The following is a 54,236-nucleotide window of genomic DNA, read 5'->3' on the forward strand; positions in this document are numbered from 1 at the left end:
GTTCGAGGACAGGGTCATCTTCCTGGGCGCGCCGATCGACGACACCGTCGCCAACGACGTGATGGCGCAGCTGCTGACGCTGGAGTCGCTGGACCCCGACCAGGACATCAACATCTACATCAACTCCCCGGGCGGGTCGTTCACGGCGATGACCGCCATCTACGACACGATGCAGTTCGTCCGTCCGGACATCCACACGGTCTGCATCGGCGAGGCCGCGTCGGCGGCGGCCGTCCTGCTGGCGGCCGGCACGCCCGGCAAGCGGGCCGCGCTGCCGCACGCCCGCGTCCTGCTGCACCAGCCGCACACCGAGGGCGGGCGCGGGCAGTCCAGCGACCTGGAGATCCACGCCAGGGAGATCCTGCGGATGCGCGACCAGCAGGAGGAGATCCTGTCGCGGCACACCGGCCGGTCTCCTCTGGAGATCAGGAAGGACATCGAGAGGGACCGGATCTTCACGGCCGAGCAGGCGCGGACGTACCGGCTGGTGGACGACATCTACGCCTCCCGGAAGCGCACCCTGCTCCCGTCCCGCTGACCGGAGATCGCGACAGGCGGACCGGGCGTCGGGTCCCGTCGCCGTCGACGCGGGGCGGCGCGCCGTCCGAAAAGCGCGCCGCCCCCGCCTGCCTTCTCGCGCCGGGGCACGGCTGCTTCGGTGCGCCGTGTCAGTGCCTCATCGCTGGGAGCTCGGCGCCGAGGAGGTGAGGCCGCTCGTGAGGTAGGGACTGCTCGGTGAGGTAGCCCACGAGTGCGGTGCTGGTGTTGTCATCGGTCCGTTCTCGTGGCCTCGGCCCAGCCGTGACAGCACGCTGCAGGGCAGGCCAGGAGCGCTCTGCGGGGCGCCGGCCCATGCACGCGGTCGCGTCGAACACGGCTCGAACACGGGTCGAACATGGTCAGAGGGGCCCGGGGTCACGACGTGAGGCGGGTTCGATCCCGCCGTAACAGCTAGCGGAGGCCCGGAACGGGGTATGACGAGGGGCGACGCATCGTTTGGCGGCGTGGCTGCGTACTCTTCCCCAAGGTCGCAGCGGCATCTGGCGCGACATCGCCGTCCGCCGCCGCCCTGCCGACGTCCCCGACCACCCACCGCGCCGTCCGCCGAGGCCGAGCCCGCCAGGACGCGCACGCCGCTGCCCCGCGGCGTGCCGGCCCGCCTGGCCCGCCGCGTCCGGATGCGCGCCGAGCAGCGAGGACCACCTCGCCGAGCACCCGAGGAGGCCGCCCCATGACCGTGGAGAACGAGGTAGAGGCCGGGGAAATGCGCGCCTGGATCGGCGGGCACCGCGCCGACATGCTCGCCGATCTGGCCGCGTACGTCTCCCTCGAGACGCCCAGCAACGACAAGGCCCTGCTCGACGCGGGCCTGGACTGGCTGGACGGGTACCTGGCGGCCCGGCTCGGGCCGCCCGCGGCCACCCGGCGCATCGAGGGCGGCGGGCGCGGCGACATCCGGCGCGGCGACGGCGGCGTGTACGGCGACGTCCGCATCAACGACTACCCGGGCGTGGGCGGCGCCCCGATCCTCCTGCTCGCCCACTACGACACGGTCTGGCCCGCCGGGACGCTCGCCTCCTGGCCGTTCACCCTCGACGGGGACCGGGCGACCGGGCCGGGCGTCTTCGACATGAAAGCGGGCCTGGTGCAGCTCGTGTGGGCGCTGCGCGCCCTGGAGGCCGCCGGCCTGCCTAGGCCGCCGCTGCGGCTGCTGCTCAACGGTGACGAGGAGATCGGCAGCCCCGCCTCGCGGCCGCTGATCGAGGAGGCGGCCAGGGACGCGGCGGCCGTGCTGGTGTTCGAGGCCAGCGCGGACGGGGCGCTGAAGACCGCGCGCAAGGGCGTCGGCATCTTCCACCTGACCTTCACCGGGGTGGAGGCGCACGCCGGGCTCGAGCCCGCCAAGGGCGCCAGCGCGATCGACGAGCTGGCCAGGGCCGTGCGGCGGCTGCACGATCTGGCCGATCCGGGCGCGGGTACGACGGTCAACGTGGGCGTCGTCTCGGGCGGCACCGGCTCCAATGTGGTCGCCGGGGCGGCCCGGGCCGAGGTGGACGTCCGGGTGGCCAGCCAGGCGGAGGCCGGGCGCGTGGACGCCGCCCTCGCCGGGTTGCGGCCCCATGATCCGCGGGCCTCGATCGAGGTGCGCGGCGGATGGAACCGTCCGGTGATGGAACGCGGGCCGGGCACCGCGCGACTGTTTGCCCTGGCCCGTGAGGTGGCCCTGGAGATGGGCGTGGACCTGCGCGAGTGCTCGGTCGGCGGGGCCAGCGACGGCAACTTCGCCGCGGCGCTCGGCCTGCCCGTTCTGGACGGCCTGGGCGCGGTGGGGGCCGGGGCGCATGCCCGGCACGAGCACATCAGCGTCGACGGCATGATCGAACGCGCCGCCCTGACCGCCGGCCTCCTCCGCACCCTGGCTTCCCAGCCCTGACCACCCGCGCCGCCGGCCAGCCGGTCATGGCCAGGCGGTCACGACCCGACGACGACTCGATGGCCTGCCGGTCCCGGCCACCCGGCGGCTCGCCAGTCCCTCGGCTCACCGGCGCATCGGCTCACCGGCGCATCGGCTCGCCAGTCCCTCGGCTCGCCGACTCACTGGCTCCCCGGCGCAACGGCCGCCGAGCTCGCCGGTACGCCGGTCGCCCTGGTCGCCGCACACTGGTGCCTCCGCCGGCGCCCGATCGCCGATCCTGCCTGGCGCGCCGGTTGGCGATCCCACCGGTATCTCCCGACACCGCTCTCCCCGCCTGCGGCCAGGGGACGGCCCGCTGGACCTCCGCCGTGGCGCGGTGCTGCGGTCCGTTGATGGGCGGGCGACCTGGCGGACCCGTGGCCGGTCGGTCCTCGCCCGGCCACGCCTGAGCCCTCTGCGGCCGCATGCCGCTGACACATCTGCAGGCGGACGTGCCCCATGGGGCCGGGGGGTGAAAAGCGTAGAAAGTTGCGCTTGTACACTCTTCCGGGCTTCTTGGGGGAATCGGGGGAGTGGCGTGCCGCTGGAGCAGGTCCTGATCGTGCTGGTCGCGGCGGTGGGCGCCGGGTGGGTCGATGCGGTCGTGGGCGGCGGCGGCCTCCTTCAGTTGCCCGCCATCATGATCACCGGAATGCCCACCCTCGAGGCGATGGCCACCAACAAGCTGTCGTCCGTCTTCGGCACCACCTCCGCCGCCATCGCCTACGCCCGCTCCACCAAACTCGACCGCCAGGTCGCCATCCCGGGAGCGGGCCTGGCCGTGCTGAGCGCGGGCCTCGGGGCGTGGGCGGCGGCGTCGATCTCGGCCGAGGTGCTGCGGCCCGCCGTGATGGTGGTGCTGCTGGCGGTGGCCGCGTTCGTGACGTTGCGGCCGTCCCTCGGCGCGCTCCCGCAGCCGCACCTGCGTACCAACGCCAGGGTCGTGGCCGCCGTGGCTGCGGCCGGCGTGGGGATCGCGTTCTACGACGGCATCATCGGCCCGGGCACGGGAACGTTCCTGATCATCGCCTTCACCGCCATCCTCGGTCTGGACTTCGTCTCGGCCTCCGCCTCCGCGAAGATCATCAACATCGGCACGAACGTCGGCGCGCTCGTCGTGTTCGGCGTCCAGGGGCACGTGCAGTGGGCGCTGGGCCTCGGGATGGCGGTGTGCAACGTCGCCGGCGCCCAGCTCGGCGCGCGGATGGCGCTCAAACGGGGCGCCGCCTTCGTCCGGATCGTGCTGCTGTGCGTCGTGGCGGCCCTGGTGGCCAGGCTGGGCTGGCAGCAGTTCAGCGGCTGACCGGCGCGGGCGCCGGCGCCCGCAACGCCGTGGCGGCCAGGGCGACGAACGCGGCCAGCAACGCCGGCACGGCCAGCGCCCGCGGCAGCCCCGCCAGCTCTCCGGCCGCGCCGATGACCACCGGCCCCGACAGGAACCCCAGATAGCCGATGGATGCCACCCGCGCCAGCGCCCGCCCCGCGAACGCCGGATCCCGGTGCCCCGCGGCCGAGAACACCTGCGGCACGATGCACGACAGCCCCGCCCCGAAGCAGCCGAACCCGGCGACACCCGCCACCGGATGCCCGGACAGCAGCGCCAGCCCCAGTCCCGCGGCCGCCAGCAGCCCGCAGAAACGCACCAGCGGCACCGGCCCGAACCATGCCGCCAGCCGGTCTCCCGCCAGCCGGCCCGCGGTCATCATGACGGAGAACGCGGCGTATCCGGCGGCGGCGAATCCCGGCGAGGCGCCCAGGTCCTCGCGCAGGTAGACCGAGCTCCAGTCGGCCGCCGCCCCCTCGCCAACCAGGCAGCAGAACGCCAGCACGCCCAGGAACAGGGTCCCCTTGGGCAGCCGGCCGCCGCCGGAGGACGGGGCCGCGGAGGGAACCGGGCGCAGTGCCCACCGCGCGGCCCACCACGCCAGCGCCGCGATGACCGCCCCCACCGACCAGAACGTGGCCGCCGGCGACAGCCCGGCATGCGCGAACAGCCCGCCGGTGGCGGCCCCGGCGAACCCGCCGACGCTGAAGACGGCGTGGAACGACGACATGACCGGCCGCCCGCAGGCCCGCTCGACCTCGACCGCGTTGGCGTTCATGGACACGTCCAGGACGCCGTGCGCGAGGCCGAACAGCAGCAGCGAGACGGCCAGCACGGCCAGGTTCCCCGCGTACGCGGCCGGGACCAGAGCCAGGCCCTGCACCAGCGCCGCCGGGATCATGACGCGATGGCTGCCGTGCCGGTCCACCAGCCGCCCCACCGCCGTCATGCCCACGACCGCGCCGGCGGCGATGGCCAGCAGGGCCAGGCTGAACTCGCCGTCGCCGAGCCCGAGGCGTTCCTTGACGGCGGGAATGCGCGCGGTCCACGTGCCGACGGCCGCACCGGCCAGGAAGAACAGAAGGTAGACGGCCGTGCGCTCGCGCCTCACCCGGTCTCCTCCCGCAGCCGCACCGGGCTCACGCGACCACCTCCCTGACCGTCACGCCCGCCGCCACCAGGGCGTCGCGTTCCTCCCGCGGGATGCCGGAGTCGGTCACCACCACGTCCAGCCGCGAGATGGGACACACCGCCCCGAACGCCGTCCGTGCGAACTTGCCCGAGTCGCACGCCACGACCACCCGCCGGGCCGAGGCGATGGCCGCCTGCTTGATCGCGACCTCGGGAAGGTCGTGCGCGGTCAGGCCGTGCTCGGCCGACAGCCCGCAGCAGCCGATCACCGCCGTGTCGAACCGCAGCGCCCGGATGGAGCTCTCGGTCAGCGGGCCCATGAAGTTCAGCTCGTTCTTGCGTACCTCGCCGCCGGGCAGCACCAGCCGCACGCGCGGCGCGGCGGCCAGCATCGCCACCGCCTGCAACGCCAGCGGCAGCACGGTCAGGCGGCGGTCCAGCAGGGCGCGGGCCACCTCGAGCGCGGTCGTGCCGCCGTCCAGCACCACCGCCTCGCCGTCGGCGATCAGCCCGGCCACCTCGGCGCCGATGCGCCGCTTGGCCTCCACCGCTTCCCGTTCGCGCACCCCGAACGGCGGCTCCTCACCGCGCAGCAGCAGCGACAGCGCGCCGCCCCTGACCCGCCGCACCACCCCCTGCTGCGCCAGTTCGTCGAGGTCGCGCCTGATCGTCATCTCCGACACCCCGTGCTCGGCGGCCAGCTCGGCGACCGACACGCTGTCCTGCACGCGCAACGCGTTCATGATGGCCTGCAAACGCTCCATGTGTTCATACAAACACGACATATGTGCGCAATACAATGGTGGGTATGCGCGCCAGCCGCCTGCTCTCCCTCCTCCTGCTCCTGCAGACGCGCGGCCGCATGACCGCGCCCGAGCTGGCCGCCGAACTGGAGGTGTCGGTCCGCACCGTCTACCGCGACGTGGAGGCGTTGTCGGCGGCCGGCGTGCCCGTCTACGCCGATCGCGGGCCCGCGGGAGGGTACCGGCTGCTGGACGGCTACCGCACCCGGCTCAACGGGCTGACCGCCGAGGAGGCGTCGTCACTGTTCCTGGCCGGGCTGCCGGGGCCGGCGGCCGAGCTGGGCCTGGCGGAGGTGGCGGCCACGGCGGAGCTGAAGCTGCTGGCCGCGCTGCCGCCGGAGCCGCGCTCGCACGCCTCCCGGATGCGCGAGCGGTTCCTGCTGGACGTGCCGAGCTGGTACCGCTCCGGCGACGACGTGCCGCACCTGGGCGAGGTGGCCGAGGCGGTGTGGGACCAGCGGCCGCTGCACATGACCTACCGCCGCTGGGGGCAGCAGGAGGTCGACCGGGTGATCCACCCGTACGGGCTGGTGCTCAAGGGCGGCTCCTGGTATCTGGTGGCGGCCCCGCCGGACGGCGCCCCGCGCACGTACCGGGTGGCGCGGATCCTGACGCTGGAGACGCTGCCCGGGCACTTCCAGCGGCCGGAGGGGTTCGAGCTGGCCGCCTTCTGGAGCGCGTACGCCAAGGAGTTCCGCGAGCGGATGTACACCGCCGAGGCCGTCGTCAAGCTCGCCCCCGGCCGAGGCGAGCTGCTGGCCTACACGATGGGCCGCGACGTCGTCGACGCCGCCCTGGCCGCGGCGGGGGAGCCGGACCCGGAGGGCTGGCTCACGCTCACCCTGCCGGTGGAGTCGATCACGCACGCCCGCTGGCTGCTGCTGCGCATGGGCGCCGACGTCGAGGTGCTGGAGCCGCCCGAGCTGCGCGCGATGATGCGCGAGGCGGCCGCCGAGCTGAGCAAGCTGTACGGCTAATTCAGGCGAGATCGGGACACCGGGTCTGTCATGATCCGGCCATGTATCTTCTCGCGTTCGTCGGTGCGTGCGTCCTGGTGGCCATGGTGCCCGGCGTCAGCACCGCCATCATCCTGCGCCAGACCCTCCGCTCCGGCCGCGGCAGCGGCATGGCCGCCACGCTGGGCAACGAGACCGGCATCCTGCTGTGGGGCCTGGCCGCCGCGTTCGGGCTGTCGGCGCTGCTGGTGGCCTCCCAGCTGGCCTACGACGTCATGCGCGTGATCGGCGCCGTGGTGCTGGTCGTGATGGGCGCGCAGTCGCTGTGGCAGGCCCGCAGGGGCGCGGCGCCGCCGCCCGAGGTCGCCACGGCCGCGAACTGGCGCGGCTCCTACCTGGCCGGGGTCGGGACGTGCGTGGCCAACCCGAAGGCGGCGGTGTTCGCGATGTCGTTCCTGCCGCAGTTCGTCCCGGCCGGGCACAACGTGCCGGTCACGCTGGTGACGCTCGCCGTCGTGTGGGTGCTGGTCGACCTGCTCTGGTACGGCCTGCTCATCTGGGCGGTGGCCAAGGCCAAGGACTGGCTGGGCCGCCCGGCGGTGCGGCGCCGGCTGGAGCAGCTCTCCGGCGTGGTGCTCATCGGGCTGGGCGTGCGGCTGGTGGTGGAGTCCCGATGACGATCTGGCACGCCGAGTACGGCGCGGGCGAGCCGGTGGTGCTGCTGCATTCGACGGCGGCCGACTCGGGCATGTGGCGGTCGCAGGTGGACGCCCTGGCCGGGCGGTTCCGGGTGATCACCGTGGACTTCCGCGGGTACGGCCGCAGCCCGTACGGGGCGGACGGCGCCTACAGTGACGCGGCCGACGTGGCCGAGGTGCTGGCCGGGCTGGGCGTGGGCCGGGCGGCGCTGGTCGGCTCCTCGGGCGGGACACGGGTCGCGCTGGAGCTGGCGGCCGCCGGGCTCGCCGACCGGCTCGTCCTGCTCAACCCGGTCGCCGACGTGCCGCCCAGCGAGGACGTGCGGGCGTACTGGACGGAGGAGGAGCGGCTGGTCGAGGCCGGCGACCTCGACCGGGCGGCCCGGCTGACCGCGCGCACCCTCCTCGGCCCGCACGCGTCCGACGCGGCCGGGGAGCGGCTGGCGGCCATGCAGCGGCGCGCGTACGAGCTGCAGGTGGGCGGCGAGGCGGAGAGCGCGGCGGAGGAGGTGTCGCCGGGGGCGATCGACGTCCCGGCGCTGGTGGTGTCCGGGGCGCACGACCTGGAGTGGTTCCTGCTGTGCGCCCGTCACCTGGCCGCGGAGCTGCCGCGCGGTCGGCTGGTCGAGCTGGAGTGGGCCGGGCACCTGCCGGCCATGGAACGTCCCGAGGAGATCGACCGGCTGCTCCTGGATTACCTTTAGTGCATGACGAACGACCTGGCCACCTTGATCACGCAGGCGCAGGACGACGATCCGCTGCGGGCACTGCACGCCACCACCGCGCTGCGCCGCGAGATCGAGCGCCTGGAGGCGGTCCAGGTGCGGCGGGCCCGCGTGGCGGGGCTGGCGTGGGCGCAGATCGCCGACGCGATCGGCGTGAGCAAGCAGGCCGTGCACAAGAAGTACGGCCGGCGTTAGGCCTTCTTCCACTCGTCCTTCCACTGGTCGGCGAACCAGTTGAGGACGATGTTCCAGGAGTAGCCGCGCCGGATGCGCCCGGCCACGTCAGGCGGCAGCGTGTCGAGACCGCGATGCTCCAGCAGCACCTCGGTGCCGCCGTCGACCGGGCTGAAGGCCACCTCGATCTCCATCCGCCCGGTCTCGTTGATCAGGTCGGCCCAGACGAGGCGGTGCGGCGGCTCCCAGGCGAGGATCTTTCCGGTGTCGACGTGGCCGCCGTCTGACCACAGCTCGCGCAGATAGCCGTCCTCGAAGCGGATGCCGACGGCACGGGCGGGGTTCACCCAGCTGTGGCGGGTACGGACGTACCAGCGGTCGATCTCGTCGGTGAAGATCCGGAACGCGGTCGCCGGATCGACCGGCACGGTGACGCTGGCCTGGACGGAGTTCACGAACCGCCCTCCCGGCCGGCGCATGCGCCCCCGTCGGCCGCAGGGCCCCCGTCCTCGTGGCCCTTGTCCTCGTGGCCCTTGTCCTCGTGGCCCTTGTCCGCGTGGGCGCGCTCGACATGCTCCTTGAACGAGCCCAGCTGCTCGGCCCAGAACGCCTGCACCTGGTCCAGCCACGCCTGCAGCGCCGTGAACGGCTCCTGGCGCAGCGTGTAGAGGCGCAGCCGGGCGTCCGCCCCGCCCGCCTCGGCCTGCACGAGCCCGCCGGCCCGCAGCACCCGCAGATGCCTGCTGAGCGCGGGTGCGCTCATCTGCACCGCTTGAGCCAGCTCCCCGGCCGGGCGCGGGCCCTGGCGAAGCAGGTCGATCACCTTGCGCCGGGTCGGGTCGGCGAGGGCGGCCAGCGTGGCGTCCACATCGTTAACGTTGTTGTTAATTTTTGCCCGCTTCCGTTAGGCTGTTGATGCTTAACGATACCGGCAATTATTGCGGAGGTAGGCACATGCCTGTCGAGCTGGGCTACTACACCCTGTCCGTCCCGGACCTGGACCGGGCGGCGGCCTTCTACGGGGCGCTGTTCGGCTGGGAGTTCAAGCGCGAGCACGAGACGTACCTGCACGTCACGAACACGGCCCTCCCCATGGGCTTCGTGACCGGCGAGCCCTCCGCACATCCGAACCTGTACTACCAGGTGAGTGACATCGACGCGGTCGCCGAGCAGGCGCGCAAGCTGGGCGGCAGTGTCGGTGAGGTGGTCGACAGCGCGTCGGGTCGCAGCTGCTCCTGCACCGACGACCAGGGCGCCCAGATCGGCCTGTGGCAGCCCGCCCCCGGCTCCGCCTAGAAGGCGGGCGCCGGCTGCGAGGCGCGCCACGCGGCCGCGACCTGGGGAGCGGGTCGCCGATCTCGGCCCGCTGCGGAGCGGCCACGGGAGCCGCGTCCGGCGTCGCAGGTGCTTGAGGGGAGACGCCGGGCTCGTTCCGGCTGGAGCCTGGCCGCCGTGTCGGTCCGGCCTTGCGGGTGCTTGAAGGCGCGTTGGAGGGGCGCTGGGCTCCTTCCGGCTCGACCCGGCCACCGGGGACTCGGTCCAGCCGGAGGAGGCGGGGGTCTAGTCGGGGGCCTTGACCGTGGCGATGCCCAGGGTGCTGGTCATCGGCAGCAGCCCGGCCTCGAAGACCGCGCCGAGGATCGGCGCGCCGAGCTCCGCGAGCCGGGCGGCGCGCTCCTCGCCGAGCCGCCGCCACGGCTCCGCGGCCAGTTCGTCGGTCATCCGCTCCACCTGGTCGCGCAGCGCCCGCCCGCGCTCGGTGGCCATGCCGTCGGCGCCGACCAGCCCGCGCGCGGCCAGCCGGTCCCGGGCCGCCGCCCACTCCGCCTCGCTCCAGCCGCGTCCCGCGAAGGTCTCCACCGGTGCCGCCCCGATCGCCGCGAACGACACCAGCGCCTCGCATCCGTCCAGGTCCGCGGCCTGCAGCGCCGCCAGGTGGCCGTCGCCGCGGTGCTCGCGCAGCACCGTGGCGGCCTGCCACAGCACCAGATGTGGCTCGTCCGGCCAGGGCAGGTCCAGATTGGCCGCGGCGAACGGCCGGCCCGCCACGCTCACGCTCTCGGCCGCCCTCCGGGCCAGCTCCGCCGCCTCCTTCACCTCGGGCCCGGCAAGCCGGTCGTCGCCGAGCAGGTGCCGGTACGTCCGCTCCACCGCCGTCAGCCGCGCCGGGAGGACCTGCTCGGGCGAGGCCACCTCCCACACCGCCGGAACGTGCTCGGCCATGGTCCGTGGGCTGAAGCTGTAGTACAGCGCCGTGGCCAGCCGCGCGCCCGCCTTGCCGAGCGGGGCCGTCCGGTAGGCGAAGTAGCTCGGCCAGCGCGACTCCACGTCGTAGCCGAGCGCCGCGGCCTCCTCGAAACCCTGCGGCGAGAAGTACAGCACCGCGTGCACCGGCTCGAGCTGGTGCCACATGCGGCGAGCCAGCCTGGACATCTCACTCATGGCAATGCCTCACTGTCTAGATATGATTTGCCGGTGACGATAGACGCCTGGCGCATCACTGGTCAATCCCAAATAGACAGTTATGTTGGGAGATGGGTGGAGCTCGCCGTCCTTCTGGTGAACGCGCTCACTGTCACCCACGTCCGCGGCCGCCGTGCGGAACCGTCCGCCGACCGCAAGACCGCCCTGGAGGCGGCCTTCGCCGAGCACGGCTGGACCCCGCGCGGCGCCCCGGCAGGCGGTGGGACGCCGAACGTGCCCGTCGTCAGCCCTGTCGTCAGCCCTGTCGTCAGCCCTGTCGTCAGCGCCGCCGACGCCGACCGGCTGGCAGGCGTCGCCGCCGAGCTGCGCCCCGTCTTCACCGGCGCCGCGGACGCGATCGGCACCCTGAACCGGGCCCTGGTGCGCCACGGAGCCGTGCCCAACCTGCACGGCGACCCCCCGATCCTGGCCTTCCACGCCCCCGGGGCCGATCTGGTGGACGCCTGGGCCGCCGACGCCGCCACGGCGCTGGCCATGGTCATCGGCGTCGGCCAGGGCGTGCGGCTGCGGACCTGCGAGGCGGGCGGCTGCGAGCTGGTCTTCTTCGACGTCACGCGCAACGCCTCCCGCCGGTTCTGCGGCCTGTCCTGCCAGAACCGCGCCAAGGCCAGCGCCTACCGCGCCCGCCGCCGCCCCTGACCCGGCCCGCCGGCACGCCGGGGCTCGGAGGCGTTCTCCCGTACCGGGCAGGGCGCGCGGCTCCCGGCGCAGCATCGTGCGCCGCCGCCGCGGGGGTGTGACCTCTCATGTGCCGGGTGCGGCGTCGCATGCGACCCTCATCCGCTCCTGCGCCATGTGTAACGTCCATCAGGCCTGTGACATGGGACCATCCCGACTCGCGCCCGGGCCCATCCCGCTTGTGCGGTGGCTGTTCCGGTGCCGACATGCGGGCGGCGTGACCGGAGGGTTGTCGCTCCGGCCACGCCGCATCTGAGAGGACTTGCCCACCGGCAAGCGCGGCTACCGCTAGTAGCCCATGGTCTCCTCGCCCGAGGGCCGGCTCTCCGCGGTCTGGCCGCCGGCGGGCTGCTTGGCGTACTCGGCGGCTCCGCCCGCGAAGTCGTAGACGACGCACTGCTCGTCGCCCACCACCCAGGCGTCGTGCCCGGGCGGGCAGACGAAGACCTCTCCCGGGCCGACCTCGGCCTCGGTGCCGTCGTTCATCCGGATGCGCAGCCGCCCCGTCACCACGAACCCGTTGTGGTGGAACTCGCAGGAGTCGGTGCCGGCGAGCGGCTTGACGGACTCCGACCAGCGCCAGCCCGGGTCGAACGTGGCCACGCCGAAGCTCAGCCCGGTCAGGTTGCACACTTCCAGGTGGCCCCTGGGGAAGTCCCGGCGCTCGTCCGGCTTGTCGATGCTCTTGACCTCGATCATGACGTCCCCCTTCTCGTCAGACCTGCCGTCACCTCCAGTTTTTCACCGGCACTATGCCGTCACAAGGCGCTGCTCGACGCGGTAGGACTGGACGACGCCCGCGCCGAACACCTTGGTCGCCACATGCGTCAGCGGGACGTCGCCGCCGACCGGCCCGAACAGCGGCAGCCCGGTGCCCAGCAGCACCGGCACCGTGGTGATGGTGATCTGGTCGATCATCCCGGCCCGCAGGACGGCGCGGATGACCTGCCCGCCGTCGACGTACACGCTCTCGGTGCCGCGCTCGGCCAGCCCGCGGACGAGGTGGTCGAGGTCGCGGTAGACGGTGACGCGCGGGTCGGCGCCGGCCTCGAGCGTGGTGCTGAGCACGGCCACGTACCTGCCCTCGTGCGGCCACGGGTCGTACGAGCGCGGGACGGTTTTGTGAACCGCCCTTCACAAACCGGTGGCGCGGCCGTGATTTTGTCGGGGGCGTCGTCCATGATGGCGACCATGGCTTCTTGGCAGGAGTTCGAGCGGCAGGCGCCGGAGCTGGCGGCCACGGTCCGGCGGCTGATGGACGCCTACCGGCACAAGGTCCTGGCGACGTTGCGCAAGGACGGCTCGCCGCGGGTCAGCGGCGTCGAGACCAGCTTCCGGGACGGCGAGTTGTGGACGGGGTCGATGCCGCGCGCGGTCAAGGCGCTCGACCTGCGGCGCGACCCGCGGATGGCCATCCACGTCACCTCGCGAGATCCGCAGGGCGAGGATCCGTCGACGTGGGAGGGGGACGTGAAGCTGGCCGGCCGGGCGGTGGAGATCACCGACGCGGACGTGCTGGCGTCGTTCCAGCTGCCCGACACGGAGTCGCATCTGTTCAGGATCGAGCTGACGGAGGTGGTGTGGACGCGGGTCGAGGGCGACGAGATCGTCATGGACGCCTGGCACGAGGGTGTGGGCGTCCGCCAGACCCGCCGCAAGTGAACAAGTTGATCTACTAAGTAAAGGCGCCCGGGCCGGGGCCGTGCCGTGCGCCCGGTGACACATACGGAGGCGTCACCGGGCGGCGACGCCGCGTCCCTCCGCCGGCGGGCGCTTCGCCGCGTGCTCGACGGGGTCAGGCGCGTGGGGGAGAATGTGAGCCCTGCAGTCGGCGTCCGCGAGAGAAGTCCCGGTGTGCCATGAGCGTGGATCCGTCCCGTTCGGCGGGTGAGCGTGCGGACGGCCTGCTGCGGGTCGCGGCCGGTGCGGCGCGCTGGATCAGGGCCGCGGCCGCCGGCGACGGGGGCTGGCTGGCCAACCCCGACGCGGGCGGCAGGTCGGCGCTGGCCCCCGGGCCGGCCTCCCTGTACGCGGGCGCCCCCGGCATCGTGCTGTTCTTCCTGGAGCTGGCGGCGGCCACGGGCGAGGAGGAATACCTGCGTGACGCCCGGGCGGGCTGCCGCTACCTGGTCTCGGCCTGGCGGGAGGTGGCGGACGTGACGTTCCACCACGGGCTGAGCGGCATCGCGGCGGCGTTGTGCGAGGCCGGGTGGGTGCTGGGGGACGGCGTGGCGGAGGAGGCGGCCGCGGCGGCGATGGACCGGGTGGCGCGCTCGGCGCGGCGGCTGGAGGGCGGGGCGGGCTGGTCGGGTGATCCGGCGCTGCGCGGCGACGGGGGAGTGGTGCTGGCGCTGCTGCGGGCGTCGGCGATGCTGGGCGTGCCGGCGTACGCGGAGCTGGCGGCCGAGGCGGGGGCGCGGGCGGCGCGGCTGGCGGTGCCGGGGCATCGGTTCGGCGACTGTCCGGGGTTGCCGGCCGACGCGGTGACGCCGGGGTTCCTGGCGGGCACGGCGGGGACGGCGTACGTGCTGGCGCGCCTGTACGGGGTGACGGGGCAGGAGCGGTTCCTGGCGGCGGCGCGCCGTGGGGCGGCGTTCGTGCGCGCGGTCAGCGTGGTGAGCGGCGGGTCGGCGCTGGTGCCGCATCACCTGCCGCAGGGGCGGGGGCTGCACTATCTGGGGTTCTGCTCGGGCTCGGCCGGGGTGGCGCGGATGTTCTACGAGCTGTACCGGGTGGCGGGCGATCCCGGCGACCTGGAGTGGGCCGAGCGGCTGGCGGCAGGGGTGATGGCCAGCGGGGTGCCGCGGCGGCGGGTGCCGGGGCTGTGGGACACCGCCTGCCAGTGCTGCGGGCTGGCGGGGCTGGTGGAGCTGTTCGCGGGGTTGTGGGCGGTCACGGCGCGGCGGGCGTACCTGGATTTCGCGCTGGTGCTGGGCGTGGAGCTGGCGGGCCGGGCCAGCGGCGACGGAGGCGGGGGCCTGCGCTGGTACCAGGCCTACCGGCGGCTGCGCCCGGGCGAGGTGAGCGCCGACACGGGCTACATGGCGGGGGCGGCGGGGATCGGCGCGGCGCTGCTGCATCTGGAGGCCGCGTTACGGGCGGAGCGGGCGCGGCGGGTGGTGCTGCTGCCGGACAATCCGTTCCCGGAGATCCCGGTGCCGGCGGGCATGCTGCGCGAGTAGGAACGCTCCAGGTGTTTGCGCGCGGGCGCAGGCGCGGAGTAAGCTCGAACACTCCACACAATTGAAACGAGCTCCACAAACCTCCGGTTAGGAGTATACCACTCGATGGCTAATCGTCAAGATGGTCTCGCGGAAGCCCTTGACAACGAGCAGCGTCATGTGACCTGGCTGTACGGCCTGCTCGACCTCGCCAGGGAGCGGGCGCAGGCGGCGTTGCGCGAGGTGTACGGCCGGGGCGGCGGTACCCGGCAGGCGATGGTCGAGCGCGAGGCGCTGGCCTCGGAGCAGGCGCGGCGGCTGACGCAGCTCGACGCGGTCGAGCGGGGCCTGTGTTTCGGCCGCGTCGACGACGCCTCGGGCGGCAGCGTCTACATCGGCAGGATCGGCCTGCGGGACGAGCGGCACGAGGCGGTGCTCATCGACTGGCGGGCGCCGGCGGCGCGGCCGTTCTACGTGGCCACGGCCACCGATCCGCGCGGGCTGGTGCGCCGCAGGCACCTGCATCTGCGTGACCGGATGGTGGTGGGCATCGACGACGAGGTGTTCGACCTCGACGGGATGAGCGAGGGCGACCGGCGCACGCTGGTGGGGGAGGCGGCGCTGCTGGCGGCGTTGCGCCGGGGCCGGACGGGCCGGATGGGCGACGTGGTGGCCACCATCCAGACCGAGCAGGACCGGGTGATCCGCGCCGGGCTGCAGGGGGCGCTGGTGGTGCAGGGCGGCCCGGGCACCGGCAAGACGGTGGCGGCGCTGCACCGGGCGGCGTACCTGCTGTACACCCACCGCGACACGCTGGAGCGGCGCGGCGTGCTCGTGGTGGGCCCGAACGCGATGTTCCTGCGCTACATCGGCCAGGTGCTGCCGTCGCTGGGGGAGACGCAGGTGGTGATGACGACGGTCGGGGAGATGTTCCCGGGGGTGCGGGCGAACGCGGCCGACGCGCCGGACGCTGCCGTGGCCAAGGGCGACCTGCGGATGGCCGAGGTGGTGGCCCGCGCGCTGGAGCTGCGTCAGCGGGCGCCGGAGGGCGATCTGGTGGTGGAGCTGGACGGGCTGCGCCTGCGGGTGCCGCACGCGGTGTGCGTGGCGCTGCGCGACCGGGCGCGGGCGGTGCGGCTGCCGCACAACATGGCGCGCAAGCTGTACGTCACCGAGATGCTCAAGGAGCTGGCCCGGGCCGAGGCGCGGGCACTGGAGGAGTCGCTGCACATCGAGGAGCTGGCCGAGGTCGATCCCGAGCTGGCCGAGCCCCTCGACCTGGAGGGCGACCTGGACGAGCTGGACCTGGAGCTGGCCTCGCAGCGGCTGTGGGACGAGCCGCCGGTGCGGCGGGCGATCGACGACCTGTGGCCGGAGCTGACGCCGCAGCGGCTGGTCGGCGAGCTGTTGTCGGAGCCGGAGACGCTGTGGTCGGTGGCGCCGCCGGGCCTGGACTGGCGGGCGCTGGTGCGGGCGGCGGACGCGCCGTGGACGATGGGGGACGTGCCGCTGCTGGACGAGGCGGCCGAGCTGCTGGGCGAGGACGACTCGGCGCGGCGGGCGGCGGCCCGGCGGGCGCGGGAGGAGGAGGCCGGGCGGCTGCTGTACGCGGGCGAGGTGCTGCAGTCGACCGGTGTGGCCGAGGAGGGCATCTTCGCGCGGGCCGACGTGCTGGCCGGGCGGCACGCCGACGACGGGGCGGAGCTGACCACGGCCGACCGGGCGGCGGCCGACCGGAGCTGGGCGTACGGTCACGTGATCGTGGACGAGGCGCAGGAGCTGTCGGCGATGGCGTGGCGGACGGTGATGCGGCGGGTGCCGGCCAAGTCGCTGACGGTGGTGGGCGACATCGCGCAGACCGGGTCGGCGGCGGGGGCGCGTTCGTGGGGCGAGGTGCTGGACCCGTACCTGGAGGGCCGCTGGCGGGTGGAGCACCTGATGGTCAACTACCGCACGCCGGTGGAGATCATGGAGGTGGCGGCGGACGTGCTGCGGGCCTTCGATCCGGGGCAGGAGCCGCCGGAGTCGGTGCGGTCGGGCGAGTCGCGGCCGCGGGCGGTGCGGGTGCCGGTGGCGGGGCTGCCGGCGCTGGTGGAGGAGGAGCTGGCCGAGATCGGCGAGGGCCGGGTGGGCGTGGTCACCTCGGACGCGCGGCACGCGGAGGCGGCGCGGCTGTTCCCGGGCGGGGACCTGGACGCGGCGGTGGCGGTGCTGACGGTGGGGCAGTCCAAGGGGCTGGAGTTCGACGCGGTCGTGGTGGTGGATCCGGCGGGGATCCTGGCGCAGTCGCCGATGGGCGGGCGGGACCTGTACGTGGCGGTGACGCGGGCGACGCGGCGGCTGACGGTGGCCTACGAGGGCGAGCTGCCGGAGGTGCTGTCGCGGCTGGCCTAGAAATCTACAATGTAAAGGTGCTCGGTCTATGGACTGATCACCATGACCGGCCGAAAACCGTCGACGAAGGTCAGGAGCCTGCCGGGCGCGTACGGCCTGGTGCCGTGCGGGCCCGGGCGGGTGCATAAACTTGTCCGACGTGACGTCGAAGCCGCGTATCCCGAATGTCCTGGCCGCCCGCTATGCCTCGCCGGAGCTGGCCCGTCTGTGGTCGCCCGAGTACAAGATCGTCGCTGAGCGGCGGTTGTGGCTGGCGGTGTTGCGGGCGCAGGCCGAGCTGGGGGTCGCCGTGCCGCCGGAGGCGGTCGCCGACTACGAGAAGGTGGTCGAGCAGGTCGATCTGGAGTCGATCGCGGCGCGGGAGCGCGTCACGCGGCACGACGTCAAGGCGCGCATCGAGGAGTTCAACGCGCTGGCCGGGCACGAGCAGGTGCACAAGGGCATGACCTCGCGCGATCTGACGGAGAACGTCGAGCAGTTGCAGATCCGCGACAGCCTGCTGCTGGTGCGCGACCGGGTGGTGGCGTTGCTGGCGCGGCTGGCGAGCCTGGCGGAGGAGCATGAGGCGACGGTGGTGGCCGGCCGTTCGCACAACGTGGCGGCGCAGGCGACGACGCTGGGCAAGCGGTTCGCGACGGCGGCCGACGAGCTGCTGGTGGCCTTCCGGCGGCTGGAGGAGCTGATCGGCCGTTATCCGCTGCGCGGCATCAAGGGTCCGGTGGGCACGGCTCAGGACATGCTGGATCTGCTGGGCGGCGACCGGGGCAGGCTGGCCGAGCTGGAGGGGCGGGTGGCCGGGCATCTGGGGTTCGCGCGCCGGTTCACCAGCGTGGGGCAGGTCTATCCGCGGTCGCTGGACTTCGAGGTGGTCACGGCGCTGGTGCAGCTGGCGGCGGCGCCGTCGTCGCTGGCCAAGACGATCCGGCTGATGGCCGGGCACGAGCTGGTGACCGAGGGCTTCCAGCCGGGGCAGGTGGGGTCGTCGGCGATGCCGCACAAGATGAACACCCGCTCCTGTGAGCGGGTCAACGGCCTGGCCGTGGTGTTGCGGGGGTATGCGTCGATGGCCGGGGAGCTGGCGGGCGATCAGTGGAACGAGGGCGACGTGTCGTGCTCGGTGGTGCGGCGGGTGGCGTTGCCGGATGCGTTCTTCGCCTTCGACGGGCTGGTGGAGACGATGCTGACGGTGCTGGACGAGTTCGGCGCCTATCCGGCGGTGATCTCCGCGGAGCTGGGGCGCTATCTGCCGTTCCTGGCCACGACGAAGATGCTGATGGCGGCGGTGCGCGCGGGGATGGGCCGCGAGCAGGCGCATGAGCTGATCAAGGAGCATGCGGTGGCGGCGGCGCTGGCGATGCGGTCGGAGGGTGCCGGGAACGCGTTGCTGGATCTGCTGGCCGGTGATGAGCGGTTCCCGCTGGACCGGGCGGCGCTGGAGGGGTTGCTGGCCGATCGGGTGTCGTTCACGGGGGCGGCGGCCGATCAGGTGGAGGCGGTCTCGCAGCAGGTGGGTGAGGTCGTGGCGGCGCATCCGGAGGCGGCGGCGTACCGGCCGGGCGCGATCTTGTGATGCGTGAGCTGCGCACGGCCGGGGAGGTGCGGGCCGCGTGCGGGGACGACGATCTGGTGATGTGGGCGGCGCAGGGCCTGCGCGGCGGGGCGCGCGCGTGGGCGTCGGGGGATGCGGTGGTGGCCGGGTGCGCGCGGGTGTCGCGGCGTGACCGGCTGGCGGTGCGGCGCCGAGGCGGAGGTGGCGGCGTTGCTGGCGGCGGAGGCGCCGGATTCGTACGCGGTGCCGGGGCTGGAGGGCGTGTGCCGGTGGGCGGGCGTGCGCGTGGAGGGCCGGTTGGCGGCGGTGGCGGCGGAGGCGTGGTCGGCGCCGACGGTGGGGCTGCTGGCGGGGGTGGCCACGCGGGCGCGGTTCCGGGGGCGGGGGCTGGCCGAGCGGGTGTGCCGGTGGGTGTCGCGGGAGCTGGTGGCGGCGCGCGGGCGGGCGGCGTTGATGGTCGACGACGACAACGCCGCGGCGATCAGGGTGTATGAGCGGATCGGGTTCCGGCGCCGGCGGGTGCTGGCCTCGCGGGTGACGGCCTGATCGTCCTCCCGGGGCGGGGGTGCGGCGAAATTGGGGTGAGGTTCGGGCGGCGCTGGTGCAGAGTTGACGGCGTGATGTCCGATTTTGTGCCTGGTATTGAGTTGTCGCGGGCGTTTTACCACGAGGTCGTGGCCCCGTTGATGCCGCGGGTTGCGCACAGTGCGGCGTTGGTCGGGCCGGGGTCGGAGGTGCTGGAGTTCGACACGGCGCGTTCGGCCGATCATGACTGGGGGCCGCGGGTGCTGGTGTTCGTGGCGGCCGAGCAGGTGGCCGAGGTGGAGGCGAAGGTGACGGCGGGGCTGCCGGAGCGGTTCCGGGGGCTGCCGACGGTGTTCGGCTACCACGGCGAGGTGCGGCCCGGGGTGAGGGTGGCGGATCTGGGTGGCTGGCTGGTGGAGCAGCTGGGGTTCGATCCGCGGGCGGGGGTGTCGCTGCTGGATTGGCTGTCGGTGCCGTGGCAGCGCCTGGCGGAGGTGACGGGCGGGGAGGTGTTCCATGACGGCGCGGGCGGGCTGGAGGCGGCCAGGGCGGCGCTGAGGTGGTATCCGCAGGACGTGTGGCGGTACGTGCTGGCGTGTCAGTGGCGGCGGATCGGGGAGGACGAGCCGTTTCCCGGCCGGTGCGGCGAGGTGGGCGATGAGCTGGGCTCGGCTGTGGTGGGGGCGCGGCTGGCGCGCGAGGTGATGCGGCTGGCGTTGCTGCTGCGGCGGCGTTATCCGCCGTACGCGAAGTGGCTGGGCAGTGCGCTGGCGCGGTTGCCGGGTTCGGCGGAGCTGGGGGAGTGCCTGGAGGCTGCGGTGGCGGCGCGGTCGTGGCGGGCGCGGGAGGAGGGGTTGTCGGGGGCGTACGAGCGGGTGGCGGCGCTGCAGAACCGGGTGGCGCTGGCCGGGCGGCTGGATGAGGGGGTGCGGGGGTTCCACGACCGGCCGTTCCGGGTGATCGGCGGGGATCGGTTCGCCGTGGCGTTGATGGAGTCGGTGGCCGATCCGGTGATCAGGGGGTTGCCGGTGGCGGGGTGTGTGGATCAGCTGTCGGATTCGACGGATGTGCTGATGTCCCCCGGGCGGGCGCGGGCGGTGACGGCTGCCGCGCTGGGCCTCACCACTTAATGATCTACTTTGTAAGGGACAGCAGTTCGGACGCCAAATCCTCCACTCGCACACGCCAGGCGACGACGGCGGAAGAGCCGCCGGTGTGGGTGAGGATGAGGCGGGCGCCCTGGCCGGTGCCGTCGGCCAGTTCCCAGCGGACCGTGCCGCCCGGGGTGTCGTATTCGAGGAGCTTGCCGGTTTCGGCGCGGGTGACGGGGCCGGCGTGGATCCCGGTGGCGGTGAAGGGGGCGGGCGGCGGGTCGCCGGGGGTGGCCTGGTCGCCGTGCAGGTGGTGCCAGACGGTGTCGGCGGGGCGGGTGAGCTGGCGTTCGAGGCGGAGGGTGTCGCCGTCGACGGTGACGGGGTCGAGGCCGAGGATGTGGATGTAGTCGTCGTGGAGGCGGGCCGCGGCGCTGGGGTCATAGGGGAAGGTGCGGCCGTCGAGGTGGGCGAACAGGGCGAGGATGCAGTGGTGCCAGCCGGTGGTGAAGCTGGCGGCGCCGTGGCGGTCGCTGAAGGTGTGGCTGAAGGTGAGCAGGGTGCCGGTGGGGCCGTCGGGCTCGAGTTCCCAGCGGAGGTGTTCGTCGCCCCAGGTGTGGGCGAAGACGTGGGGTGGGTCGTTGTGGGTGATGCGGCCGTCGGGGCCGAAGCCGTAGGAGATGCGGTCGCCGTCGATGGTGACTTCGGCGGGGAACCAGGCGGCGAGGTGTTCGGGCTGGGTGATGGCGCGCCAGACCTTTTCGGGTGGGTGGGGGAGGCGGCGTTGCATGCGGATGGTGGTGCGGCCGTCGGGGTGGAGGGTGAGGTTTTCGTTCATGGGGTGTCGTCCATGGTGTCGAGGTGGTCGGCGAGTTTGTCGAGGCTGGTGGTCCAGAGTTTGCGGTAGGGGGTGAGCCAGGCGTCGATTTCGGCGAGGGGGGCGGGCTGGAGTTCGTACCAGCGGCGTTGGGCGTCTTTGCGGACGGTGACGAGTCCGGCTTGGCGGAGGGCGCGCAGGTGTTTGCTGGTGCCGGGCTGGGTGAGGCCGAGGTGTCGGGTGAGTTCGGCGACGTGGCGGGGGCGTTGGAGGAGGAGGTCGAGGATGTGCCGGCGGGCGGGTTCGGCGAGCACGTCGAAGGGCATGCCCGTGAATATACCGGGCTGGTTATATGCCTGCAAGGGCATGTTAGTGGGGGGTGTGGCGGCGGGCGTTGGCGTGGATGGCCTGGCGCAGGTAGGGGGCCAGGCCGGGGGCGAGGGCGTCGAAGGTCGCGGTGAAGCGGGGGTCGTCGACGTAGAGGTCGCCGAGGCACCGGTGGATGTGGGGGGTGCAGTCGTAGAACCAGCGGGTGATGTGGCCGCGGTGGCGTTCGGCGAGGTCCATGGCGTGCTCGCCGTCGGCGGGCAGGCCGGCCTTGTAGGCGGCGACGAGGTCGTCGTTGAGTGCGGCGGCTTCGGCTTTGAGCTGGAGCCAGTCGGCTTTGGTGTAGGAGGCGACGCGGCGGCGGCTTTCGGCGTACTGGCTGGTGTGGCCCCAGCGGCGGTCGACTTCGGCGTCGTGGTCTTCGGGGCGGAAGTCGCCGAAGATCTCGAAGCGTTCTTCGGGGGTGAGGGCGATGCCGAGGGTGTGGGCGTCGATGAGGCGTTCGACGGCGTTGATGACCTTGCCGAGGTCCTGGGCGCGGCGGGTGAGCAGTTCGTGCTGGCGGCGCAGGTGGGTGAGCTCGTCGGTGTGGGGTTCGTCGAGGATGACGGCGATCTCCTCGAGGGGGAAGCCGAGCTCGCGGTAGAGGAGGATCTGCTGGAGGCGGACGAGGTCGGCGTCGGTGTAGCGGCGGTAGCCGGCGTGGGTGCGTTCGCCGGGGGTGAGCAGGCCGATCTCGTCGTAGTGGTGCAGGGTGCGTACGGTGATGCCGGCGAGCCTGGCGACCTGTCCTACGGAGAAGCTCATGGGGTCCACGATGCAGGCTGACGTGGGGTGAGGGTCAAGCGGGCTGGACTCTCCCATGGGGGGAGGGGCCATGCTGGGGGGCGTGGAGGAAGATCTGCTGCCGATCGGGCAGTTCGCCCGGCTGAGCCGGTTGAGCGTCAAGCAGTTGCGGCACTACGACGAGCTGGGGTTGCTGCGGCCGGCGTACGTGGATCCGGAGAGCGGCTATCGGTATTACCGGGCGGCGCAGGCGCGGGAGGCGTTGTCGATCGGGTTGCTGCGGTCGCTGGACGTGCCGTTGCCGGTGGTGGGGCGGGTGCTGACGGGTTCGCCGGATGCGCTGAAGGCGGTGCGGGACGGGCTGGAGGCGGAGCTGGCGCGGCGGCGTCGGACGCTGGCGGCGCTGGAGCGGGTGATGGCGGAGGGGTTGCCGTCGGCTCCGGTGCGGCTGGTGTGCGAGCCGGCGCGGCGGGTGGCCGTGGTGCGGGAGCGGGCGTCGGGGCCGGAGGATGTGGGCCGGGCGACGTCGGCGGCCGTGGCGCGGCTGCTGGGCTGCGGCGTGGCGGCGCCGGTGCGGTTGATCGGGTTGTTCCCGGTGGTTCTGGGCGAGGGGGTCGAGGTGACCGTCGCGCTCGTGCTGGAGGAGCCGGGCTGGGAGGTGGGCGGCGGAGCGGAGGTCGAGGTGCTGCCCGGCGGCCGGTTCGCTTGTGCGACGCACGTGGGCCCGTACGACCAGGTCTCGTTGACGGCGCATGCGGTGCTGGCCTGGTGTGCCGAGCGGCGTCATCCGGTGCGGGGTCCGATTCGCGAGGTGTATGTGTCGGATCCGGCGGTCACGCCGCCGGATCAGCTGGTCACTCATCTGATGATCTGTGTGGAGGAGGAGTCGTGATCCCTGTTCTGGCGTCGTACGGCCCGGTGACGTGCCTGGGGGTGACGGGCATGGGGGGCCGGGGGGTGAGGAGCACGTGGCGGCGATCGGCGCTTTGTACGCCGTCGCGTCGGTGATGGGCGGCCCGGGCTGGAGGTGCCGCGGGAGTTGTGGCGGTGGCATCTGCTGCTGCCGGCGGTGCGGGCGTCGGAGGCGGGGGCGCTGGAGCGGGCGCGGGAGGCGGTGCGGGCGTCGGGGGCGGCGGTGGACCGGGTGCAGGTGGTGACGTTCATGGAGGGGGAGTGCGTGGAGCTGGTGCACGAGGGGCCGTTCAGTGAGGAGCAGGTGTCGCTGAAGGTGATGGAGGAGTTCATGGCGGGGCGTGGGCGGGTGGCGAACGGGTTGCATCATGAGGTGTATCTGACGGCGCTGGACGATCCGTGTCCGCGGACGGTGTTGCGGCGGCCGGTGCGGGCGGCCCTGTGAGGGGCTTGGGGTTCATCCCGGGGCGGGGTGGGCCGCTACCTACGTAGAAGACATAGGTACCTATATGGGGATTTTTCACCTCTTTCTTGGGGTGGTGGCGGAGGCACTCTGATGCTGTGACCCGCGAAGGGCGGGGAACACCGACGATCACAAGGGGTCGGAGTCATGTGCCAGCATCTGCCTCCCTGTCCGCCGGCCGACGCCGTCGGCCGCGAGGCCGCCCGCCTGGTGGCCTACCACCCCGAGCAGGGATGGGGCCTGCTGTGCAACGGGGTGGTCTTCTTCGACGACACCGGCGAGCTGCTGCCCGACGGCCGCAGCGTCGTCCCGGGGCCGCCCGCGCTCGCCAGGGCCGCCGCGTGAGCGTCGCGGCCGTTCCCCCACCGGCCGGGCTGAGGGTGTCGTGGACGTTCACGCCCGAGCCCCTGTCGGTGCCGCGCGCCCGTCACGCCCTGCGGGCGCAGCTGGCCGACTGGGACCTGCGCCACGCCGCCGACTCCGCCGAACTGCTGGTGAGCGAACTGGTCACGAACGCGATCGCGCACGCGCGCGGCCTGGTGCACCTCAGCGTGTCGGCCGCCGCCGGGCTGCTGCGCTGCGAGGTCGAGGACGCCTGCGCCCGCCTGCCGTGCCGGCGCCGGGCCGGCGGCGACGACGAGGGTTTGCGGGGCCTGCACCTGGTGGTGGCGCTGTCGTCCGGCTGGGGCAGCACCCGCACCGGCCGCGGCAAGGCGGTGTGGTTCGAGCTGCCGGCGACCTGCGCCGTGGACGCGTGAGATTCCCCTGCTCACGCGCCCCTGCGGCGCCGGCGGGCCGCGCGGGCGTGGCGCGGGCCACCCCTCCGGGCCCGCGCCGCGCCCGCCCTTCCCAGGTCAAGCCGGGGTCGCGGCGGCGTCATGCGAAGCAAAAATCTTCCTGTGGGTTTTTGACGCGAACGTCCCCAGATAACGGCCGGGACATAACCTGGGGGCGACGACGGGGCCGCGGCGTCATGGTGACCCGGCCCGCCGTCGCGCGAGGCACCATGACAACGGTGACGACCAGCTCCTCCCGGGGGCAGCTCGAGGGCGGCCTGCCGGCCGAGGTGACGAGCTTCGTAGGGCGTCGGCAGGAGGTGGCCGAGGTCAGGCAACTGCTGTCCGCCTCCAGGGCGGTCACGCTGACCGGCGTCGGCGGGGTCGGCAAGACCCGCCTGGCGCTGCGCGTCGGCCAGGAGGTGCGCCGCGCCTTCCGTGACGGCGTCTGGCTGGTCGAGCTGGCCGCGCTGGAAAGCCCCGGCATGCTGGCCGAGACGGTCGCCGAGGCCCTGCAGATCCGCGACCACAGCGCCGCGCCGCCGCTGAAGGTGCTGACCGACCACCTGCGCGACAAGCAGGCGCTGGTCATTCTCGACAACTGCGAGCACCTGGTCGGCGAATGCGCGGTGCTGGCCGACACGCTGCTGCGCGCCGCACCCGACCTGCGCATCCTGGCCACCAGCCGGCACGTGCTCGGCATCGCCAGCGAGCACGTGGTCCCGGTGCCGACCCTGCCGGTGCCCGACGGCGACACCGCCCGGCCGCTGGAGGCGCTTCAGCAGGCGGACGCGGTGCAGCTGTTCACCGAGCGCGCCCGCGCCGTGGTGCCCTCCTTCGCCGTCACCGAGGACAACCGCGACGTCGTCACCGCCATCATCGGCCGCCTCGACGGCCTGCCGCTGGGCATCGAGCTGGCCGCGGTGCGGCTGCGCGCCCTGTCGGCCCGGCAGCTGCTGGACCGTCTCGACGACCGCTTCCGCCTGCTGACCGGTGGGTCGCGGTCGGTGCTGCCGCGCCACCAGACGCTGCGCGCCCTGATCGACTGGAGTCACGCCCTATGTTCGGAGGAGGAACGGCTGCTATGGCATCGAGCCTCGGTGTTCGCCGGGAGCCTGGACCTGGAGGGGGCCGAGACGGTCTGCTCCGGGACCGGCATCGACCGCGAGGACGTCCTCGACCTGGTGATCGGCCTGGTGGACAAGTCCGTGCTGATTCGAGAAGACCACCCGGACGGCGTCCGCTACCGGATGCTGGAAACGCTGCGCCAGTACGGCCGCGAGCGGTTGTCCGCCCGCGGCGAGGAGTCGCAGCTGCGGCGGCGGCATCGCGCTTATTATCGCGATCTGGCCGCCCGCGCCCGTGCGGAGATGTTCGGGCCCGCACAGGTGGCCTGGTTCACGCGACTGCAGCAGGAGCACGCCAACCTGCGCCTGGCCCTGGACGGCTGCTTCGCGACGCCCGCGGACGCGCGCACCGGGCTGAGCATGGCCACCGACCTGCTGTATCACTGGATCACCAGTTATTACCTGGGTGAGGGACGCGGCTGGCTGGAGCGGGGGCTGGCCGCCGCCACCTCACCGGACGACGTACGCGGCCGCGCGCTGTGGGCCGACGCCTGGCTGGCGGTCATCCAGGCGGACGTGCCCGCCGCGGCCGCCCGGCTGCACGAGTGCCGCGGCATCGGCGAGCGGCTGGGCGACGAGTCGATCCTCGGCTACGCGGACCTGTTCTCCGGCATGATCGCCATGTGGGAGGGCCGCACCGGCGACGCCATCGGATGCTACGAACGGGCGCTGGCCCGCCACCGCCGCACCGGGGACCCGGTGGGGCTGGCGCTGTCGCTCATCCGCATGTCGCTGGCGCGTTCCTTCCTGGGCCAGTCGGGGCCGGCCATCGCCGCGGCCGAGGAGTGCCTGGCGGTGTGCGACGCCCACGGGGAGGGCTGGCACAAGGCGTACACGATGATGGCGCTGGGCGTCGAGGTGTGGCGTCAGGGCGACCTGGAGCGGGCCACGGAGCTGGAGCGGCAGAGCCTGGAGTTCAATCGCTCGCTCGGCGACTGCCTCGGCGTCGGCATCACCACCGAGGTGCTGGCCTGGATCGCCGCGGCGCAGGGGCACTACGAGCGGGCGGCCCGCCTGCTGGGCATCCTGCGCACGCTGTGGGCGTGCGCAGGGGCGCCGCTGTCGGGGTACGGGCATCTGGCCGGCTACCACGACGAGTGCGAGGCCCGCACGCGTGAGGCGCTGGGGGAGGCGGCCTTCGCCACGGCCGTGCGGCGGGGCGAGCGGCTGAGCCACGACGAGGCCCTCGCCTACGCGCTGCAGGAGGAGCCGCCCTGCCCGGAGGCCAGGCAGGAGAGCAAGGAGGAGCGGGCGCCGCTGACCCGCCGCGAGCGGGAGATCGCACAGCTGGTCGCCCGGGGCCTGACGAACAAGGAGATCGCGGCGTCGCTGGTGATCGCCCAGCGGACCGCGGAGGGCCACATCGAGCACATCATGACCAAGCTGGGCTTCAACTCCCGGGCGCAGATCGCGGTCTGGGTCGGCGAGCAGGCCCGCGGTGGCGAGCCGTAGAGGCTGCCGGGCACCGGTTCCGGTCTACTGCGGGGCACAGGGGCCGGAACCGGCCATGTCGCAGAAGGCCGCAGCGGGTCGCAGGAGGGTCGTAGGGGAGGGGCGGGGGCGTCAGTACGGCAGGCGCCGTCCCGACGGGGTCCGCAGGTCGGCCTCGTGGCCGCCGGTGCGCGGCTTCTTGGCCGGGCGGATCTGGATCCTGCGCACAGTCGGTGACTCCTTCGATCGGCGTGGGGCGTTCAGATGTGGGGCCGGACGCGGAGCTCGAACCAGACGACGGTGCCGGCGGCGCCCCAGCAGCAGGCAAGCTCCTCCAGCGGCGTGAGGTCGCGCTCTTCCACGTCGTGGCCGTGCCGCTGCTCGTCGACCTCGCAGCGCAGCAGGTCGTCCTCGGCCGACAGCGTCACCTTGATCTTCTCGGCGCCGTGGCGCAGCGCCTCGCCGACCAGGTGCGCGGCCAGCAGCTGCGCGGGGCCGGCCTGGGTGTCGAGCTGCCAGGCCGACAGGCGGGCCGTGACAAGCCGGCGCGCGGTGGGCACGGCCGAGGGCCGCGCCGACAACGTCCAGGACACCGTGCGTTCCTGGCCGGTCCATCCTGTGCGGATCGCCAGGTCGTTGCCCATGGCGAGGAGCCCGTTCCAGGATGGGAGCCGCCAGGCGGACGGTTGCCGCGGCATGTCGGCTTGGGAGGGTTGAGTCTGACACATGGCTCCCACGTCGATCCTTTCCCCCGGTGGTGTGAGCACGTGTCCAGCATGTGTGACGCTCCTCACGCAACAAGACGGGACAAACCCCTATATCGGTACGTAGATGGCATACGTACGTAGTGCCTCCGTACAGGAAAACAGGGGGAATCCCGGGAGAGATGGCGCGCGACCGCCGGCCGGTCTGCCGCCGGCTGCCTGACCGGCGCCCACCTCAAGACCGCCCTCCCCGCCTCAGGTCGCACACCCCGCCACTGCCTGGCCGTCCCGACCCCGGGGCCGCTCAACCAGGAGGCCGATCAACCAGTCGGCTGAAGATCACGATGACGGACCGCTCTGCGAGCAGATAACAATACCGGTATTGGAATACCAGGGATAGAATGAGGCCATGGTGCGACCTCCGCTGACCCCCGAAGAGCGGCTCCGCGGCGAGCAGCTCGGCCACATGCTGCGGCAAGCCCGCGGCGAACGCAGCATCGTCGAGGTCGCCGCCGCGGCCGGCATGTCCGCCGAGACCCTCCGCAAGATCGAGACCGGCCGGATCGCCACACCCGCGTTCTTCACGATCGCGGCCCTGGCCGACGTGCTCGGCATCTCCCTCGACCAGCTCGCCGTCCGCTCCACCCCCGCCCCCACCTGACCACCCCGACGGCCCACTCCCCAGGGCAGGCATGTGGGCCGGGGGCAGCGGGCACGTGGCGCCGGAGCTCATCGCACAGGAGGTATGCGCTTGTGCCGAGCGCTGCCTCACGGATACCACAACCGCTCTCCAGGTCGAAGCGGCGCAGGAACGCCTGCCAGAGCCGGTCGACATCCTGCTCGCCGGCGTCGGTGCCTGACCACCACAGCCACAGGGTGGTCGACCTGGAGCCGGATGACCGTGCCTTCGATGATGGGCCAGGTCGCCGGGTAGTCCCGCCAGGCGGCTCGGTGGGTCAGGGTGGGTGCAGTCGATCCCACGCCATCGCGGTCGCGCTGCCGTACCGGGTGGTGTCGGTGATGGTTGTCGCGTGGGGGTGGCCCAGGCCCAAGACCTCCACAATGTGGAGATTACGCCTTTTCGAGCCGACTGGTCAGCGTAAGCAGTACCAGCGGGATCACGACGGCCGCCGTGAGTGCGGTCAGCAACGGCACGCGCTCGCCGGGCGTGAGATGGTGCAGCAACTGGATGTGGATCGCCAGGTGCGGCGCGGCGAACGCCAGGTACACGGCGAGTGCCGTACGGGCCATGCTCCGCCGTACGATGAAGACGCTCACGCCCAGCACCACCGACGTGGCCAGGCTCATCGCGCCGTAGTCCATCATCAGATGCGCGTTGTAGGGCATGCGCATCCCCACCCAGGGAATGTCGAAGAACGAGCGGGGGAACAACAGCGCCCAGCTCCCCACGGCGAACTGCGCCACGGCGACGCCGACCAGCTCCTCGCCGTCCCGGGCCAGCAGCCCCAGTGCACCGTTCACCTCCGTAGCCGACAGCCTCACCCCCTGACCGGCGATGCTCAACGAGCCCACCAGGTAGCGCGCCACCTGGGAGACGCCGGAGATGGGCCGCCGGGCAGCGCCGACCCTGCCGCCACCGTCCACCCACACGGTCACGTCCTCGGCCAGCACCTTCTCCAACCCCGGTAGGTCCCCCTGTTCCGCGGCTGCCAGGAAGCTCTCCACCAGGTCGCGGGGATAGGCCTGGTCCACCCGGCGATCGGAGTCGCCACGCGCCTCGGCCAGGCGCCGGCGAGCTCGGGTGTACAGCTGCCGGGAGTTCGCCTCCGACGAGTCGATGACCTCGGCCACCTCCCGATGGCTGTAGTCGAAGGCTTCTCGCAGGACGAACACCGTCCGATAGGCCAACCCGAACAGCTTCGAGCGGTGCCGCTCGAACTCCTCAACCGCATCAACTGTCACGCCCACCAGCCTCTCAGGCCGCCTTGCGGGGCTTTGCGGGCCCGGTCGCCTGGATGGCATGAGCGGCGTCGCTCGCCCTGCGGCAGTGATCGGGGACGCGCTGAGCAAGTCGTGCGGTTCATTGAATTGAGCGGAGCCGCGCGGCGGCGTGGAATCCGAAGCTCCGTGATCCTGACCTCCAACCGCGCCCCGGACGCACTGGTATCCGCTCTTCCCCAACCTGGTCGTGGGCCGAGCGGACGGGTGCCGGTTCGGGCCGGCCGGGGAACGCGACGACGGACACCGGCCGCGACCGTGCGCGAAGATCTGCGCCTCCAGGATTCCTCGGGTGACAGATCTACTGACCGGTTCTCAGCGGCTCACGGCGGTCTGCTGTTCAATACGCGACAGCTTCTCTGGATTGCGCACGTGGTAGGCGCCGGTGACGTAGCCGTTCTCCACTCGCACCGCCACCACGCCGTCGATCTCGCCGTTGACTCGGACGAGCAGCCCCGGGCCGCCATTGATCTGCACCAGCTCGACCGACCTTTCCGCGTCGCGTTTCCACCAGCCGACGGCCAGCAAGCGAGCAACGTTGTCAGCCCCCACAATGGGCCGCAGCAGGGCATGCTTGACACCGCCGCCGTCGCTCAGGGCGACGACGTCCGGCGCGAGGATGTCGAGCAGGCTCTGCAGCTCGCCGGTTTCGACCGCTCGCTGGAAAGCCTGGAGGGCGGCTCGGTGCTCGGCCGGGGAGCCGGTGCCGCGGGGCCGGCGCGCGGCGACGTGTGCCCGTGCCCGATAGGCGATCTGACGGACCGCGGCCGGGCTCTTGTCGACGGCCTCTGCGATCTCGTCGTAGTCCAGATCGAAGACCTCGCGCAGGACGAACACCGCCCGCTCAATCGGCTGGAGCGTCTCCAGCACCAGCAGCATCGCCATCGAGACACTGTCGGCCAACTCCACGTCCTCGGCCACATCAGGCGCGGTCAGCAACGGCTCGGGCAGCCACGGCCCGACGTAGGACTCCTTACGCCGGCCGAGCGCACGCAGCCGGTCCAGCGCCTGTCGGGTGACGATCCGCACCAGGTAGGCACGCTCCTCCCGCACGGTGTCGAGATCGACGTCCACCCATCGCAGCCAGGTCTCCTGCAGGACGTCTTCGGCGTCGGCGGCGGAGCCGAGCATCTCGTAGGCGACGGTGAACAGCAGGTTGCGATGGGCGACGAACGCCTCGGTGGCGGGGTCCACGCGGTCGGCACGGTCGAGCGGTCCCGGTGTGTCCGTTGTTCGCTCGCCGCGCTCACTCATGCCTGGCCCCTGCCTGTCCGCACTCAGCTCTACCACACGCACCAGACGCCGCTCCGGACCGTTTTGTAACAGCTGCGATCGGTGATCCAGGTCACATGACAGCGCTGTTACGAGGGGCGGGTGGCCGGCGTCTGGTGTTCGTCAGGACGCCGTGCGAACGATCCGTACGGCGCGACACCACGAACCCGAGTGTGAGAAGGGAAGCCCCCGCCATGTCTGCACCCACGACGACCGACCTCCGGTCGCGCATGCCCAACCCCCTGCCGTTCGTCCCCGAGATGGCAGGAATCGCCGAAGGCTTGCACAAGGTCATCAAGAACGGCTCGATCCCGCAGGTCACAGTCCACCTGCTGCAGCTGCGCGCCGGGCAGCTGCTCGGCAGCACGTACTTCACCATCAGGGAAACCGGCAACCTCCGCCAGGCAGGGGAATCAGAGGAGCGCATCACCGCCGTGGCGACCTGGCGGGACGCCACCTACTTCACCGACGCCGAACGGGTCGCGCTGGAGCTGGTGGAGGCAGTCCTGTCCCCGAACCCGTCCGGGGAGCGCGTTCCCGACGAGCTGTACGCCAGGGCGTCCGCGCACTACGACGACAAGGCGCTCTGGACGCTCATCATGGCGATCGCCCACATCGGCTTCTTCACCCCCGCCGCTCTCATCGCCAAGCCGATCCCCGGCATGCCCCCCGGCCAGAACTACAGCGAGTAAGAAGAGGCCTAAAGCATGAGCATCACCAAGTTCGCGGTGGCGGGAGCGACCGGGCGGCTGGGCCGCCACGTCGTCGACGTCCTGGCTGAGAGGGGACACCAGGTCGTCCGGATGTCCCGAGCCACCGGCGTGGACATCATCACCGGTGAGGGCCTGGCCGAGGCGCTCACCGAGGTGGATGTCATCATCGACGTCGCCTCGTGGCACGCCTCCGAGCAGGAGGGGGCGACGGAGTTCTTCCGCACGTCGGCCCGCAATCTGCACGAGTACGGTCAGAAGGCCGGAGTCGCTCAGATAGCCGTGGCGTCCATCATCGGCGTCGACAAGGCCACCGCCGGTTTCCTCGCCGCCAAGAAGGTGCACGAGGAACTCCTGCTGTCCGGGCCGCTCCCTGTCCGCATTCTGCGGGCCGCGCAGTTCCACGAGTTCGTCGGTCAGCTTCTGGACTGGCGGCAGGGCGACGTCGCCCACATCCCGGCCCTGCCCACCCAGCTCGTGGCCTGCCGCGCCCTGGCCGAGGAACTGGTCGGACTGGCCCTCGACCCCGGCGAGCCGGCTCCAGGAACGCCGATCTGCGAGATCGCCGGACCCCGAAAGGAGATCTTGGCGGAGGCGGCCGCACTCCTCGGCGCCCGCCGAGGCATCAAGGTCGTCGGTGTTGACGGCTCGGGCATGCCGGATGCCGAGATCGCCGCCGAGGGCGGGTTCCTGCCGAGCCCGCACGCCAAGCTCGCCGGCCCGACCTTCCAGGAGTGGCTCGACACCCAACCCTGAGCCGGCCCTATGACCGCGGCCTGGCCTTGTTCTCTGAGCTCCACGGCACTGAGCTCCGAGAACAAGGCTTCCTCCGAACCTCGCTCGCCAGCGGCGTTCGGGGCTCAGTTCGACGCCTGAACCCATCACCGCATCCCGGAAAGGGGCTCAGTCATGCCCGTCACCACGATCGACACAACGACCGCACTCGTCCTGATCGACCTGCAGAACGCCATCGTCGGCCGCCCCGCGACCCCTTACACCGGCGCCGAGGTGGTGGCCCGTGCGGTCGAACTGGCTGACGCCTTTCGCGACCACAGCGCTCCGATCGTCCTGGTCCGGGTCACGGCCCGCGCGGACGGCTCGGATGCCGTTCCAGGACGCACCGAGATTCCGCGCCCACCTGGCCCCCTGCCCGCGGACTGGGACGTCATCGTCGATGACCTGACCGGCCACCCCGGCGACATCACCGTGACCAAGCGCGCCTGGGGCGCCTTCTACGGCACCGACCTCGACCTGCAGCTGCGCCGCCGCGGCGTCACACAGGTCGTTCTGGCCGGGATCGCCACCAGCATCGGCGTGGAGTCCACCGCCCGCGCCGCCTACGAGCACGGCTACAACGTCACGCTGGCGACCGACGCCATGACCGATCTGAACGCGCAGGCGCATCGCAACAGCATCGAACGGATCTTCCCACTGCTCGGCGAGAGCGCTACCACCGCCGAGATCATCGACCTGTTGGCCAAGACCCGCGCCGGACGATCCCACACGATCACCAGGTGAATGGACAGATGATGACGCAAATGCCGGAATTGCCGCTGCACATGCGGCGGAACGGGTTCAACCCAGTTGAGGAGCTGGCCCGGGCCCGCGACGGCGAGGGTCTGCTCCGGGTCGATACGCCGTTCGGCTCGCCCGCGTACCTCGTCTGCCGCCACGAGGACGTTCGCCAGGTACTGTCGGATCCCGCCCGGTTCAGCAGTGCCCTGACGCCGTTCCCGGGATCCGGGCAGATGAACGCCGACGAGCTGGCCAGGATGCAGGCCGGGCAACTGATCGGGTTCGACCCGCCCGAGCACACGCGGTTGCGCCGGATGCTCACCCCCGAGTTCACACTGCGGCGGATGCGCAGGCTGGAGCCGCGGATCACTGCGATCGTCCAGACGGCTCTGGACGATCTGGAGCGGGCCGGTAAGCCGGCCGACCTGGTGGCGCACTTCGCGCTGCCGGTGCCGTCGCTGGTGATCTGCGAGCTGCTGGGCGTGCCGCAGGCCGACCGCGCCGAGTTCCACGAGCGCGCCGTGCGCCTGCTGGACACCTCCCTGCCGATGGAGCAGCGCGTCGCGGCACAGCGGGAGGACCGCGCCTACATGGCCGGCCTGGTGGCCCGCGCCGAGGCCGACCCGGGCCAGGACATGCTGGGCATGCTGGTACGCGAGCACGGCCACGATCTCAGCACCGACGAGCTGATCGGCATCGCGGGACTGCTGCTGCTGGCCGGGCACGAGACCACCTCGAACATGCTCGCCCTGGGCACCCTGGCCCTGCTCCGGCACCCAGACCAGCTCGCCATGATCCGCCAGGATCCGGCCCAGGTCGAGCCCGCCATCGAGGAGCTGTTGCGCTGGCTGTCCGTCGTGCAGTCGCTGCCGCCGCGCACGACCACCACAGACGTGGAGATCGCCGGGGATGTCATCCCCGCAGGCTCGCTCGTGATCCTTTCGCTTCCTGCCGCCAACCGCGACCCTGCCTTCATCGACAATCCCGACACCCTCGACATCACCCGGGGAGCCGCCGGCCACGTCGCCTTCGGCCACGGCGTGCACCACTGCCTCGGGGCGCCGCTGGCCCGGATGGAGATGCGCATCGCCTTCCCGGCCCTGCTCCAGCGCTTCCCCGGCCTCGCCCTGGCCGATACGTACGAGCAGGTGGACTTCCGGGTCTTCAGCCTCGTGTACGGCTTGCGCACGCTGCGGGTGACCTGGTGAACGGACGCCCCTGAGAGCTGACACGCCCGCAACCAGGAGCAGATCGTCCCCTTCCCCCCAAGCCAAACGACCACCAAGGAGTGATCCCATGTCATCGTCGGCCAAGCTGCCCTTTCCGGCTCACGCGGGGCACGCCCCGCCTCCCCGGTTCTTCGGCATGATGAAGGCGACAACGCTGCTCCTGGCCGCCGCCCTGCTGATGCAGGCGATCACCGCTGGGCAGCTCTTGTCGAACGAGGGCGGCCGCCAGTGGCACGACGCCACGGGCGGCGCCGTCTCTGTCGCGCTGGTCCTCCAGGTCATCGCCGCGCTCCTGGTGTGGCGGGTGGGCCACGGATCAGCGCGATACCTGGTCATCAGCGCGTCAATGGTGCTGTTGACCGGCGTTCAGTTCGTGGTCGGGGCCAGCGGCGACGTCGCCATCCACGTGCCCCTTGGCGTGGTGCTGTTCGGCGCGGGCGCCGTCCTGGCGGCGCAGGTATGGTCGACCCGCCCGGCCCGCACCGCCGACTGAACTCAGAGCCCAACCTGCTCATCAACGAGGCGGCGCGCACCTGCCAGGCGCGGCTCGGCCAGATCGAGCTGCGCAGGCAGCGCCGCGTCCAACCCGGCCAGATCAATCATGTTGTCTTGATGGCGGGTGTTCCACTTACCGCTGTCAGCTGTCACGTCGGTGACGCTATGCCTCCCGGTGGCCCCTCGTTGCCGCTCTACCGAGGCGCTATGTTTTCACCGACGCCAGCTGCGCCCAGTACGCGGACGTCTCATCCCGCTACACCGACGCATTCCCTAGCGCCGCCTCACACGAGATCGAACTTCTCCAGCCCCGTCACCACGTGAGCGACGAAGAAGATCACAGCTTCATCAACCCACCCCCTCACCCATTCAAGATCATCCCTACGTGGGTGTTCGGCTTATGTGGGCCGACCCCAGCAGGACCCGTTCCCGGTGAGGTGGTGACCGGCGACGTGTTCACCACCCGATTGTTGACAGGGTGATCGAACCGGGGCCGGCGCGCGAGCCCGCTCCCCAGGGGGCGAACACCGGGCGGGGGTGCGGGATCGTCAGACCAGCGCCAGCTGCGACACCCGCGGCTCGCGCCGCAGCGGCTCACCCGGGCCGCAGGGCATCCCGTACACCTGGCACAGCTGAGCGATCTGCCCCGTGATGCGCTGCTCATAACCGGGGGAGGGCAGCCCCGAACGGTCGTACAGCTCCTCGTAGCGGGCCACCAGCTGCGGATGCGCACGCTCCAGCCACTCCAGATACCACGCCCGCGTGCCCGGCGGCAGCCGCAGCACCACCGGCTCCACCGCCCGCGCCCCCGCACCCGCGATCCGCCGCACCGTCGCCGCCAGCTGATCGGCCGCGTCGCTCAGCAACGGCAGCACCGGCGCCATCAGCACCCGGCAGTCCACCCCCGCCTCCACCAGCGCCGACACCAGCTCCAGCCGGGCCTGCGCCGACGGCGCGCCGGGCTCGACCGCCCGCCGGATCCGCTCGTCGACGAACGCGATCGACACCGCCACCCGCGCCCCCGCCCGCGCCAGCAGCCCGGCATCGCGCAGCACCAGCGCGCTCTTGGTGTAGACGGTGAACGGCACCCCGGCCTCCGCCAGCGCCCCGATCAGCCCCGGCATCAGCCGGTAGGTCTCCTCGGCCGCCTGATAGCAGTCGCCGCTGACGCCCACCGCCAGCTCCTCGCCGCCCCAGCGCGCCAGATCCGCCCGCAGCCGCGCCACCGCGTTCGGCTTGACCACGATCCGGGTGTCGAAATCACGCCCGGCGTCCAGGCCGAGCCGCCGATGCCCCGCACGGGCGCCGCAACCGCGGCAGGCATGGGCGCAACCACGGTAGGGGGAGACGGCCCACCGCTGGGCGATGCCCGCGGCCTGCGGCACCCGCTCGATCATCGTGCGGGCCTGCGTCTCGTAGAAGCCGTCGCGCACCACCGCACGCCGCTCGATCAGCGGTCGCTCGTCGGCGGCGTCGACAAGCGGAAGCGCGTCCCAACCCACACGATCCAGTGGAACACGTATTCGACTCGCTTTTCAAGCGGTTCCCGCAGGCCCGTCAGTGAACGTTCCGTCCAGAACCCTACAAAGCGGCCATCGAGGCCCCCGCGCCCAACCCCGCCGGCCCACGTCGGATCGCCCGCCCCGGGCCCGCCGATCGGCGGCCGGCGGGCACAGCGGCGGCGGGGGAGAGGCCGGACTCACCGCCACCCCGCGGTGCCCGCGACGGACAGCCCCGCCCTCCCTGACCGCCGCCCCGCCACACGATAAACTGGCACACTCGTACCACTTTCACCCCCCGGGGGGACACCCATGGCCTGGCTCCTGCTCGCCCTCGCCATCACCTCAGAGGTCCTGGCCACCTCCGCGCTCAAACTCAGCAACGGCTTCACCCACCTCGGCTGGACCCTCGTCGTCGCCGCCGGCTACATCACCTCCTTCACCCTCCTGGCCCAAGCCCTCAAACTCCACCTCGACATGGGCACCGCCTACGCCATCTGGTCCGGCGCCGGCACCGCCGCCATCGCCCTCATCGGCGCCGCCTTCATGGGCGAGACCCTCACCCCCCTCAAGATCGGCGGTATCCTCCTCATCATCGGAGGCGTCGTCGTCCTCAACCTCGCAGGTGGCCATTGAACCCGCACCAGCACCAGCCCCACCCGCCGGCCCACCACACCGCCACCCAGGCAGGCACCCAGGCAGGCACCCAGGCAGGCACCCAGGCGGGCACCCAGGCGGGCACCCAGGCCCGCGGCCGCCGCCGCCGCGCCACCCTCCTGGCCGCCGCCGTCGCCCTGCTCACCGAAGGCGGATTCGCCGCCGTCACCCACCGCGCCGTCGCCCAGCGCGCCCACCTGCCCCTGGCCGCCACCACCTACTACTTCGCCTCCCGCGACCAGCTCCTGGCCGAAGCCTTCGCCCAGCTCGTCGAAACCGAACTGGACACCACCCGCGCCTGGATCGCCGACCACGGCCTGACCGCCCTGCCCGACCAGCTCGCCACCGCCGACCGCACCCGCCAGCTCGGCCTGTGGGAGCTGTACGTCCACGCCGGCCGCGACCCCGTCCTGCAGCAGATCGCCCACCGCTGGACCGACGGCTGCATCCGCCTCGTCGCCGACACCCTCCACCTGCCCCACACCGACCCCCGCGCCCGCCTCCTCTACACCACCCTCGCCACACTCTGGCTCGAACACGTCGTCGAACAACGCCCCCTCGACGAAACCCGCACCCTGCTCACCCTCGCCATGGAAAACGCATTGCGCCCCCCGTGACCCCTCCCTACACTGCCTGCGTGCTCCAACCCCGCTACCCGATCACCACCCCCCGCCTCACCCTGCGGCCCTTCACCCCCGACGACCTCGACGCCGTCAACTCCTACGAATCACGCCCCGACGTCACCCGCTACCTCTACTGGGAACCCCGCGACCGCGACACCTCCCGCACCTTCCTCGACAAGAAGATCACCCGCACCGCGCTCCGCGACGAAGGCGACGCCCTCGACCTCGCCGTCACCCTGCGCGACACCGGCCACCTCATCGGCTCGGCCCTGCTCATGTGGACCAGCAAAGAGCACCGCCAAGGCGAGATCGGCTACATCCTCCACCCCGACCACCACGGCCACGGCTACGCCCCCGAAGCCGCCCGCGAAATGCTCCGCCTCGGCTTCGCCGACCTCCGCCTCCACCGCATCACCGGCCGCCTCGACGCCCGCAACACCGCCTCCGCCCGCGTCCTGGAAAAACTCCGCATGCGCCGCGAAGCCACCCTCATCGAGAACGAATTCGTCAAAGGCGAATGGGTCAGCGAAGCCGTCTACGCCATCCTCGACCGCGAATGGGCGCCATGACCATCCACCACCTCGCCCTGGCCGCCGACTGGCACGCCGCCCAGCACACGGGGGAGTACCGCATCTCCACCCTCGGCCGCACCCTCGACGACGAAGGCTTCATCCACTGCAGCCGCGACCTCACCCAACTCCACGACGTCCACACCCGCTACTACCACGCCGTGACCGCACCGCTGCTCATCCTCGACATCGACCCCACCGGCCTCGACGTCCGCACCGAGAACGGCTACCCCCACCTGTACGGGCCACTGCCCGTCACCGCGGTCACCGCCGTCCACCCCTACACCCGCTGAACCCCACCCCGGCGCCGGAGGAGCACCCCCACCCAGCCCCCACAATGGTCGCCATGGACACCCGAACGGCCGCCCAGCGCTTCGCCGACACCTGGCAGCACGGCTGGACCCACCACGACATCGCCGCCATCACAGCCCTCTACCACGCCGACGCCGTCCACACCAGCATGCCGTTCCGCCCCCCGCACCACGGCAAAGACGCCATCGCCGACTACATCGCCTGGTCGTTCACCGGCGAAAGCGACCCCCGCGTCACCTTCACCACACCCATCGTCGACGGCGACCAGGCCGCCATCGAATTCCGCGTCCACGCCCTCGACAACGGCCGCCCCATCACCCTGGCCGGCTGCGTCTTCGCCCGCTTCGACACCGACGGGCTCGCCGTGGAAACCCGCGACTACTGGCACACCGCCGACGGCCACCAATAAAAAAAAGCCCCTTCGAGGGGGGAGCGGTCAGCGCACCACCCGCAGCGCCGGCCCAGCCGGACGCCCACCGGCCACAGCCGCCTGCCTCGGCACCGGCGCCGCCTCCGGCTGCACCACCGGCTGAGGACGCGTCATCTGCTGCGTCTGCTCGGCCGCCTCAGCACGCCGCTCGGCGCACCCGCCGGAGCAGTACCCGTTGGTCACGATCAACCGCCCACGCAGCGGCGTGTAGGCCTCCTTACCCGACGCAGGCAAAACTCCCTGACACACCGGGCATAGCACCGACTGGGTCCCCACGTGCTGCTCCTCTCGCGGCGCGAATAGCAGGAGCTCCACCCTAAGTCCACACACCCGGGCAAGGACAGCGAATCAACACAACGTCAAAACCGCCGTCAAGCCGCCGCCGGCGATGACGGCGGCCGCGCGGGAAGCGGCCGGAGGCGACGAAAGCGCCGCTCAGTGCACCGATCCCGGCACCCGCCCCGCCCGGCGGATCCGGCCCGGCCGGGTCGGTGGTGTGAGGAAAAACTCTCCCGCCGGCCCCGCCAGGCTCACCGGCCCCAGGCGCCCAGGGGAGCGGCCCGCCGTGTCCGAACCCGGACTACTTGACATAATGGTCATTATCAAGCAACGAGACACGTCCCGCATAAACGCGTCTTTCCAGGGAAGACGCACCACCATGTCCGCCCTGGAGATCACGACCCCGAGCATCATCGCACTCACGGCGGTCATCACCTCCGCCATCATCTGGCTGATCATCCTCGCCGCGCGCCTGACCCAGCGTCCGCGCAACCGTCCCAACCCCAGCATCGACCTCGTCGATCAGGCTCGTGAGCTCAAGGCGCTCGGCCAGATCCAGGAAGCCGTCTTCCTCGTCCGCGGTGAGACCGGCATGAGCCAGCGCGCGGCGGCGCGGTTCGTGAACCGCCTGTGAGAAGGTTCAATACCGGCATTTAGTGCTATACCGGACAGAAGGTGGATTCTGTTCGGTATAGCACTAGCGCCGGACGCGCTCATCTGCCTGCCCAGGACCGGGGTTGCTGGTCCGGGGGGTCCCGCTCTTCAGCGCCGGGAGTCGGCGACTGAACGTCACCGACGATTGGCCGGTCTGCCCTGTCGGCGGCAAGGGCCTCTCCCTCATCCCTGAGCGGTGACTGAGCCCTGTCCGCCTGAGAGGTTCTGCGCATGGGCGGGTTGGGCCTCCCCCGCGTGGCCAGGACGTGCGCCTGGATGAGGTGTCCCCCGGTGTACGGCGTACACCACGGTGAGGGCGGCGGCCCCGCAACGCTTGCGAGGAAGGGCTCCGCGGTGGCCGCCGCCGCTGTCGTGTCTGCGGCCCGGATATCGGGCTGACGCCTTGCGGCGGGGCTGCCCGGTTCGGCGGTCGCTGTAGTGCCGTGGTGGGCCGGCCTGGCGGTTGTCGGCAGCGGTGCTGCGCTGTCGTGGGGTTTCTGCGGATGCGGCCGGACTGCCGGCTGCTGGAGGGTGTGGTCTCGTTCGTGCTCGTGCGAGCACCGCAGCCGCGGGGGCTTGCGGGTGGGTTGCGCGGCCGCGAGCTGAGTGGGGTGTGGTGGATGCTCCCCGGTGCGGCTGGGCGACGCCGCCGGATCCGGGGTTTCTGTGCGTGCCGGGGAGGCGTTTGGTCGGCTTACGGCTTACTACGGCTTTCGGCCGACTCCGCAGAATCCGTCCACCTGGGGAGCGTCGTGGATGTCGGGCCGCCATCGTGTGGTGGACACGATGCCGGGTGGGATGATCTCCAGGCCGTTGAAGAAATGTTCGATCTGTTCGGGGGTGCGAATTTTGATCTTGGGTTTGCCGTGCTCGTTCCAGTGCCGCACTTCTTCCTGCTTGACTTCGGGTTTGATGACTGCGGTGATGTGCACGAGCGCCAGGTGGCTGCCGGAGGGTACGGCTTGGATGAGTCGGCGGATGATCGCGGATGCCTCGTCGTCGGACTGGATGAAGTGGACGATGCCCAGCAGCATGATCGCGATCGGTTGGGTGAAGTCCAGTGTCCGGGCGGCCTCCGTCAAGATGGTTTCGGGGTCGTGGAGGTCGGCCTCGATGTAGTCGGTTCTTCCCTGGGGTGTGCCGCGGAGGAGGACTTTGGCGTGGGCGAGGACGACCGGGTCGTTGTCCACGTAGACGACTCTGCTCTCGGGGGCGAGTTCTTGGGCGATCTCGTGGGTGTTGCCTGCCGTGGGCAGGCCGGTGCCGATGTCGAGGAATTGCCGGATGCCTGCCTCTGCTACCAGGTGTCGTACGGATCTGCGGAGAAATGCGCGGTCTTCCCGGGCTGTTAAAACGATGTCGGGATTGATGGCGCTTATTTGGTCGCCGACTTCGCGGTCTACTTCGTAGTTGTCCTTGCCGCCGAGCCAGTAGTTCCAGATTCGCGCCGAGTGGGACACGGTGGTGTCGATTGTCGGCGGCCGCTGGCCGGCTGCGGTGGAGTTGTCTGTCATGGGGATATATCTCCTGGCTTGGGCGTTGCGTCGGGGCTGCACTCAGCATAGGGTCACGTGCCGGCGTGAGCCCACGGTGTGATCATGACGGTTGGGTGTGATGTTACGGATTGGTGCGCATGTGCCATCGCGAAAGCATCCCATGGCCGGACAAATCGCCCGATGGGGAGAACTTCGCTCGTGCGGGCCGTTTCCTGCCCAGCAGGTGCGTCGAACAAATGCTTGCATCCGAGCGCGTCGATGGAGGCTGCCATGCGCACAACAAAGCATGATATTTTCCCGAAAAATACGCAGGCCCGAGATGTGGCGTTTGTCAACGCGGCAGGATGCAACGTGGAAGCGGCCGGCACGGCTGTCCTGCTATTACGCAATCGTCACACCATGAAGGGGATGACATCATGCGCATGCGCCGGTCACGGCATGCGGGAAACCTGACGAGCACAGCAGCGGCCATCGTCGGATTGCTTCTTTCGGTCGGCGCATGCACCAGCGCACAGCAGGGGTCGCAGCCCGCCGCGGCGGCGAACCCGGCCGATCCCACGGATTTGCGTGGCGTCTGCCCGGCCACCATCGTGGTGCAGACCCAGTGGACGCCGCACATCACCGTGGAAGGCGGCATGTATCACCTGCTGGGCGCCGACCCCGTCATCGACGCCGACGCCAAGCGCGTGACCGCCCCGCTGGTCGTCCGCGGCCGGGACACCGGCGTCGAACTGGAGTTGCGCGCAGGCGGCCCGGCGATCGGCTTCACCCAGCCGTCCGCGCAGATGTATGCCGACACCAGCATCCACCTCGGCGTGCTGGGCGGCCTCGACGAGGGCATCCAGGTGTCGGCCACCCAGCCGACCCTCGCCGTGATGGCACTGGTGGAGATCCATCCCCAGATCATCCTGTGGGACCCCGCCACCTATCCGGGCTTCACCACGATCAAGGACATCGGCCGGACGGACACCAAGGTGCTCTACTTCGGCGGCAACACCTACATGGAATATCTGGTGGGGGCGGGGCTGCTCAAACGCAGTCAGGTGGACGGCTCCTACGACGGATCCCCGTCGCATTTCGTCGCCGCCGGCGGCAAGGCGGCCGTGGCCGGGTACGCCAACGCCGAGCCGTACATCTACGAAAAGGACGTCAAACAGTGGGGCAAGCCGGTGAAGTACCAGCTCGTGTACGACGCCGGCTATCCGAATTACGGCCCTCCGCTGGTGATCCGCCCGGCCGACAAGGACAAGCTCGCGCCCTGCCTGCGCAAACTCGTTCCCATCCTCCAGCAGGCGCAGGTGGACGTGCTGGCTCAGCCGGGCCCGGCGATCGATCTCACCTTGCGTCTCAACCAGGCCTACAAGGTCGCCACGCAGTACACCAGGGAGAGCTCCGAGTTCTCGGTCCGTCAGATGAAGGCGCTCAAGCTCAGCAGCAACGGGCCCGATTCCACCGTCGGCAACTTCGACACCGCCCGTGTCCAGCGCCTGATCGACATCACCAAGCCGATCTTCGCCGCGCAGAAGAAGCCGGTGAGGGACGGCCTGCAGCCCGCCGTCATGGTCACCAACGAGTTCGTCGACCCCAAGATCGGTTATGGCGGCGGCTGAACCGGCCGAGGTCGCGGCGGCCGGCTCGACGCTGTCGTTCGCCGGCGCGGGCAAACGCTACGACGACGGCACCCAGGCGTTGTGCGCCGTCGACGTGGACGTCGCTCCTGGGCAGTTCGTCACGGTGGTCGGCCCCTCCGGATGCGGCAAGAGCACGCTGCTGCGCCTGGCTGCCGGGCTGACCGAGGCCACGGAGGGTTCGGTGCACCGGGCGGCGGCGTCTGTGGGCTACGTCTTCCAAGATCCCACGCTGCTGCCGTGGCGGAGCGTGCGCTCCAATGTCGAGCTGTTCGGTGAGTTGCGTGGGCTGTCCAGGCAGGAGCGGCGGCGGCGCGCGGACGAGGCGATAAGCCTGGTGGGTCTGGCGGACTTCGCGCACGCGCGGCCGCGTACCCTGTCGGGCGGGATGCGGATGCGGGTGTCGCTGGCTCGGGCGCTCACCCTGCGACCGGATCTTCTCCTGCTCGATGAGCCGTTCGGGGCGCTGGACGAGATCACGCGGGAGCGGCTCAACGACGAGCTGCTGCGGTTGTTCGCCGTGCGCCGTTTCGCTGCGCTGTTCGTCACTCACTCGGTGTCCGAGGCGGTCTTCCTCGCGACGCGGATCATCGTACTGTCGGACCGGCCTGGACGTGTTCTCGGTGTGTTCGACGTGCCGTTCCCGTACCCGCGCCCGCCCGGGCTGCGTTTCAGCGGAGAGTTCACGCATCTCGCGGCCCAGGTGTCGGCCTGTCTGAAGGGAGCGGCAGCGTGAGAACCGGGCGGGCCGGCGCCAGGTGGCCGCGGTGGGTGCCGCCGCTGATCGTCTTTGCTCTTGTGGTCGCGGCGTGGTATGCCATGTCGTATCTGGCGTTGGCGCCGGAGCGGCGGTTCCTGCTTCCTCCGCCGGACGCCGTGGTGCGTGTGGGGTTCTTCGACTCAGGCAACCGGGCCGAACTGCTGGACGGCTTGCTGCTGTCCGCTCAGGTCGCGCTGTCGGGGCTCACGATCGCAGCGGTGACCGGCATCGTGTGCGGCGTCGCCATGGCTCAGGCGAGCTGGCTGGAGCGGTCGCTGAACCCGTACTTCGTGGTCTTGCAGACCATTCCCATTCTTGCGCTGGTGCCCCTGTTCGGGTTCTGGTTCGGGTTCGGGTTCTTCACCCGGGTCATCGTGTGTGTGCTGATCTCGTTGTTTCCCATCGTGGCGAACACGCTGTTCGGGCTGCGGTCGGTGGATGAGTCGTTCCACGACCTGTTCACCCTGCAGCAGTCGGGGCGGTGGTCTCGGCTGTGGAAACTGCAGCTGCCCGCGGCGCTGCCTCATATCCTCACGGGGCTGCGCATCTCGGCCGGCTTGTCGGTGATCGGCGCCGTGGTCGGGGATTTCTTCTTCCGGCAGGGCCGGCCCGGCATCGGGACGCTCATCGACCTGTACCGGTCCCGGCTGCAGTCCGAGCAGCTGTTCGCAGCGGTCGGCCTGGCGTCGCTGCTCGGACTCGCGGTGTTCGTGGTGTTCGGGTTTGTGGCTCGGAGGGTGACGAGCTGGCACACCTCTGCCCGGGACTCGTTGCCGTGATCCTGCGGGGTTGAGGTGACGGGTGTCCGGTCAGAGCTGTTTGAGGATGCCGTTGAGGATCGCGGGAGTCGCCTCAGGCGGTTCGGCTTGAATGCTCAGCGTGTTCATCACGACGGTGTAGTCGTCGAGGTCGGAGCGTTTGTCCAGGTAAAAGGCGCTGGTGAGCTGCTCCAGGTAGACCACGTCGGGCAGGTCCGGGGCGTCGAAGCGCAAGATGGTGAAGGGGCCGCCGGCCGCGGCGTGCCCGCCGATGGCGAAGGGGACGATCTGCAACGTGACGTTGGGCAGTTCGCACATGCGGAGCAGATGTTTCACCTGGGCGCGTTGGACGTCTCGGCCGCCCCACGGCCGGGTGAGCACGGCCTCGTCGGCGATGGCCCACAACGTGGGCGCGTCTTTTCTGGTCAGCAGTTGCTGCCGGCGCATCCGCATCGCCACCCGCCGGTCGAGGTCGTCGGGGTCTCTGTGGCCGTGCCACAGCCCGACGATCGCTCGGGCGTAGTCTTCGCATTGAAGAAGGCCGTGCACGAACTGCACTTCGTAGCTGCGGATCGTTCTGGCGGCCTCCTCCAGGCCGATGTACGCCTCGAACCAGCTGGGCAGCAGGTCGCTGTATTGATGCCACCACCCTGGTGTGCTGGCCTGGCGGGCCAGCTCCAGCATCTTCTCGCGTTCCCCGGCGTCGGTGATGCCGTACAAGGTGAGCAGGTCGGCCACGTCGCGTTGTTTGAACGGGCTGCGTCCCAGCTCCATGCGGCTGATCTTGGAGTGGCTGGCGCGGATGACGTACGCGGCCTGTTCGCCGGTGATGCCTTTGGCTTCGCGCAGGCGGCGCAGCTGCGAACCCACCATTATCCGTAATACGGTTGGGCCGCCCCGGCCGCCGCGCGCAACCTCGCCGAGGTCAGAGTCTCTGTCTGGTCGTGCAACTGTCATGGGGGTTCCCTTTGCCGGCGAGGCGCTCGTTGTTCCGTTGTCTACTGTTTCATGACGGTCGACATGATGTAACGGCATTATCGTTGATGTGATCGTTCGCCGGTTGCGGACAGCACGAAATCGCCGTCCCTGGGAAGGGGACTGCTCATGTTCCCGCCTCCCCCGATGCGGGATTCAGTCGCCGGCCGTTGGATGAGAACGGTCCGGGGGGCTTGCGGTCGCGATCAGAGGATCAGGTCGTCGAACTCGCCGTCTTTGGCGCCGAGTATGAGCGCCCGGATCTCGCCGCGGGTGTAGATGAGCGCGTGCCCGTCCGGGTGGCGCGAGTTGCGTACGGCGATCTGGCCGTTGTGAAGGTCTGCCAGCTCCACGCAGCTGCCGTTCGGGTTGCTGTGCCGGCTCTTGCGCCAGGTGACACCACTCAACCCCGAAGCGGACATGCCGTTGTAAACAGGAGATTGCATCACCTTTCTCCTTTTTAGGTCGTGTTGACCGAACTTGACAAATGCGCTCAAAGTGCCGACATGAATCATGCACGTGCATATGCACTTCTTTCCTGATGTACGTGCAGAGTGCTTGCACAGGAAAATACTGATCGGAAAGGATATGTCTGGCAAGCACCACGCTCTCCCCCACCAACGAGCAGAACCCGGGAGACGGGGCCTAGTGCATCGCCCGGCTGGAGCGCGCGAGCGCCGGCGAGTCGACGTCGGCCCCATCGCATCCGCCCCCGCGGCGTGGCGCATCGTCCACCGGTGCGCAGCGGCCGTCCCGCGCCCAGGGGATCAGGTCCTGTTGCGCCGCTCGTGGGCCGCGGGCGAGGATGAGGTGGGCGCTGGCCGTCCAGGTGTAGGCGCGGTCGCCCAGCCCTTCCCCGGTGCGGGCGTCGAAGTTCTCCGCGAATCCCGGCGTCGCGGCCCAGCACTGGGCCGAGATCCTGCACCCGCCGCTCACCGCCGCCGACGGTCCCCGCCGGCGAGCTGGGAGCCCACGCCGTCGAGCTGCTCATCCAGCGCATCGCCGACCCGGAGACCCCGCACCGCCACCTCCTGGTCGCCCCGCCGATCTCGCTGCGCGGCACCACCGGGCCCGCCCGGCCACGCGCCTGACCCTCCGGGCGCATATCCCAGGCTTCGGGGAGACCGGCATGGCCGGGACATGAGGCGACGTGTCGCACGCGTCCGCGGGCTCTCCACGCGTACGCCGGGAGCCGTCCATGTTGTAGTCGAATCGATTCGACCTCTTCCCGCACACTCCCCGAACGGGAAAGGCGCATGGCTGAACCCTCGTCCCGGCGGGCGCGAGGTTGGTGGCGGGTCAGCCCCGGCGGACGGGGAGGATCACGGCGGGCGGGTGCTGCGGGTCGTGGTAGACCTGCCGGTCGGCGGTGCGGAGGGTGGTGGCGGTGGCGCGGGGCTCGTCGGCGCCGGTGAGGCTGATCAGGCCGTCGCAGACGTCGGTCGAGCGGCCGTCGGCGCCGACGCCGCAGAGTCGGACAGAGCCTGCCCGGTACGTTCCTGTCCGACGCCCTGGCCCGGGACGTCGCGACCGCCATCGCCGCCGAGGCCGGCCTGCGCCCGACGGCCGAGGAGCTGTGCCGGTGCGGATCCGGAGGAACTCGCCGCGGCCGGCCAGGCGCCGGCTTCGAAGATGCGCCGGTACGAGGACCGCTGGGGCTCCTTTCGCGCGGACCCTCTCCCCTTGTTCTGTCCCGTCGTCGGCGGCGAGGTGCTGCCGGTCACGCCCCGGGAGGGACTGGCGCGCGGCGCGGGACGGGACGTGGAGCTGATCATGGGCTGTAACCGTGACGAGTGGCGCACGTTCTTCCTCTTCGGCAGCCTGTCCGGCACCCTCACCGAGGAGCAGGCGGCACAGGCGCTGTGGCACCTCGGCCCCGGCCAGGACGGCGAGCGGGCCTGCTGCGAAGCGTTCCTGGACGTGTCCGCCGAGGACCTGCACGACACCGTCCGTCACCGCCTACCCCGGGGAGACCTCCCGCCGCCCGCGGCAGGACCACCCCTTCGACACGATTCCCCTCCAGACCGCCTGACGCCGATTGCCTGGGGCGGCACGCGGCCCCGGCGGCGGCGGAGCTTCACCGCCCGAATGGCCTTCGGAGAGTGGCGCCGTGCCACCGGTCGCGTGTGATCGGCCCGCCGTGTACCCGGTGTCAGGCAGGGCTGACGTGCGAGGCGCCGGCCTCGCCGGCGGGTGTGTGACGGGGCGGGTTTCGGGCGATGGGGCTGCTCCCCGCTCCCCCGCGCCGGAGGAATCTTTGGAGGGATTTTTCGGGCAAAGCATGTCAATTAGGTCTAGTCCGGGCGGGTTTTTGCGCTGTTCTGTCAGCAGTGGTATGCGTTTCGTGTCAGCATGCATGCATGTATGGGTCTTATGGGACTGCCGTAAATGGCGGTGGCCGGTGGGATCGGCCCGCCGCGGCGGGCTAGTGCCCTCCCCCGGGCCCGTGGTCGTGTCGTCGTCTCCCCTGCTGTGGAAAGAAGTCTCGCGTTGCGTATCTTGCTGCTCTGCTCCTCCTTCAACGGCCTGACCCAGCGCGCGTGGCTGGAGTTGCGGCGGGCCGGTCATGACGTGAGCGTCGAGCTGGCGGTCTCGGAAGAGGTGATGGCGGAGGCGGCCGAGCTGGCCAAACCGGATCTGGTGATCTGCCCGTTCCTGAAGGAGCGGGTGCCGGCGCGGGTGTGGCGGGGGTTCCGCACGGTGATCATCCATCCGGGTCCGCCCGGGGACCGGGGGCCGTCGTCGCTGGACTGGGCGATCACGGATGCGGAGCCGGAGTGGGGCGTGACGGCGCTGCAGGCGGTCGAGGAGATGGACGCGGGCCCGATCTGGGGGTATCGGACGTTCGCGATGCCGCCCGGCGACTCATCAGGGGCGCCGCGGAAGTCGGCCTTGTACAACGGGCCGGTCGCCGATGCGGCGGTCGAGCTGGTGGCGGAGGTGGCGGAGAAGGCGGCGGACCCGTCGTTCCGCCCGGTGCCGCTGGATTACGGCTCGCCCGAGGTGCGGGGACGGTTGCGGCGGGCGATGCGGCATGCCGATCGGGAGTTCGCCTGGGAGGAGCCCGCGGACCAGATCGTGCGCCGCGTGCGGGCGGCCGACGGGGCGCCGGGCGGGCGGACGGTGCTGTGCGACGTGCCGGTGCGGGTGTTCGACGTGTACCGGGGTCCCGAACTCGCCGGGGAGCCCGGCCGGGTGGCGGGCCGCCGTGAGGGCGCGGTGCTCGTGCACACCGGGGACGGGACGGTGTGGGTCGGCCACGTGCGGGTCGAGCGTGAGGGCGCGGTGAAGCTGCCGGCGGCGATGGCGCTGGGCGACCGCGTGGCGGGGGTGCCCGAGCGGACGGGGTACAGCGAGATCACCTACGACCGCAGCGACGCGGTGGGAGTGGTCAGTTTCGACTTCTACAACGGGGCCATGTCGACCGACCAGTGCCGGCGGCTGGCGGCGGCGCTGAAGTACGCGGTGGCGCAGGACACGCGGGTGCTGGTCGTGCGCGGCGGGGAGGTGTTCTCCAACGGCATTCACCTGAACGTGATCGAGGCGGCGCGTCATCCGGAGCTCGAAGCGTGGATGAACATCAACGCGATCAACGCGGTGTGCCGGGAGATCGTGGGATGCACGCGGCAGCTGGTGGTGACCTCGATCGGGGGGAACGCGGGCGCCGGCGGCGTGATGATGGGGCTGGGGGCGGATCGGGTGATCGTGCGGGATGCGGTGGTGCTGAACCCGCATTATCGGACGATGGGGTTGTTCGGGTCGGAGTACTGGACGTATGTGCTGCCGCGGCGGGTGGGGGCCGAGCACGCGTGGCGGTTGACGCAGGAGGCGTTGCCGGTGGGAGCGGCCGAGGCGGTGGAGCTGGGGCTGGCCGATCAGATGCTGGGCGGGCCGCGGCTGGAGTTCGAGCGGCGCGTGCTGGAGTACGCTGAGCGGCTGGCGGTGGACGCCTCCTACGATCGGCTGCTGGCGGCGCGGCGGCAGGCGCGGGAGGCCGACGAGCGGCGCAAGCCGTTGGACGCCTACCGTGCGGAGGAGCTGGCGGAGATGAGCCGCGACATGTTCGACGACCGGAGCGGGTTCCGGGCGGCGCGGCGGGCGTTCGTGCGCAAGGAGCGGGCGGCGGCGACTCCGGCGCATCTGGCGCGGCACCGGGAGTTGTCCGGCGTGTCGGGCTCTGCGGGCGCGGGTGCATCTCATATGTGAGATATGGTCTGCTGTTGTGGCAGACGATTATCTTGTGCGGATCGGGCGGCTGATCCGGGATGCGCGGCAGCATCGGGGTTGGACGCAGCTGCAGCTGGCGGATGCGTTGGCGACGTCGCAGAGCGCGGTGAACCGGATCGAGCGCGGCAATCAGAACATCAGTCTTGAGATGATCGCGCGGATCGGTGAGGCGCTCGACAGCGAGATCGTGTCGCTGGGGTACGCGGGGCCGATGCATCTGCGGGTGGTGGGCGGCCGCCGGTTGTCGGGCAGCATCGATGTGAAGACGTCGAAGAACGCGTGTGTGGCGTTGTTGTGCGCGTCGTTGCTGAACTCCGGCCGGACGATCTTGCGCAAGGTGGCGCGGATCGAGGAGGTGTACCGGATTCTGGAGGTGCTGGCCTCGATCGGCGTGCGGGCGCGGTGGATCAACGAGGGCAGCGATCTGGAGATCGTGCCTCCGGCGCGGTTGGAGCTGGAGGCGATGGACACCGAGGCGGCGCGGCGCACCAGGAGCGTGATCATGTTCCTGGGGCCGCTGATGCATCGGACGGAGCAGTTCCAGATCCCGTACGCGGGCGGCTGCGACCTGGGGACGCGGACGGTGCAGCCGCACATGTCGGCGTTGAAGCACTTCGGGCTGGACATCACGGCGACGGGCGGCTTCTATCACGCGCGGGTGGACCGGGGGGTGTCGCCGTCGCGGCCGATCGTGCTGACCGAGCGCGGCGACACGGTGACGGAGAACGCGTTGCTGGCGGCGGCCCGGCATGACGGGGTGACCGTGATCCGCAACGCGTCGTCGAATTACATGGTCCAGGACCTGTGCTTCTTCCTGGAGCAGCTGGGTGTGCGGGTGGAGGGCGTCGGGACGACGACCCTGACGGTGCACGGGCTGCCGCTGATCGAGCGGGATGTGGACTACTCCCCCTCTGAGGATCCGGTGGAGGCGATGAGCCTGCTGGCGGCGGCGGTGGTGACGTCGTCGGAGCTGACGGTCTGCCGGGTGCCGGTGGAGTTCCTGGAGATCGAGCTGGCGGTGCTCGAGGAGATGGGCCTCGACCATGATCGGGGCCGGGAGTACGCGGCGGCGAACGGGCGGACGCGGCTGGTGGACCTGACGGTGCGGCCGTCGAAGCTGGTCTCCCCCATCGACAAGATCCATCCGATGCCGTTCCCGGGGCTGAACATCGACAATGTGCCGTTCTTCGCGGCGATCGCGGCGTCGGCGCAGGGGTCGACGTTGATTCATGACTGGGTGTACGACAATCGGGCGATCTATCTGACGGAGCTGACGCGGCTGGGGGCGTCGGTGAAGTTGCTGGATCCGCATCGGGTGCTGGTGGAGGGGCCGACGCGGTGGCGTAGCGCGGAGATGATGTGCCCTCCGGCGCTGCGGCCCGCGGTGGTGGTGCTGCTGGCGATGATGGCGGCCGAGGGGACGTCGGTGCTGCGGAACGTGTATGTGATCAACCGGGGCTATGAGGATCTGGCGGAGCGGTTGAACGCGCTGGGGGCGCGGATCGAGACGTTCCGCGACATCTGAGGCCCGTCCGCGGAGCTCTCGAACGCAGTGGCCGCTCGCGCGGGGTCGAGCGGGGTCGTGTGGCGTCCCAGTCCGGCGTTTTCGTCGGTGGCGTGGGTTACGGTCGTGGTGATCGTGTCCCTGGGCTGGCGGGAAGGGGGCTGGCCGGTGCGGCCTGCGGAGCTTGACCGGTTGACGGTGGCGGAGGCGGCGGATCGCTATGTGGAGCTGGTGCGCGCCAAGACGGTGACGGGGGCGTTGTCGCCGTCCACGGCCGAGGTGTATGCGCGGGACGTGGCGACGCTGGTGGAGCTGGCCGGTGCGCAGGTGGTGCTGGACGATCTGACGGGCGAGGACGTCGATGCGGTGTTGCTGGCGTTCGCGCGTAAGCCGGATGGGCGGTCGGCGGGTGCGCGCGGCCGCTCCGGCGGGTCGGGGGGGTCTGGGGGTTCGGGGGGTTCGGGGGCAGGTCAGTCGCCGTCGTCGCAGGCGCGGTTCCGGCGGTCGGTCTCGGCGTTGTTCAAGCACGCGGTGCTGGCGGGGTGGGTGCAGGTCAACCCGATGACGGCTTCGACGGTGACGGCCAAGGAGCGCGGCGGGCTGCGGCCGCATCGGCGGGCGCTGACGCGGGAGCAGGCGCAGGGGCTGATCGGGGCGGCGCGGGCGCTGCCGGAGTCGCCGCCGGCCAAGCGGCGGGATCAGCGCACGGAGCTGCGTGACGGGCTGATCGTGTTGCTGCTGGCCACGGTCGGGCCGCGGGTGTCGGAGCTGGTGCGGGCGAACGTGGAGGATTTCTTCACCAACGACGGGGTGCGGTATTGGCGGATTTTCGGCAAGGGCGGGCGGACGCGGGACGTGCCGTTGCCGGAGGACGTGGCCCGGGTGCTGGAGGCATATCTGGAGCAGGGCCGGCCGGCGGTGGAGGACCCGGCGGAGGGCAAGGCGTTGCTGCTGTCGTGGCGGGGGCGGCGGCTGGCGCGGGGTGACGTGCAGGCGGTGATCGACCGGGTGCAGGCGCGGGTGGATCCGGATCGGCGGCGGTCGGTGACGCCGCATGGGTTGCGGCATACGACGGCGACGCATTTGCTGGCCGACGCGGTCGACATGGACGCGGTGCGGCGGGTGCTGGGGCACAGTGACCTGTCGACGCTCGGCCGGTATCGGGACGAGCTGCCGGGCGAGCTGGAGGTGGCGATGCGGTCGCATCCGCTGCTGCGGGGTGAGCGGCCGGGGTGAGGTTCGCGAGGGCGGCGGCGCCCCAGCTCTGCCGGGACGGCCGCCTCGAGGGTGAAGAGGAGGACGGTCAGCGGCGGTCCGGCGCCGATCGTCAGGCGCGCCGGCCCGTTCATCATCGTGCCGTCCGGTGGTGGTGAGCGGCGGTCAGGACGGCGACCAGCTGGACGGCGGCCAGCTTGCGCAGCTCGATCGGCGGGCCGGGAGAGTCCGCCTCGGCCTGGCCGCACCACGCCTCGAATCGTTCGGTGAGCAGAAGGCGCTGCTCGCGGATGGCCGCTGCCGGGTTGCCTGCGGCGATCTCCGCGTCGAGCATGCGCAGGAAGGTCCCGAGCAGGCGCAGCCGCATCATGTGGACGTTTTGGCGGTTGCCGAACTCCTCGGCGACCGTGGCCGGGCGGTCGGGATCGGGCACGGCTTCTTCCCGTTCGCCGAGTCTGCGGAAGGTCTCCAGGGTGCCCTCGGTCGAGCGGCGGAAGGGTGAGCGCACGCTCAGGTCGCCCGCGACGGCCCGCATACCCGCCGTCATCGTGTCGATCAGCTCGCGCCGGGCCGCCGCACCCTCGGCGAGGACCTGCCCGTAGGTGCGGCCGCAGGGGCTCTTGTCGGCCACGCGTTCGTCGGCCCAGGCCGGCACCTCGGTGACCAGGTGGAGCGCGCCGAAGCGGGCCGCGTAGTCGGCGCTGCTGGCGCCGGCGCCGAAGACCTTGCCCACCTGCGCCCCGGGCGGGGTCAGGTAGACGGCGGGGACGATCGCCTCGGCGCCGGGCAGCTCCGGCTCGCCGTGGTGCAGCGGGAGTCCTTCCCTGCCTGGCAGTTCGGCGAGTCGCTCGGCCAGCGTCGCATCGGGGCGGTTGAGGTAGAAGAAGGCGCCCTGGTACTCGCCGTTGTGCAGGGAGCAGACCAGCGACGGGCGTACCTCGTCCATGAGGCGCATCAGCGCCTGTGTCTCCGGCAGCGGGCGGTCGAAGGAGTAGCCGGCGCCGGTCAGCGGGAACGTCCACTCGACCTGGTCGGCCAGGTCGGGGCGGTAGAAGTGCCGGGCGTAGGCGCGGCGGTCGCCCGGCGTGGCGTACCAGCCCTCGTTCAGCCTGGCGCCGTCCGGATCCGCACACGTCACGACGTGCCAGCGAAAACCCAGCTCCGCCCGCAGTTCCGGGTCCCCGCAGAGCAGCTTGATCAAGGCGATGGCGGTCAAGCCCCCGACCGGCTCGTTGGGATGCGGCCCGGCGATGACCACCGCGTCCGCGGGCCCGTCGCCGACGGTCGCGGCGTGCAGCGGCTCGCCCAGGCGCGAGACGCCGACGCGGCGCAGCCGTACCAGGTCGGGATGGGCGGCAGCCAGCTCCTCCAGCTCGGCCTGGAGCGCGTCGACGGACGGGAACGCGGCATGGCGGGGGACGCGGTTCATGTACGCGGCAACATTCATAATGAGATTACGGTAATAATGAGATTATGCGAATGACAAGGGCCGAGGCCAAGCAGCGCAACCGGCGGGCCCTGCTGGACGCCGCGCGCCTGATCGTCGCCCGTGACGGCCACCGGGCCAAGCTGGAGGAGATCGCCGAACAGTCCGGGCTGACCACGGGTGCTGTCTACTCGCTGTTCGGCAGCAAGAACGGCCTGCTCATCGCCCTGGTCACCGACTACCTCACCCCGCACTACGACGGCATCGAGCAGGCCGTCCCCGCCGGGATGGGTCTCATCGAGGCGGTGGAGGTCTTCGCCCGCCACTACCGCCGCCTGTGCGACGACCCCGACGCGCTGCGCCACCTGTCGTTCGAGATCAGCCTGCAGGACCTGGCGCTGCGCGACCCCGAACTGGCGCCCAAACTCGCCGCATCCGTCCGCGCCCACGAGGAACGCCTGACCGCGCTGCTGTCCGGCAGACTCCACAACGGGGCAGCCGTCACCCCACGGCAGGCGCAACGCCTGTCCACGGCGCTGCGCGCGCTGCTGGC

62 protein-coding genes (2 of these 62 running past the window's edge) are annotated in these 54,236 nt (G+C 71.4%); 41 read left to right on the forward strand and 21 right to left on the reverse strand.

The annotated features are described in order from the left end of the window. The 3 genes from ID574_RS50995 to ID574_RS51005 all read left to right on the forward strand — a co-directional run. Window positions 1-538 carry the 3' portion of an ATP-dependent Clp protease proteolytic subunit gene (locus ID574_RS50995; protein ID WP_188196323.1) on the forward strand. Its footprint begins 80 nt before the window's first position, so only the last 538 of its 618 coding nucleotides appear in the window; its start codon lies beyond the left edge, outside the window; its stop codon occupies window positions 536-538. A gap of 726 nt (window positions 539-1,264) precedes the next feature. Then, complete coding sequence (locus tag ID574_RS51000) at window positions 1,265-2,434, forward strand: M20 family metallopeptidase (protein ID WP_188196397.1); 1,170 nt, start codon at window positions 1,265-1,267, stop codon at window positions 2,432-2,434. Between the two features lie 559 nt (window positions 2,435-2,993). Beyond that, window positions 2,994-3,758, forward strand: coding sequence for a sulfite exporter TauE/SafE family protein (locus ID574_RS51005; protein WP_188196324.1), 765 nt, complete (start codon window positions 2,994-2,996; stop codon window positions 3,756-3,758). On the opposite strand, the gene ID574_RS51010 is transcribed toward ID574_RS51005, so the two are convergent. Both ID574_RS51010 and ID574_RS51015 read right to left on the reverse strand, forming a co-directional pair. Next, window positions 3,748-4,890: an MFS transporter gene (locus tag ID574_RS51010; RefSeq protein ID WP_188196325.1), complete on the reverse strand. Its 1,143-nt coding sequence runs from the start codon at window positions 4,888-4,890 to the stop codon at window positions 3,748-3,750. The two genes, ID574_RS51005 and ID574_RS51010, sit on opposite strands and share 11 nt — an antisense overlap. Before the next feature lie 28 nt (window positions 4,891-4,918). Next, window positions 4,919-5,674, reverse strand: a complete 756-nt coding sequence (locus ID574_RS51015; protein ID WP_223167933.1) for a DeoR/GlpR family DNA-binding transcription regulator — start codon at window positions 5,672-5,674, stop codon at window positions 4,919-4,921. 44 nt (window positions 5,675-5,718) lie between these two features. Between ID574_RS51015 and ID574_RS51020 the strand changes: the two genes are divergently transcribed. Genes ID574_RS51020 through ID574_RS51035 form a run of 4 tightly spaced genes read left to right on the forward strand, consistent with a single transcriptional unit; the run spans window position 5,719 to window position 8,287 of the window. Next, window positions 5,719-6,690, forward strand: coding sequence for a helix-turn-helix transcriptional regulator (locus tag ID574_RS51020; protein WP_188196326.1), 972 nt, complete (start codon window positions 5,719-5,721; stop codon window positions 6,688-6,690). 41 nt (window positions 6,691-6,731) lie between these two features. Next, window positions 6,732-7,346 carry a LysE family translocator gene (locus tag ID574_RS51025; RefSeq protein ID WP_188196327.1) on the forward strand — a complete coding sequence of 205 codons (615 nt, stop codon included), beginning with the start codon at window positions 6,732-6,734 and terminating at the stop codon, window positions 7,344-7,346. Next, on the forward strand, window positions 7,343-8,071 hold the full coding sequence (locus ID574_RS51030; RefSeq protein ID WP_188196328.1) for an alpha/beta fold hydrolase: 729 nt from the start codon (window positions 7,343-7,345) through the stop codon (window positions 8,069-8,071). Before ID574_RS51025 ends, ID574_RS51030 begins: the two co-directional genes overlap by 4 nt. Window positions 8,072-8,074: 3 nt before the next feature. After that, window positions 8,075-8,287 (forward strand): hypothetical protein, encoded by a 213-nt coding sequence (locus ID574_RS51035; RefSeq protein ID WP_188196329.1) that lies wholly within the window; start codon window positions 8,075-8,077, stop codon window positions 8,285-8,287. On the opposite strand, the gene ID574_RS51040 is transcribed toward ID574_RS51035, so the two are convergent. Next, complete coding sequence (locus ID574_RS51040) at window positions 8,284-8,721, reverse strand: SRPBCC domain-containing protein (RefSeq protein ID WP_188196330.1); 438 nt, start codon at window positions 8,719-8,721, stop codon at window positions 8,284-8,286. The two genes, ID574_RS51035 and ID574_RS51040, sit on opposite strands and share 4 nt — an antisense overlap. Then, complete coding sequence (locus ID574_RS51045; protein WP_223167934.1) at window positions 8,718-9,134, reverse strand: ArsR/SmtB family transcription factor; 417 nt, start codon at window positions 9,132-9,134, stop codon at window positions 8,718-8,720. Before ID574_RS51045 ends, ID574_RS51040 begins: the two co-directional genes overlap by 4 nt. An 86-nt stretch (window positions 9,135-9,220) precedes the next feature. Between ID574_RS51045 and ID574_RS51050 the strand changes: the two genes are divergently transcribed. Continuing rightward, window positions 9,221-9,562 carry a VOC family protein gene (locus tag ID574_RS51050; protein ID WP_188196331.1) on the forward strand — a complete coding sequence of 114 codons (342 nt, stop codon included), beginning with the start codon at window positions 9,221-9,223 and terminating at the stop codon, window positions 9,560-9,562. A 264-nt stretch (window positions 9,563-9,826) separates the two neighbouring features. Here the strand turns inward: ID574_RS51050 and ID574_RS51055 are convergent, their stop codons facing one another. Further along, a complete protein-coding gene (locus tag ID574_RS51055) occupies window positions 9,827-10,708 on the reverse strand; it encodes an SCO6745 family protein (RefSeq protein ID WP_188196332.1) in 882 nt (293 codons plus the stop codon). Window positions 10,709-10,804: 96 nt separating this feature from the next. On the opposite strand from ID574_RS51055, the gene ID574_RS62105 reads away from it, so the two are divergent. Beyond that, a complete protein-coding gene (locus ID574_RS62105) occupies window positions 10,805-11,389 on the forward strand; it encodes a CGNR zinc finger domain-containing protein (protein WP_262496163.1) in 585 nt (194 codons plus the stop codon). A 327-nt stretch (window positions 11,390-11,716) separates the two neighbouring features. Here the strand turns inward: ID574_RS62105 and ID574_RS51065 are convergent, their stop codons facing one another. Together ID574_RS51065 and ID574_RS51070 are read right to left on the reverse strand one after the other, a co-directional pair. After that, window positions 11,717-12,127, reverse strand: a complete 411-nt coding sequence (locus tag ID574_RS51065) for a cupin domain-containing protein (RefSeq protein WP_188196333.1) — start codon at window positions 12,125-12,127, stop codon at window positions 11,717-11,719. Between the two features lie 51 nt (window positions 12,128-12,178). After that, window positions 12,179-12,502 (reverse strand): dihydrofolate reductase family protein, encoded by a 324-nt coding sequence (locus ID574_RS51070; RefSeq protein ID WP_188196334.1) that lies wholly within the window; start codon window positions 12,500-12,502, stop codon window positions 12,179-12,181. Between the two features lie 117 nt (window positions 12,503-12,619). On the opposite strand from ID574_RS51070, the gene ID574_RS51075 reads away from it, so the two are divergent. The 6 genes from ID574_RS51075 to ID574_RS51100 all read left to right on the forward strand — a co-directional run bounded on the left by ID574_RS51075 (window position 12,620) and on the right by ID574_RS51100 (window position 20,187). Further along, a complete protein-coding gene (locus tag ID574_RS51075; RefSeq protein ID WP_188196335.1) occupies window positions 12,620-13,090 on the forward strand; it encodes a pyridoxamine 5'-phosphate oxidase family protein in 471 nt (156 codons plus the stop codon). A gap of 197 nt (window positions 13,091-13,287) precedes the next feature. Next, a complete protein-coding gene (locus ID574_RS51080; protein ID WP_188196336.1) occupies window positions 13,288-14,610 on the forward strand; it encodes a lanthionine synthetase LanC family protein in 1,323 nt (440 codons plus the stop codon). A 105-nt stretch (window positions 14,611-14,715) separates the two neighbouring features. Then, window positions 14,716-16,983, forward strand: a complete 2,268-nt coding sequence (locus ID574_RS51085; protein WP_188196337.1) for a HelD family protein — start codon at window positions 14,716-14,718, stop codon at window positions 16,981-16,983. Between the two features lie 139 nt (window positions 16,984-17,122). Further along, entirely contained in the window at window positions 17,123-18,553 is a 1,431-nt protein-coding gene (purB, locus tag ID574_RS51090) for an adenylosuccinate lyase (protein ID WP_188196338.1), read from the forward strand. Window positions 18,554-18,700: 147 nt separating this feature from the next. Beyond that, window positions 18,701-19,078, forward strand: coding sequence for a GNAT family N-acetyltransferase (locus ID574_RS51095; protein ID WP_223167935.1), 378 nt, complete (start codon window positions 18,701-18,703; stop codon window positions 19,076-19,078). A gap of 128 nt (window positions 19,079-19,206) precedes the next feature. After that, a complete protein-coding gene (locus ID574_RS51100) occupies window positions 19,207-20,187 on the forward strand; it encodes a DUF4037 domain-containing protein (protein ID WP_223167936.1) in 981 nt (326 codons plus the stop codon). Between the two features lie 4 nt (window positions 20,188-20,191). Here the strand turns inward: ID574_RS51100 and ID574_RS51105 are convergent, their stop codons facing one another. The 3 genes from ID574_RS51105 to ID574_RS51115 are packed head-to-tail and all read right to left on the reverse strand — an operon-like array spanning window position 20,192 to window position 22,099. Continuing rightward, on the reverse strand, window positions 20,192-20,986 hold the full coding sequence (locus ID574_RS51105) for an SRPBCC family protein (RefSeq protein ID WP_188196339.1): 795 nt from the start codon (window positions 20,984-20,986) through the stop codon (window positions 20,192-20,194). After that, complete coding sequence (locus tag ID574_RS51110; protein WP_188196340.1) at window positions 20,983-21,291, reverse strand: ArsR/SmtB family transcription factor; 309 nt, start codon at window positions 21,289-21,291, stop codon at window positions 20,983-20,985. Before ID574_RS51110 ends, ID574_RS51105 begins: the two co-directional genes overlap by 4 nt. A 43-nt stretch (window positions 21,292-21,334) precedes the next feature. Continuing rightward, window positions 21,335-22,099 carry a MerR family transcriptional regulator gene (locus ID574_RS51115; protein ID WP_188196341.1) on the reverse strand — a complete coding sequence of 255 codons (765 nt, stop codon included), beginning with the start codon at window positions 22,097-22,099 and terminating at the stop codon, window positions 21,335-21,337. An 82-nt stretch (window positions 22,100-22,181) separates the two neighbouring features. On the opposite strand from ID574_RS51115, the gene ID574_RS62110 reads away from it, so the two are divergent. The 5 genes from ID574_RS62110 to ID574_RS51140 all read left to right on the forward strand — a co-directional run bounded on the left by ID574_RS62110 (window position 22,182) and on the right by ID574_RS51140 (window position 26,808). Then, window positions 22,182-22,970 (forward strand): MerR family transcriptional regulator, encoded by a 789-nt coding sequence (locus ID574_RS62110; RefSeq protein ID WP_262496164.1) that lies wholly within the window; start codon window positions 22,182-22,184, stop codon window positions 22,968-22,970. Window positions 22,971-23,117: 147 nt separating this feature from the next. Beyond that, window positions 23,118-23,435: a hypothetical protein gene (locus ID574_RS51125; RefSeq protein ID WP_188196343.1), complete on the forward strand. Its 318-nt coding sequence runs from the start codon at window positions 23,118-23,120 to the stop codon at window positions 23,433-23,435. 165 nt (window positions 23,436-23,600) lie between these two features. Next, complete coding sequence (locus tag ID574_RS51130) at window positions 23,601-23,798, forward strand: DUF5999 family protein (RefSeq protein ID WP_188196344.1); 198 nt, start codon at window positions 23,601-23,603, stop codon at window positions 23,796-23,798. After that, window positions 23,795-24,211 carry an ATP-binding protein gene (locus ID574_RS51135; protein ID WP_188196345.1) on the forward strand — a complete coding sequence of 139 codons (417 nt, stop codon included), beginning with the start codon at window positions 23,795-23,797 and terminating at the stop codon, window positions 24,209-24,211. The genes ID574_RS51130 and ID574_RS51135 overlap by 4 nt, the downstream gene beginning before the upstream one ends. 248 nt (window positions 24,212-24,459) lie before the next feature. After that, window positions 24,460-26,808, forward strand: a complete 2,349-nt coding sequence (locus ID574_RS51140) for an ATP-binding protein (RefSeq protein ID WP_188196346.1) — start codon at window positions 24,460-24,462, stop codon at window positions 26,806-26,808. A 239-nt stretch (window positions 26,809-27,047) separates the two neighbouring features. Here the strand turns inward: ID574_RS51140 and ID574_RS51145 are convergent, their stop codons facing one another. Then, window positions 27,048-27,485 carry a hypothetical protein gene (locus ID574_RS51145; protein ID WP_188196347.1) on the reverse strand — a complete coding sequence of 146 codons (438 nt, stop codon included), beginning with the start codon at window positions 27,483-27,485 and terminating at the stop codon, window positions 27,048-27,050. Window positions 27,486-27,900: 415 nt separating this feature from the next. Between ID574_RS51145 and ID574_RS51150 the strand changes: the two genes are divergently transcribed. After that, window positions 27,901-28,152 carry a helix-turn-helix domain-containing protein gene (locus tag ID574_RS51150; protein ID WP_188196348.1) on the forward strand — a complete coding sequence of 84 codons (252 nt, stop codon included), beginning with the start codon at window positions 27,901-27,903 and terminating at the stop codon, window positions 28,150-28,152. 410 nt (window positions 28,153-28,562) lie between these two features. On the opposite strand, the gene ID574_RS61050 is transcribed toward ID574_RS51150, so the two are convergent. Both ID574_RS61050 and ID574_RS51160 read right to left on the reverse strand, forming a co-directional pair. Further along, window positions 28,563-29,414 (reverse strand): sigma factor-like helix-turn-helix DNA-binding protein, encoded by an 852-nt coding sequence (locus tag ID574_RS61050; protein WP_223167937.1) that lies wholly within the window; start codon window positions 29,412-29,414, stop codon window positions 28,563-28,565. A 351-nt stretch (window positions 29,415-29,765) separates the two neighbouring features. Beyond that, window positions 29,766-30,704 (reverse strand): RNA polymerase sigma-70 factor, encoded by a 939-nt coding sequence (locus tag ID574_RS51160; RefSeq protein WP_188196349.1) that lies wholly within the window; start codon window positions 30,702-30,704, stop codon window positions 29,766-29,768. A 212-nt stretch (window positions 30,705-30,916) separates the two neighbouring features. Here ID574_RS51160 and ID574_RS51165 point away from each other — a divergent pair, with 212 nt between their 5' ends. The 5 genes from ID574_RS51165 to ID574_RS51185 all read left to right on the forward strand — a co-directional run bounded on the left by ID574_RS51165 (window position 30,917) and on the right by ID574_RS51185 (window position 34,669). Beyond that, complete coding sequence (locus ID574_RS51165) at window positions 30,917-31,414, forward strand: carboxymuconolactone decarboxylase family protein (RefSeq protein ID WP_188196350.1); 498 nt, start codon at window positions 30,917-30,919, stop codon at window positions 31,412-31,414. A 15-nt stretch (window positions 31,415-31,429) separates the two neighbouring features. After that, window positions 31,430-32,188: an SDR family oxidoreductase gene (locus ID574_RS51170; RefSeq protein WP_188196351.1), complete on the forward strand. Its 759-nt coding sequence runs from the start codon at window positions 31,430-31,432 to the stop codon at window positions 32,186-32,188. Between the two features lie 153 nt (window positions 32,189-32,341). Further along, on the forward strand, window positions 32,342-32,950 hold the full coding sequence (locus ID574_RS51175) for a hydrolase (RefSeq protein WP_188196352.1): 609 nt from the start codon (window positions 32,342-32,344) through the stop codon (window positions 32,948-32,950). Window positions 32,951-32,970: 20 nt separating this feature from the next. After that, complete coding sequence (locus ID574_RS51180; RefSeq protein ID WP_223167938.1) at window positions 32,971-34,155, forward strand: cytochrome P450; 1,185 nt, start codon at window positions 32,971-32,973, stop codon at window positions 34,153-34,155. Between the two features lie 88 nt (window positions 34,156-34,243). After that, the gene (locus ID574_RS51185) at window positions 34,244-34,669 is read left to right on the forward strand and encodes a hypothetical protein (protein ID WP_188196353.1); all 426 of its coding nucleotides are present in this window, start codon (window positions 34,244-34,246) and stop codon (window positions 34,667-34,669) included. 2 nt (window positions 34,670-34,671) lie between these two features. Here the strand turns inward: ID574_RS51185 and ID574_RS51190 are convergent, their stop codons facing one another. Both ID574_RS51190 and ID574_RS51195 read right to left on the reverse strand, forming a co-directional pair. Further along, complete coding sequence (locus tag ID574_RS51190; protein ID WP_188196354.1) at window positions 34,672-34,824, reverse strand: hypothetical protein; 153 nt, start codon at window positions 34,822-34,824, stop codon at window positions 34,672-34,674. 395 nt (window positions 34,825-35,219) lie between these two features. Beyond that, window positions 35,220-36,173, reverse strand: a complete 954-nt coding sequence (locus tag ID574_RS51195) for a radical SAM protein (protein ID WP_223167939.1) — start codon at window positions 36,171-36,173, stop codon at window positions 35,220-35,222. 309 nt (window positions 36,174-36,482) lie between these two features. On the opposite strand from ID574_RS51195, the gene ID574_RS51200 reads away from it, so the two are divergent. Genes ID574_RS51200 through ID574_RS51220 form a run of 5 tightly spaced genes read left to right on the forward strand, consistent with a single transcriptional unit; the run spans window position 36,483 to window position 38,740 of the window. After that, a complete protein-coding gene (locus ID574_RS51200; RefSeq protein ID WP_188196355.1) occupies window positions 36,483-36,806 on the forward strand; it encodes a DMT family transporter in 324 nt (107 codons plus the stop codon). Then, window positions 36,803-37,444 (forward strand): TetR/AcrR family transcriptional regulator, encoded by a 642-nt coding sequence (locus ID574_RS61055; RefSeq protein ID WP_223167940.1) that lies wholly within the window; start codon window positions 36,803-36,805, stop codon window positions 37,442-37,444. Before ID574_RS51200 ends, ID574_RS61055 begins: the two co-directional genes overlap by 4 nt. Window positions 37,445-37,464: 20 nt before the next feature. Further along, entirely contained in the window at window positions 37,465-38,019 is a 555-nt protein-coding gene (locus tag ID574_RS51210) for a GNAT family N-acetyltransferase (protein WP_188196356.1), read from the forward strand. Beyond that, window positions 38,016-38,312 carry a DUF952 domain-containing protein gene (locus tag ID574_RS51215; protein WP_223167941.1) on the forward strand — a complete coding sequence of 99 codons (297 nt, stop codon included), beginning with the start codon at window positions 38,016-38,018 and terminating at the stop codon, window positions 38,310-38,312. The genes ID574_RS51210 and ID574_RS51215 overlap by 4 nt, the downstream gene beginning before the upstream one ends. A 53-nt stretch (window positions 38,313-38,365) precedes the next feature. Further along, window positions 38,366-38,740: a nuclear transport factor 2 family protein gene (locus ID574_RS51220; protein WP_188196358.1), complete on the forward strand. Its 375-nt coding sequence runs from the start codon at window positions 38,366-38,368 to the stop codon at window positions 38,738-38,740. Window positions 38,741-38,767: 27 nt separating this feature from the next. On the opposite strand, the gene ID574_RS51225 is transcribed toward ID574_RS51220, so the two are convergent. Continuing rightward, the gene (locus ID574_RS51225; RefSeq protein ID WP_188196359.1) at window positions 38,768-38,995 is read right to left on the reverse strand and encodes a hypothetical protein; all 228 of its coding nucleotides are present in this window, start codon (window positions 38,993-38,995) and stop codon (window positions 38,768-38,770) included. Between the two features lie 424 nt (window positions 38,996-39,419). On the opposite strand from ID574_RS51225, the gene ID574_RS51230 reads away from it, so the two are divergent. After that, window positions 39,420-39,674 (forward strand): hypothetical protein, encoded by a 255-nt coding sequence (locus tag ID574_RS51230; RefSeq protein WP_188196360.1) that lies wholly within the window; start codon window positions 39,420-39,422, stop codon window positions 39,672-39,674. A 724-nt stretch (window positions 39,675-40,398) separates the two neighbouring features. On the opposite strand, the gene ID574_RS51235 is transcribed toward ID574_RS51230, so the two are convergent. Beyond that, window positions 40,399-41,208 carry an SAM-dependent methyltransferase gene (locus ID574_RS51235; protein WP_188196361.1) on the reverse strand — a complete coding sequence of 270 codons (810 nt, stop codon included), beginning with the start codon at window positions 41,206-41,208 and terminating at the stop codon, window positions 40,399-40,401. Between the two features lie 252 nt (window positions 41,209-41,460). On the opposite strand from ID574_RS51235, the gene ID574_RS51240 reads away from it, so the two are divergent. The 4 genes from ID574_RS51240 to ID574_RS51255 are packed head-to-tail and all read left to right on the forward strand — an operon-like array spanning window position 41,461 to window position 44,357. After that, window positions 41,461-41,643 carry a hypothetical protein gene (locus tag ID574_RS51240; protein WP_188196362.1) on the forward strand — a complete coding sequence of 61 codons (183 nt, stop codon included), beginning with the start codon at window positions 41,461-41,463 and terminating at the stop codon, window positions 41,641-41,643. Between the two features lie 26 nt (window positions 41,644-41,669). Next, window positions 41,670-42,800 carry a hypothetical protein gene (locus ID574_RS51245; RefSeq protein ID WP_188196363.1) on the forward strand — a complete coding sequence of 377 codons (1,131 nt, stop codon included), beginning with the start codon at window positions 41,670-41,672 and terminating at the stop codon, window positions 42,798-42,800. Next, window positions 42,787-43,554, forward strand: coding sequence for an ABC transporter ATP-binding protein (locus tag ID574_RS51250; RefSeq protein ID WP_188196364.1), 768 nt, complete (start codon window positions 42,787-42,789; stop codon window positions 43,552-43,554). Before ID574_RS51245 ends, ID574_RS51250 begins: the two co-directional genes overlap by 14 nt. Then, window positions 43,551-44,357, forward strand: coding sequence for an ABC transporter permease (locus ID574_RS51255; protein WP_223167942.1), 807 nt, complete (start codon window positions 43,551-43,553; stop codon window positions 44,355-44,357). The genes ID574_RS51250 and ID574_RS51255 overlap by 4 nt, the downstream gene beginning before the upstream one ends. Window positions 44,358-44,387: 30 nt before the next feature. On the opposite strand, the gene ID574_RS51260 is transcribed toward ID574_RS51255, so the two are convergent. The 3 genes from ID574_RS51260 to ID574_RS51270 form a co-directional block, all read right to left on the reverse strand. Continuing rightward, complete coding sequence (locus ID574_RS51260) at window positions 44,388-45,293, reverse strand: helix-turn-helix domain-containing protein (RefSeq protein ID WP_188196365.1); 906 nt, start codon at window positions 45,291-45,293, stop codon at window positions 44,388-44,390. A gap of 224 nt (window positions 45,294-45,517) precedes the next feature. After that, window positions 45,518-45,757 (reverse strand): DUF397 domain-containing protein, encoded by a 240-nt coding sequence (locus ID574_RS51265; protein WP_188196366.1) that lies wholly within the window; start codon window positions 45,755-45,757, stop codon window positions 45,518-45,520. 199 nt (window positions 45,758-45,956) lie between these two features. Continuing rightward, window positions 45,957-46,247, reverse strand: a complete 291-nt coding sequence (locus tag ID574_RS51270; protein WP_188196411.1) for a hypothetical protein — start codon at window positions 46,245-46,247, stop codon at window positions 45,957-45,959. A gap of 747 nt (window positions 46,248-46,994) precedes the next feature. Here ID574_RS51270 and ID574_RS51275 point away from each other — a divergent pair. The 4 genes from ID574_RS51275 to ID574_RS51290 all read left to right on the forward strand — a co-directional run bounded on the left by ID574_RS51275 (window position 46,995) and on the right by ID574_RS51290 (window position 52,278). Beyond that, the gene (locus ID574_RS51275) at window positions 46,995-47,441 is read left to right on the forward strand and encodes a hypothetical protein (RefSeq protein WP_188196367.1); all 447 of its coding nucleotides are present in this window, start codon (window positions 46,995-46,997) and stop codon (window positions 47,439-47,441) included. A 360-nt stretch (window positions 47,442-47,801) separates the two neighbouring features. Next, window positions 47,802-49,517 carry an enoyl-CoA hydratase-related protein gene (locus ID574_RS51280; RefSeq protein ID WP_188196368.1) on the forward strand — a complete coding sequence of 572 codons (1,716 nt, stop codon included), beginning with the start codon at window positions 47,802-47,804 and terminating at the stop codon, window positions 49,515-49,517. Window positions 49,518-49,533: 16 nt separating this feature from the next. Beyond that, a complete protein-coding gene (locus ID574_RS51285) occupies window positions 49,534-51,063 on the forward strand; it encodes a helix-turn-helix domain-containing protein (protein WP_188196369.1) in 1,530 nt (509 codons plus the stop codon). 147 nt (window positions 51,064-51,210) lie between these two features. Next, entirely contained in the window at window positions 51,211-52,278 is a 1,068-nt protein-coding gene (locus tag ID574_RS51290; protein ID WP_188196405.1) for a tyrosine-type recombinase/integrase, read from the forward strand. 112 nt (window positions 52,279-52,390) lie between these two features. Here ID574_RS51290 and ID574_RS51295 read toward each other — a convergent pair whose 3' ends face one another. Next, window positions 52,391-53,704: a M14 family zinc carboxypeptidase gene (locus ID574_RS51295; protein ID WP_223167945.1), complete on the reverse strand. Its 1,314-nt coding sequence runs from the start codon at window positions 53,702-53,704 to the stop codon at window positions 52,391-52,393. A 26-nt stretch (window positions 53,705-53,730) separates the two neighbouring features. On the opposite strand from ID574_RS51295, the gene ID574_RS51300 reads away from it, so the two are divergent. Continuing rightward, window positions 53,731-54,236: the 5' portion of a TetR/AcrR family transcriptional regulator gene (locus ID574_RS51300; RefSeq protein ID WP_223167946.1), read on the forward strand. It continues 106 nt past the right edge of the window; 506 of the gene's 612 nt are visible here — the first part of the coding sequence; the start codon lies at window positions 53,731-53,733; the stop codon falls past the right edge of the window.

Source organism: Nonomuraea sp. SYSU D8015 (assembly GCF_008065375.1).
In the GTDB taxonomy this organism is placed as follows: domain Bacteria; phylum Actinomycetota; class Actinomycetes; order Streptosporangiales; family Streptosporangiaceae; genus Nonomuraea.

What these genes read in the sequence shown, in the direction of transcription:
- ID574_RS51000 (WP_188196397.1), top strand. Translation starts at nt 1,265, where the DNA reads ATGCGCGCCTGGATCGGCGGGCACCGCGCCGACATGCTCGCCGATCTG.
- ID574_RS51015 (WP_223167933.1), bottom strand. Translation starts at nt 5,674, where the DNA reads ATGGAGCGTTTGCAGGCCATCATGAACGCGTTGCGCGTGCAGGACAGC.
- ID574_RS51020 (WP_188196326.1), top strand. Translation starts at nt 5,719, where the DNA reads ATGCGCGCCAGCCGCCTGCTCTCCCTCCTCCTGCTCCTGCAGACGCGC.
- ID574_RS51025 (WP_188196327.1), top strand. Translation starts at nt 6,732, where the DNA reads ATGTATCTTCTCGCGTTCGTCGGTGCGTGCGTCCTGGTGGCCATGGTG.
- ID574_RS51030 (WP_188196328.1), top strand. Translation starts at nt 7,343, where the DNA reads ATGACGATCTGGCACGCCGAGTACGGCGCGGGCGAGCCGGTGGTGCTG.
- ID574_RS51035 (WP_188196329.1), top strand. Translation starts at nt 8,075, where the DNA reads ATGACGAACGACCTGGCCACCTTGATCACGCAGGCGCAGGACGACGAT.
- ID574_RS51050 (WP_188196331.1), top strand. Translation starts at nt 9,221, where the DNA reads ATGCCTGTCGAGCTGGGCTACTACACCCTGTCCGTCCCGGACCTGGAC.
- ID574_RS51055 (WP_188196332.1), bottom strand. Translation starts at nt 10,708, where the DNA reads ATGAGTGAGATGTCCAGGCTGGCTCGCCGCATGTGGCACCAGCTCGAG.
- ID574_RS51065 (WP_188196333.1), bottom strand. Translation starts at nt 12,127, where the DNA reads ATGATCGAGGTCAAGAGCATCGACAAGCCGGACGAGCGCCGGGACTTC.
- ID574_RS51075 (WP_188196335.1), top strand. Translation starts at nt 12,620, where the DNA reads ATGGCTTCTTGGCAGGAGTTCGAGCGGCAGGCGCCGGAGCTGGCGGCC.
- ID574_RS51080 (WP_188196336.1), top strand. Translation starts at nt 13,288, where the DNA reads ATGAGCGTGGATCCGTCCCGTTCGGCGGGTGAGCGTGCGGACGGCCTG.
- ID574_RS51085 (WP_188196337.1), top strand. Translation starts at nt 14,716, where the DNA reads ATGGCTAATCGTCAAGATGGTCTCGCGGAAGCCCTTGACAACGAGCAG.
- ID574_RS51105 (WP_188196339.1), bottom strand. Translation starts at nt 20,986, where the DNA reads ATGAACGAAAACCTCACCCTCCACCCCGACGGCCGCACCACCATCCGC.
- ID574_RS51110 (WP_188196340.1), bottom strand. Translation starts at nt 21,291, where the DNA reads ATGCCCTTCGACGTGCTCGCCGAACCCGCCCGCCGGCACATCCTCGAC.
- ID574_RS51115 (WP_188196341.1), bottom strand. Translation starts at nt 22,099, where the DNA reads ATGAGCTTCTCCGTAGGACAGGTCGCCAGGCTCGCCGGCATCACCGTA.
- ID574_RS51130 (WP_188196344.1), top strand. Translation starts at nt 23,601, where the DNA reads ATGTGCCAGCATCTGCCTCCCTGTCCGCCGGCCGACGCCGTCGGCCGC.
- ID574_RS51140 (WP_188196346.1), top strand. Translation starts at nt 24,460, where the DNA reads ATGACAACGGTGACGACCAGCTCCTCCCGGGGGCAGCTCGAGGGCGGC.
- ID574_RS51145 (WP_188196347.1), bottom strand. Translation starts at nt 27,485, where the DNA reads ATGCCGCGGCAACCGTCCGCCTGGCGGCTCCCATCCTGGAACGGGCTC.
- ID574_RS51150 (WP_188196348.1), top strand. Translation starts at nt 27,901, where the DNA reads ATGGTGCGACCTCCGCTGACCCCCGAAGAGCGGCTCCGCGGCGAGCAG.
- ID574_RS51160 (WP_188196349.1), bottom strand. Translation starts at nt 30,704, where the DNA reads ATGAGTGAGCGCGGCGAGCGAACAACGGACACACCGGGACCGCTCGAC.
- ID574_RS51165 (WP_188196350.1), top strand. Translation starts at nt 30,917, where the DNA reads ATGTCTGCACCCACGACGACCGACCTCCGGTCGCGCATGCCCAACCCC.
- ID574_RS51170 (WP_188196351.1), top strand. Translation starts at nt 31,430, where the DNA reads ATGAGCATCACCAAGTTCGCGGTGGCGGGAGCGACCGGGCGGCTGGGC.
- ID574_RS51175 (WP_188196352.1), top strand. Translation starts at nt 32,342, where the DNA reads ATGCCCGTCACCACGATCGACACAACGACCGCACTCGTCCTGATCGAC.
- ID574_RS51180 (WP_223167938.1), top strand. Translation starts at nt 32,971, where the DNA reads ATGCCGGAATTGCCGCTGCACATGCGGCGGAACGGGTTCAACCCAGTT.
- ID574_RS51185 (WP_188196353.1), top strand. Translation starts at nt 34,244, where the DNA reads ATGTCATCGTCGGCCAAGCTGCCCTTTCCGGCTCACGCGGGGCACGCC.
- ID574_RS51200 (WP_188196355.1), top strand. Translation starts at nt 36,483, where the DNA reads ATGGCCTGGCTCCTGCTCGCCCTCGCCATCACCTCAGAGGTCCTGGCC.
- ID574_RS51215 (WP_223167941.1), top strand. Translation starts at nt 38,016, where the DNA reads ATGACCATCCACCACCTCGCCCTGGCCGCCGACTGGCACGCCGCCCAG.
- ID574_RS51220 (WP_188196358.1), top strand. Translation starts at nt 38,366, where the DNA reads ATGGACACCCGAACGGCCGCCCAGCGCTTCGCCGACACCTGGCAGCAC.
- ID574_RS51230 (WP_188196360.1), top strand. Translation starts at nt 39,420, where the DNA reads ATGTCCGCCCTGGAGATCACGACCCCGAGCATCATCGCACTCACGGCG.
- ID574_RS51235 (WP_188196361.1), bottom strand. Translation starts at nt 41,208, where the DNA reads ATGACAGACAACTCCACCGCAGCCGGCCAGCGGCCGCCGACAATCGAC.
- ID574_RS51240 (WP_188196362.1), top strand. Translation starts at nt 41,461, where the DNA reads ATGCGCACAACAAAGCATGATATTTTCCCGAAAAATACGCAGGCCCGA.
- ID574_RS51250 (WP_188196364.1), top strand. Translation starts at nt 42,787, where the DNA reads ATGGCGGCGGCTGAACCGGCCGAGGTCGCGGCGGCCGGCTCGACGCTG.
- ID574_RS51260 (WP_188196365.1), bottom strand. Translation starts at nt 45,293, where the DNA reads ATGACAGTTGCACGACCAGACAGAGACTCTGACCTCGGCGAGGTTGCG.
- ID574_RS51265 (WP_188196366.1), bottom strand. Translation starts at nt 45,757, where the DNA reads ATGCAATCTCCTGTTTACAACGGCATGTCCGCTTCGGGGTTGAGTGGT.
- ID574_RS51295 (WP_223167945.1), bottom strand. Translation starts at nt 53,704, where the DNA reads ATGAATGTTGCCGCGTACATGAACCGCGTCCCCCGCCATGCCGCGTTC.